At 71.5% G+C, this 56,341-nt stretch carries 53 protein-coding genes and 1 riboswitch (1 of these 54 cut by a window edge); of the genes, 39 read left to right on the top strand and 14 right to left on the bottom strand.

Annotated features, from left to right (window positions below):
- Positions 1-443 carry the 3' portion of an aminobutyraldehyde dehydrogenase gene (locus tag ABT324_RS18530; protein WP_351178594.1) on the top strand. The gene continues 982 nt to the left of window position 1, outside the view, so the window shows 443 of its 1,425 coding nt (coding positions 983-1,425); the start codon falls outside the window, past its left edge; its stop codon occupies positions 441-443.
- A gap of 22 nt (positions 444-465) precedes the next feature.
- On the opposite strand, the gene ABT324_RS18525 is transcribed toward ABT324_RS18530, so the two are convergent.
- Complete coding sequence (locus ABT324_RS18525; protein ID WP_351178591.1) at positions 466-1,341, bottom strand: NmrA family NAD(P)-binding protein; 876 nt, start codon at positions 1,339-1,341, stop codon at positions 466-468.
- A 63-nt stretch (positions 1,342-1,404) separates the two neighbouring features.
- Between ABT324_RS18525 and ABT324_RS18520 the strand changes: the two genes are divergently transcribed.
- The gene (locus tag ABT324_RS18520; protein WP_351178588.1) at positions 1,405-1,758 is read left to right on the top strand and encodes a MerR family transcriptional regulator; all 354 of its coding nucleotides are present in this window, start codon (positions 1,405-1,407) and stop codon (positions 1,756-1,758) included.
- Positions 1,759-1,862: 104 nt separating this feature from the next.
- The gene (locus ABT324_RS18515; protein WP_351178585.1) at positions 1,863-3,296 is read left to right on the top strand and encodes an aldehyde dehydrogenase family protein; all 1,434 of its coding nucleotides are present in this window, start codon (positions 1,863-1,865) and stop codon (positions 3,294-3,296) included.
- A 198-nt stretch (positions 3,297-3,494) separates the two neighbouring features.
- On the opposite strand, the gene ABT324_RS18510 is transcribed toward ABT324_RS18515, so the two are convergent.
- On the bottom strand, positions 3,495-3,779 hold the full coding sequence (locus ABT324_RS18510; RefSeq protein WP_351178582.1) for a DUF2631 domain-containing protein: 285 nt from the start codon (positions 3,777-3,779) through the stop codon (positions 3,495-3,497).
- A 186-nt stretch (positions 3,780-3,965) separates the two neighbouring features.
- On the bottom strand, positions 3,966-4,238 hold the full coding sequence (locus ABT324_RS18505) for a GlsB/YeaQ/YmgE family stress response membrane protein (RefSeq protein ID WP_351178579.1): 273 nt from the start codon (positions 4,236-4,238) through the stop codon (positions 3,966-3,968).
- A gap of 97 nt (positions 4,239-4,335) precedes the next feature.
- Between ABT324_RS18505 and dxr the strand changes: the two genes are divergently transcribed.
- From dxr to ABT324_RS18450, 11 genes are all read left to right on the top strand, one after another.
- Positions 4,336-5,583, top strand: a complete 1,248-nt coding sequence (gene dxr, locus ABT324_RS18500) for a 1-deoxy-D-xylulose-5-phosphate reductoisomerase (protein WP_351178576.1) — start codon at positions 4,336-4,338, stop codon at positions 5,581-5,583.
- A 3-nt stretch (positions 5,584-5,586) separates the two neighbouring features.
- Positions 5,587-6,870, top strand: a complete 1,284-nt coding sequence (locus tag ABT324_RS18495) for a M50 family metallopeptidase (protein ID WP_351178573.1) — start codon at positions 5,587-5,589, stop codon at positions 6,868-6,870.
- A gap of 294 nt (positions 6,871-7,164) precedes the next feature.
- Entirely contained in the window at positions 7,165-8,313 is a 1,149-nt protein-coding gene (gene ispG / locus ABT324_RS18490; protein ID WP_351178570.1) for a flavodoxin-dependent (E)-4-hydroxy-3-methylbut-2-enyl-diphosphate synthase, read from the top strand.
- Positions 8,314-8,496: 183 nt separating this feature from the next.
- Positions 8,497-9,333: a GNAT family N-acetyltransferase gene (locus tag ABT324_RS18485; protein ID WP_351178567.1), complete on the top strand. Its 837-nt coding sequence runs from the start codon at positions 8,497-8,499 to the stop codon at positions 9,331-9,333.
- 368 nt (positions 9,334-9,701) lie between these two features.
- Complete coding sequence (locus tag ABT324_RS18480; protein WP_351178564.1) at positions 9,702-11,489, top strand: penicillin-binding transpeptidase domain-containing protein; 1,788 nt, start codon at positions 9,702-9,704, stop codon at positions 11,487-11,489.
- A 56-nt stretch (positions 11,490-11,545) separates the two neighbouring features.
- On the top strand, positions 11,546-11,818 hold the full coding sequence (locus ABT324_RS18475) for a type II toxin-antitoxin system Phd/YefM family antitoxin (protein ID WP_351178561.1): 273 nt from the start codon (positions 11,546-11,548) through the stop codon (positions 11,816-11,818).
- Positions 11,815-12,210, top strand: coding sequence for a PIN domain-containing protein (locus ABT324_RS18470; protein WP_351178558.1), 396 nt, complete (start codon positions 11,815-11,817; stop codon positions 12,208-12,210). Before ABT324_RS18475 ends, ABT324_RS18470 begins: the two co-directional genes overlap by 4 nt.
- A gap of 140 nt (positions 12,211-12,350) precedes the next feature.
- Positions 12,351-13,208, top strand: a complete 858-nt coding sequence (gene map, locus ABT324_RS18465) for a type I methionyl aminopeptidase (protein WP_351178555.1) — start codon at positions 12,351-12,353, stop codon at positions 13,206-13,208.
- A gap of 49 nt (positions 13,209-13,257) precedes the next feature.
- On the top strand, positions 13,258-13,809 hold the full coding sequence (locus ABT324_RS18460; RefSeq protein WP_351178552.1) for a hypothetical protein: 552 nt from the start codon (positions 13,258-13,260) through the stop codon (positions 13,807-13,809).
- 53 nt (positions 13,810-13,862) lie between these two features.
- Positions 13,863-15,383, top strand: coding sequence for a cobyric acid synthase (locus tag ABT324_RS18455; RefSeq protein WP_351178549.1), 1,521 nt, complete (start codon positions 13,863-13,865; stop codon positions 15,381-15,383).
- Between the two features lie 51 nt (positions 15,384-15,434).
- Positions 15,435-15,677, top strand: a complete 243-nt coding sequence (locus ABT324_RS18450; RefSeq protein ID WP_351178546.1) for a type II toxin-antitoxin system Phd/YefM family antitoxin — start codon at positions 15,435-15,437, stop codon at positions 15,675-15,677.
- Here the strand turns inward: ABT324_RS18450 and ABT324_RS18445 are convergent.
- On the bottom strand, positions 15,653-16,348 hold the full coding sequence (locus ABT324_RS18445; RefSeq protein ID WP_351178543.1) for a FadR/GntR family transcriptional regulator: 696 nt from the start codon (positions 16,346-16,348) through the stop codon (positions 15,653-15,655). The two genes, ABT324_RS18450 and ABT324_RS18445, sit on opposite strands and share 25 nt — an antisense overlap.
- 49 nt (positions 16,349-16,397) lie before the next feature.
- On the opposite strand from ABT324_RS18445, the gene ABT324_RS18440 reads away from it, so the two are divergent.
- On the top strand, positions 16,398-17,699 hold the full coding sequence (locus ABT324_RS18440) for a CynX/NimT family MFS transporter (protein WP_351178540.1): 1,302 nt from the start codon (positions 16,398-16,400) through the stop codon (positions 17,697-17,699).
- Positions 17,700-17,799: 100 nt separating this feature from the next.
- Here the strand turns inward: ABT324_RS18440 and gdhA are convergent, their stop codons facing one another.
- From gdhA to ABT324_RS18420, 4 genes are all read right to left on the bottom strand, one after another.
- Positions 17,800-19,140, bottom strand: coding sequence for an NADP-specific glutamate dehydrogenase (gene gdhA, locus ABT324_RS18435; RefSeq protein ID WP_351178537.1), 1,341 nt, complete (start codon positions 19,138-19,140; stop codon positions 17,800-17,802).
- A gap of 181 nt (positions 19,141-19,321) precedes the next feature.
- Positions 19,322-20,719, bottom strand: coding sequence for a mycothione reductase (locus ABT324_RS18430; RefSeq protein WP_351178534.1), 1,398 nt, complete (start codon positions 20,717-20,719; stop codon positions 19,322-19,324).
- Between the two features lie 14 nt (positions 20,720-20,733).
- Entirely contained in the window at positions 20,734-21,747 is a 1,014-nt protein-coding gene (locus ABT324_RS18425; RefSeq protein ID WP_351178532.1) for a VanZ family protein, read from the bottom strand.
- A 146-nt stretch (positions 21,748-21,893) separates the two neighbouring features.
- Positions 21,894-22,439, bottom strand: coding sequence for a YbhB/YbcL family Raf kinase inhibitor-like protein (locus tag ABT324_RS18420; RefSeq protein ID WP_351178529.1), 546 nt, complete (start codon positions 22,437-22,439; stop codon positions 21,894-21,896).
- 395 nt (positions 22,440-22,834) lie between these two features.
- On the opposite strand from ABT324_RS18420, the gene ABT324_RS18415 reads away from it, so the two are divergent.
- The 3 genes from ABT324_RS18415 (at position 22,835) to ABT324_RS18405 (ending at position 25,899) form a co-directional block, all read left to right on the top strand.
- Positions 22,835-23,800 carry a sugar kinase gene (locus tag ABT324_RS18415; protein WP_351178526.1) on the top strand — a complete coding sequence of 322 codons (966 nt, stop codon included), beginning with the start codon at positions 22,835-22,837 and terminating at the stop codon, positions 23,798-23,800.
- 73 nt (positions 23,801-23,873) lie between these two features.
- Positions 23,874-24,785: a D-isomer specific 2-hydroxyacid dehydrogenase family protein gene (locus ABT324_RS18410; RefSeq protein WP_351178523.1), complete on the top strand. Its 912-nt coding sequence runs from the start codon at positions 23,874-23,876 to the stop codon at positions 24,783-24,785.
- Between the two features lie 331 nt (positions 24,786-25,116).
- Positions 25,117-25,899, top strand: coding sequence for a S1 family peptidase (locus ABT324_RS18405; protein WP_351178520.1), 783 nt, complete (start codon positions 25,117-25,119; stop codon positions 25,897-25,899).
- 60 nt (positions 25,900-25,959) lie between these two features.
- On the opposite strand, the gene ABT324_RS18400 is transcribed toward ABT324_RS18405, so the two are convergent.
- A complete protein-coding gene (locus tag ABT324_RS18400; RefSeq protein WP_351178517.1) occupies positions 25,960-26,859 on the bottom strand; it encodes a LysR family transcriptional regulator in 900 nt (299 codons plus the stop codon).
- A gap of 105 nt (positions 26,860-26,964) precedes the next feature.
- Between ABT324_RS18400 and ABT324_RS18395 the strand changes: the two genes are divergently transcribed.
- Positions 26,965-28,191 carry an MFS transporter gene (locus ABT324_RS18395; RefSeq protein ID WP_351178515.1) on the top strand — a complete coding sequence of 409 codons (1,227 nt, stop codon included), beginning with the start codon at positions 26,965-26,967 and terminating at the stop codon, positions 28,189-28,191.
- On the opposite strand, the gene ABT324_RS18390 is transcribed toward ABT324_RS18395, so the two are convergent.
- Complete coding sequence (locus tag ABT324_RS18390) at positions 28,105-28,737, bottom strand: LysE family translocator (protein WP_351178512.1); 633 nt, start codon at positions 28,735-28,737, stop codon at positions 28,105-28,107. The two genes, ABT324_RS18395 and ABT324_RS18390, sit on opposite strands and share 87 nt — an antisense overlap.
- A gap of 287 nt (positions 28,738-29,024) precedes the next feature.
- Here ABT324_RS18390 and ABT324_RS18385 point away from each other — a divergent pair, with 287 nt between their 5' ends.
- The 4 genes from ABT324_RS18385 (at position 29,025) to ABT324_RS18370 (ending at position 34,033) form a co-directional block, all read left to right on the top strand.
- Positions 29,025-29,831, top strand: a complete 807-nt coding sequence (locus tag ABT324_RS18385) for a S1 family peptidase (RefSeq protein WP_351178509.1) — start codon at positions 29,025-29,027, stop codon at positions 29,829-29,831.
- Between the two features lie 194 nt (positions 29,832-30,025).
- A complete protein-coding gene (locus ABT324_RS18380; RefSeq protein WP_351178506.1) occupies positions 30,026-30,493 on the top strand; it encodes a GNAT family N-acetyltransferase in 468 nt (155 codons plus the stop codon).
- A 70-nt stretch (positions 30,494-30,563) separates the two neighbouring features.
- Positions 30,564-30,741, top strand: a riboswitch (cobalamin riboswitch).
- A 41-nt stretch (positions 30,742-30,782) separates the two neighbouring features.
- On the top strand, positions 30,783-32,798 hold the full coding sequence (locus ABT324_RS18375; protein ID WP_351178503.1) for a putative cobaltochelatase: 2,016 nt from the start codon (positions 30,783-30,785) through the stop codon (positions 32,796-32,798).
- 284 nt (positions 32,799-33,082) lie between these two features.
- Entirely contained in the window at positions 33,083-34,033 is a 951-nt protein-coding gene (locus tag ABT324_RS18370) for a DUF6346 domain-containing protein (protein WP_351178500.1), read from the top strand.
- Positions 34,034-34,176: 143 nt separating this feature from the next.
- On the opposite strand, the gene ABT324_RS18365 is transcribed toward ABT324_RS18370, so the two are convergent.
- Entirely contained in the window at positions 34,177-35,316 is a 1,140-nt protein-coding gene (locus ABT324_RS18365; RefSeq protein WP_351178497.1) for an MFS transporter, read from the bottom strand.
- A 623-nt stretch (positions 35,317-35,939) separates the two neighbouring features.
- Between ABT324_RS18365 and ABT324_RS18360 the strand changes: the two genes are divergently transcribed.
- From ABT324_RS18360 to ABT324_RS18300, 13 genes are all read left to right on the top strand, one after another.
- Complete coding sequence (locus ABT324_RS18360; RefSeq protein ID WP_351178494.1) at positions 35,940-36,140, top strand: hypothetical protein; 201 nt, start codon at positions 35,940-35,942, stop codon at positions 36,138-36,140.
- A 59-nt stretch (positions 36,141-36,199) separates the two neighbouring features.
- Positions 36,200-36,697, top strand: a complete 498-nt coding sequence (locus tag ABT324_RS18355; RefSeq protein ID WP_351178692.1) for a DUF3558 domain-containing protein — start codon at positions 36,200-36,202, stop codon at positions 36,695-36,697.
- 863 nt (positions 36,698-37,560) lie between these two features.
- The gene (locus ABT324_RS18350) at positions 37,561-38,097 is read left to right on the top strand and encodes a DUF3558 domain-containing protein (protein ID WP_351178491.1); all 537 of its coding nucleotides are present in this window, start codon (positions 37,561-37,563) and stop codon (positions 38,095-38,097) included.
- Positions 38,098-38,637: 540 nt separating this feature from the next.
- Entirely contained in the window at positions 38,638-39,048 is a 411-nt protein-coding gene (locus tag ABT324_RS18345; protein WP_351178488.1) for a hypothetical protein, read from the top strand.
- Between the two features lie 29 nt (positions 39,049-39,077).
- Positions 39,078-39,605 carry a DUF3558 family protein gene (locus ABT324_RS18340; protein ID WP_351178485.1) on the top strand — a complete coding sequence of 176 codons (528 nt, stop codon included), beginning with the start codon at positions 39,078-39,080 and terminating at the stop codon, positions 39,603-39,605.
- 39 nt (positions 39,606-39,644) lie between these two features.
- Positions 39,645-41,129, top strand: coding sequence for a PPE domain-containing protein (locus ABT324_RS18335; protein WP_351178482.1), 1,485 nt, complete (start codon positions 39,645-39,647; stop codon positions 41,127-41,129).
- A 76-nt stretch (positions 41,130-41,205) separates the two neighbouring features.
- Positions 41,206-41,994, top strand: coding sequence for an ESX secretion-associated protein EspG (locus tag ABT324_RS18330; RefSeq protein WP_351178479.1), 789 nt, complete (start codon positions 41,206-41,208; stop codon positions 41,992-41,994).
- 73 nt (positions 41,995-42,067) lie between these two features.
- Positions 42,068-42,682 (top strand): cob(I)yrinic acid a,c-diamide adenosyltransferase, encoded by a 615-nt coding sequence (gene cobO, locus ABT324_RS18325; RefSeq protein ID WP_351178476.1) that lies wholly within the window; start codon positions 42,068-42,070, stop codon positions 42,680-42,682.
- Positions 42,679-44,034, top strand: coding sequence for a cobyrinic acid a,c-diamide synthase CobB (locus ABT324_RS18320; protein WP_351178473.1), 1,356 nt, complete (start codon positions 42,679-42,681; stop codon positions 44,032-44,034). The genes cobO and ABT324_RS18320 overlap by 4 nt, the downstream gene beginning before the upstream one ends.
- Positions 44,035-44,295: 261 nt before the next feature.
- The gene (gene cobM / locus ABT324_RS18315) at positions 44,296-45,651 is read left to right on the top strand and encodes a precorrin-4 C(11)-methyltransferase (protein WP_351178470.1); all 1,356 of its coding nucleotides are present in this window, start codon (positions 44,296-44,298) and stop codon (positions 45,649-45,651) included.
- Positions 45,652-45,808: 157 nt separating this feature from the next.
- A complete protein-coding gene (cbiE, locus tag ABT324_RS18310; RefSeq protein WP_351178467.1) occupies positions 45,809-47,011 on the top strand; it encodes a precorrin-6y C5,15-methyltransferase (decarboxylating) subunit CbiE in 1,203 nt (400 codons plus the stop codon).
- Positions 47,012-47,099: 88 nt separating this feature from the next.
- Entirely contained in the window at positions 47,100-48,851 is a 1,752-nt protein-coding gene (locus tag ABT324_RS18305; RefSeq protein ID WP_351178464.1) for a bifunctional cobalt-precorrin 5A hydrolase/precorrin-3B C(17)-methyltransferase, read from the top strand.
- Between the two features lie 65 nt (positions 48,852-48,916).
- The gene (locus ABT324_RS18300; protein WP_351178461.1) at positions 48,917-50,347 is read left to right on the top strand and encodes a pyridoxal-dependent decarboxylase; all 1,431 of its coding nucleotides are present in this window, start codon (positions 48,917-48,919) and stop codon (positions 50,345-50,347) included.
- Here the strand turns inward: ABT324_RS18300 and ABT324_RS18295 are convergent.
- Complete coding sequence (locus ABT324_RS18295) at positions 50,282-50,872, bottom strand: hypothetical protein (RefSeq protein ID WP_351178458.1); 591 nt, start codon at positions 50,870-50,872, stop codon at positions 50,282-50,284. The genes ABT324_RS18300 and ABT324_RS18295 overlap by 66 nt on opposite strands.
- A gap of 131 nt (positions 50,873-51,003) precedes the next feature.
- On the opposite strand from ABT324_RS18295, the gene ABT324_RS18290 reads away from it, so the two are divergent.
- Both ABT324_RS18290 and ABT324_RS18285 read left to right on the top strand, forming a co-directional pair.
- The gene (locus ABT324_RS18290) at positions 51,004-52,803 is read left to right on the top strand and encodes a sensor histidine kinase (protein WP_351178455.1); all 1,800 of its coding nucleotides are present in this window, start codon (positions 51,004-51,006) and stop codon (positions 52,801-52,803) included.
- A complete protein-coding gene (locus tag ABT324_RS18285) occupies positions 52,788-53,426 on the top strand; it encodes a response regulator transcription factor (RefSeq protein WP_351178452.1) in 639 nt (212 codons plus the stop codon). Before ABT324_RS18290 ends, ABT324_RS18285 begins: the two co-directional genes overlap by 16 nt.
- Here ABT324_RS18285 and ABT324_RS18280 read toward each other — a convergent pair.
- On the bottom strand, positions 53,416-54,321 hold the full coding sequence (locus tag ABT324_RS18280; RefSeq protein WP_351178449.1) for a DMT family transporter: 906 nt from the start codon (positions 54,319-54,321) through the stop codon (positions 53,416-53,418). The genes ABT324_RS18285 and ABT324_RS18280 overlap by 11 nt on opposite strands.
- A gap of 91 nt (positions 54,322-54,412) precedes the next feature.
- Here ABT324_RS18280 and ABT324_RS18275 point away from each other — a divergent pair, with 91 nt between their 5' ends.
- Positions 54,413-55,285, top strand: coding sequence for a LysR substrate-binding domain-containing protein (locus tag ABT324_RS18275; RefSeq protein WP_351178446.1), 873 nt, complete (start codon positions 54,413-54,415; stop codon positions 55,283-55,285).
- A gap of 103 nt (positions 55,286-55,388) precedes the next feature.
- Here ABT324_RS18275 and ABT324_RS18270 read toward each other — a convergent pair whose 3' ends face one another.
- A complete protein-coding gene (locus ABT324_RS18270) occupies positions 55,389-55,658 on the bottom strand; it encodes a DUF1876 domain-containing protein (RefSeq protein ID WP_351178443.1) in 270 nt (89 codons plus the stop codon).
- Positions 55,659-56,341: the final 683 nt, after the last annotated feature.

The following is a 56,341-nucleotide window of genomic DNA, read 5'->3' as shown; positions in this document are numbered from 1 at the left end:
AGCTGGAGCGGGTGCAGGGCATCATCGGCCGCCTGCCCGAGCACGCCCAGGTGCTCGTCGGCGGTGAGCGGATCGGGGAGGAGGGCTGCTTCTTCGCGCCGACGGTGCTGGCGGGCGTCCGCCAGGACGACGAGGTGGTGCAGGAGGAGGTCTTCGGCCCGGTGCTCACCGTCCAGCCGTTCGCCGACGAGGCGGCGGCCCTGAGCATGGCCAACGGCGTCAACTACGCGCTGGCCTCCAGCGTGTGGACCCGCGACCACGGCCGGGCCCAGCGCTTCACGGCGGACCTGGACTTCGGCTGCGTGTGGGTGAACACGCACATGGTCCTGGTTGCGGAGATGCCGCACGGCGGCTTCAAGCACTCGGGCTACGGCAAGGACCTCTCCCGCTACGGCTTCGAGGACTACACCCGCATCAAGCACGTGATGCACAGCCACAGCTGAGCGCGCTGGGTGGTCCGTGCGCTCACGGGCCACCCAGCTGGAACTCGGCGGCGTGGTCAGCGGCCCACTGCGCGAACGTCCGGGGCGGGCGGCCGGTGAGCCGTTGCACGCAGTCGGTGGTGCGGGTCAACTCCAGCCGGTGCTCAGCGGCGGCGATCAGCGCCTCCACCAGCGCTTCGGGGCGGCCATCGGCGAGCATCCGCGAGCGCGCGAGATCGGTCGGAACCGGCTCGAAGCGCAACCGGCGTCCGAGCGCCGCGCCGAGGAGCGCGACCTGGTCGGCACGGCTGAGCACCTCAGGGCCGGTGAGCACGTGCGGCCCGTTGCCGTCGTCCCCGGCGAGCAGGACGCTCACCGCAGCCGCCGCGACGTCGCGCTCGTCGACCACCGGTGTGCGCGCGATGTCCGGCCCAGCCACGACGTCGCCCGCCCGGAGCTGCGCGGCCCAGCCGCGGACGTTGGAGGCCATGGTGTCGCTGCGCAGCACCACGGGGCGCAGCCCGGCGCCGGTGAGCATCGACTCCAGGTCTGCGTGCACCTGGACGATCGGGTCCGTCTGCCGGGCACGATCGTCCTCGACTGCCGAGGACGAGAGGTGGACGACGCGCGGGGCCGCGCGGACCAGCTCCGCCACCACGGCCTGCGCCGGGGCGGCGGAGAGCAGCGGCCAGACCAGGAGAACGGCATCGACGCCGGTCAGCGCGGCGCGCAGCACCTCGGGATCGGTCAGGTCGCCCACCACCGGCTCGACGCCGGGGCGTTCGGCCACCGGGTGGCGGTCGAGGCACCGCACCCGGGTGCCGCGTGCGGCGAGCAGGTCGACGACCTCCCGCCCGAGGTTGCCCGCCGCGCCGGTGACCAGGACCAGGTTCGGGGGAGTGCCTGCGGATTCGGTCATGCTGGGGACGCTATGGGTTCAGGTCGGCATGAAGGCAAGGTCGAGGTGCGGACGATCGGTGAAGTGGCCCGCCAGCTCGGGGTCGAGACCCACGTGCTGCGCCACTGGGAGGACGTCGGCGCCCTCGTGGTGCGCCGCGACAGCAAGGGCTACCGGGTGTACGACGACGAAGCGCTGGAGCAGGCGCGCACCGTGCTCAAGCTGCGGCGGGTCGGGCTGTCCCTGCCCGAGATCACCGCGGCCACGGTCCCGGTGAAGGAGACCGCGCAGGCGGTGGTCAAGGCGAAGATCGCCGAGCTCGAGCGCGAGGTGGCCAGCAGGCAGGCGGCCATCACCTTCCTCCAGCACACCGCCGAGTGCCGCCACCGCTATCTCGACGACTGCCCGGACTGCGCGGCGTTCGCCCGCGAGCCGTGACGGTTTGGACAGCACCGGCGGCGCCGGTGTACGGATTGGCAGTGCTCGGTGATCGGCGGCGGTCGTAGCGTCTGGGCAGGATCGGATACGACAGGAGGCAGCCGATGTCATCGGTCATCGGGAACTGGGTCGCGGGCGAGCGGGTCACCAGCGACGCCACGTTCGAGGTGCGGCACCCCTACGACGGCACGTCGGTCGCCACCACGTGCTACGCCACCGACGCCGACGTGGAGCGCGCGGTGGCCGCCGCCGACGCCGTGCGCCGCGAGTTCGCCACCGCGCCCGCGCACGTGCGCGCGGCCGCGCTCGACCACGTGACCCGGCGGCTCGAGGAGCGGGCCGAGGAGATCGCGCAGCTGATCACCGCCGAGAACGGCAAACCGATCAGCTGGGCCCGCGGCGAGGTCGCCCGCGCTGTCTCCACCTTCCGGTGGGGCGCGGAGGAGGCCCGCCGGTTCTCCGGCGACCTGCAGCGGCTGGACACCGATCCCGGCGGCACCGGCCGGATGGCGCTGGTCCGCCGCGTCCCGCGCGGACCCGTGCTCGGCATCGCCCCGTTCAACTTCCCGCTCAACCTGGTCGCGCACAAGGTCGCCCCGGCGCTGGCGGTCGGCGCGCCGATCGTGCTCAAGCCCGCGCCGAAGACGCCGCTGTCCGCGCTGGTGCTGGGTGAGGTCCTGGCCGAGACCGAGCTGCCCGCCGGTTCCTGGTCGGTGCTGACCACCAGCAACGACAAGGCCGCCGAGCTGGTCGCCGACCCGCGGCTGCCGGTGGTCTCCTTCACCGGGTCCGGCCCGGTCGGCTGGGGCATCCGCGACGCCGCGCCGCGCAAGCACGTGACCCTCGAGCTCGGCGGCAACGCCGCGGTGGTCGTCGACCCCACCTGGCCGGACCTGGACTTCGCCGCGGACCGGATCGCGACCTTCGCGATGTACCAGGCGGGGCAGTCCTGCATCTCGGTGCAGCGCGTCTACGCCCACCGCGACGTCTACGACGAGCTGGCCGCCCGCGTGGTGAAGGCGGTCGAGGCGCAGGTCACCGGGGACCCGAAGGACCCGGCGACCAAGGTCGGCCCGATGATCAACGAGGACGCCGCCGAGCGCCTGGAGGCGTGGGTCGGCGAGGCCGTCGAGGCGGGCGCCGAGGTGCTCACCGGCGGCACCCGCGAGGGGGCCACCTTCGCCCCGACCGTGCTCGCCGGGGTCCCGGAGGACGCCAAGGTCTCCTGCGAGGAGGTCTTCGGCCCGCTGCTGGTTCTGGCGCCGGTGGACTCGGTGGACGAGGCGTTCGAGCGGGTCAACGCCTCCCGCTACGGCCTGCAGGCCGGGGTGTTCACCCGCGACCTGCAGCTGGCCTTCCGCGCCGCGGCGGAGCTGGAGGTCGGCGGGGTGGTCATCGGCGACGTGCCGAGCTTCCGGGCCGACCAGATGCCCTACGGCGGGGTCAAGGAGTCCGGCGTGGGCCGCGAGGGCGTGCACGCAGCGATGCTCGACCTGACCCAGGAGCACGTCACGGTCCTCACCGGCATCACCGTCTGAGGTCTGGTCGTGAGTGCGTAACAGTGTTCGAACACTGTTACGCACTCACGACCCACGTTTGGTGTCGTGAGTGCGAGGGCGCGGTTGTCGTGCACTCACGACACCTGCAACACGGGGCGCGGGGCACGGGGGGTTCAGCCCGAACGCAAGAACGCCGCCTCCGGGGGAACCCGGGGGCGGCGTTCTCGTGCTCTGGGGTCAGCGGCGCCAGGCGGTCTTCTTGCGGCGCAGGTCGATCAGCAGGCCGATGACCAGCACGGCCGCGATGATGACCAGCCAGACGTCCTCGATCTTGAACTGGCCGCCGCCGCTGAGGATGCCCTGGTGGTTGCCGACCAGCATGATCAGGCACGCGAAGACGGAGAACCAACCCGCGACCTGCGTCGCCTTCGGGAAACCGCCGTGCCAGCCCCACTCGACCGACGGTTCATCGGCCGGGTCGATGGCCTGGCTGGGCTTCTTCTCCAGCTCGGTGCTCGCCACGTTCCCCTCCTGGTACCACGTCCGGCCGCGCGGGCCGGATGATGATGCTCGAAGCGCGAACCACCGACCGGCGATCCACACGCCCCATCCTCGCACACCCCATCGACGCGGTGGCGTCCGCCCGTCTCGGCGCGAGCAGCGAAAAGGGTGCCGCGGAAGCGTCTTCCGCGGCACCCCGGCGCGCGGTCAACCGCGCGTGACCGACTTGCGGCCGACGATCGCCCGGTAGATGCCCAGCACGATCAGCGACCCGACGATCGCCAGGATCCAGGTGCTCAGCGACCAGAACCGGTCGATGCCCACCCCGAAGATCCAGTTGCCGATCAGGCCGCCGACGAAGGCGCCGACGACCCCCAGCAGCATCGTGACGAGAATCCCACCGGGGTCCTTGCCAGGCATGATCAGCTTGGCCAGCGCGCCCACGATGAGCCCGAGAACGATCCATCCGATGATTCCCATGGCCGACCTCCTCCGTGCAACGTCCTATGGCCGAATCGTGACCCCGGATGGTGATTTGTGCACCGCGAGCGACCTACCCTCACCTGCTTCAGGGACAATGGCGGCGATGCACGCCGATACCCCGAAACAGAGCGCTCCCGGCGCCCGCACCGTCCTGGTGCTCGGCTCGACCGGATCCATCGGCACCCAGGCGCTGGACGTGATGCGGCAGAACCCGGACCGCTTCCGGGTCGCCGGGCTTGCCGCGGGCGGCAGCGACCCGCAGGCGCTGGCCGCGCAGGCGCTGGAGTTCCAGGTCCCGGTCGTCGCGGTCGCCAAGGGCTCCGCCGCCGAAGACGTCCAGCTCGCCCTGCGCGCCGAGGCCCAGCGACGCGGCTACGCCGCCGGTGAGTTCCCGCTGCCCAGGCTGCTGGTCGGGCCGGACGCGGTGACCGAGCTCATCGAGGCGGCCCCCGCCGACGTGGTGCTCAACGGCGTCGACGGCTCCCGCGGCCTCAAGCCCACCCTGGCCGCGCTGGCCACCGGTGCCCAGCTGGCGCTGGCGAACAAGGAATCGCTGATCGCGGGCGGTTCGCTGGTGCTGGACAAGGCCGCGCCCGGGCAGATCGTGCCGGTCGACTCCGAGCACTCGGCGCTCGCGCAGTGCCTGCTCGGCGGGCGCTCCGAGGAGGTCGAGAAGCTGGTGTTGACCGCCTCCGGCGGGCCGTTCCGCGGCCGCAAGCGCGACGAGCTGGTCGACGTCACGGTGCAGCAGGCGCTGGCCCACCCGACCTGGTCGATGGGCAACGTGGTCACCATCAACTCGGCGACCCTGGTGAACAAGGGCCTGGAGCTGATCGAGGCGCACCTGCTGTTCGGCATCGACTACGACCGAATCGAGGTGGCGGTGCACCCGCAGTCCATCGTGCACTCGATGGTCACCTACCTGGACGGCTCCACGATCGCCCAGGCCAGCCCGCCGAACATGCGGATCCCGATCGCGATGAGCCTGGAGTGGCCGCGCCGGGTCCCCGGGGCCGCCCCGGCGCTGGACTTCTCCCAGGCGCAGGAGTGGACCTTCGAACCGGTCGACGACGAGGCGTTCCCGGCCATCGAGCTGGCGCGCGCGGCCGGGTCCGCCGGTGGCTGCCTGCCCGCTATCTACAACGCGGCCAACGAGGAGGCGCTGGCGGCTTTCGTGGACGGTCGGTTCGGCTTCACCGGGATCGTGCAGACTGTGGATGACGTGCTCGCCGAGGCCGACCAGTGGCGGTTCGCACCGGCGAGCTTGGACGAGGTCTTCGCGGCCGAGGACTGGGCGCGGACCAGGGCGAACGAGCTGGTGGCCACGGGGAAGGCGGAATAGCGGATGCTGGTCGTCATTGGCATCTTGATCTTCTTCTTCGGGCTGCTGTTCTCCATCGCGTGGCACGAGCTGGGCCACCTGGCGGCGGCGAAGCTGTTCGGGATCAAGGTCACCCAGTACATGGTCGGCTTCGGCCGCACCGTCTGGTCGCGCAAGAAGGGCGAGACCGAGTACGGCGTCAAGCTGATCCCCTTCGGCGGCTACATCCGGATGATCGGCATGTTCCCGCCGAAGAAAGACGAGAAGTACGGGCGCACCCGCTCCTCCTCCCCGTTCCGGGCGATGGTCGAGGACGCCCGGCAGATGTCCGCCGAGGAGATCACCCCCGAGGACGAGCACCGGCAGTTCTACCAGCGCAGCCCGTGGAAGCGGGTCGTCGTGATGATGGCCGGGCCGGTGATGAACCTCATCCTGGCGGTCGGCATCTTCGCCGCGATCCTGATGGGCCACGGCCTCTACACCCCGACCACCACGGTCGCTGCGGTCAGCGAGTGCGTGCTGCCCGCCGACGCGCCGAACAAGGAGGTCTGCCCGCCCGGTGCGAAGCAGACCCCGGCGGCGGAAGCGGGGTTCCAGGCCGGCGACCGGATCGTGGAGTTCGGCGGCCGGACCTACGCCACCTGGGCTGAGCTGCAGCTGGCCATCCGCCAGTCGACCGGGCCGGTGCCGGTGGTCGTCGAGCGCGCCGGGCAGCGGATCACGCTGACCCCGGACCTGATGCAGAACCAGATGCCGAAGCTGGACTCGCCCAGCGAGTACGAGACGGTCGGCTTCCTCGGGCTGAGCCCGACGCAGGTGCTGGTCAAGCAGGACATCGGTGGTGTGGTGAACACCATCGGCGGGTTCGTCAGCCTCACCGCGCAGAAGGTCATCGAGCTGCCGCAGCGGGTGCCGGACCTGGTCTCGGCGATCTTCGGCGGCGAACGGCACCAGGACTCGCCGGTGGGCATCGTCGGCGCCAGCCGCCTCGGCGGCGAGGTGCTGTCCTCGGACGAGATCACCGTGGACGGCCGGATCATGCTGATGTTCAACCTACTGGCCGGGGTCAACCTCTCGCTGTTCGTGTTCAACATGCTGCCGCTGCTGCCGCTGGACGGCGGCCACATCGCCGGTGCGCTGTGGGAGTCGATCCGGCGCGGCTTCGCCAAGCTGGTCCGGCGGCCGGACCCGGGCCCGTTCGACACGGCCCGGCTGATGCCGCTGGCCTACGCGATCAGCCTGGTGTTCATCGCGTACTCGCTGCTGGTCCTGGTCGCGGACGTGGTGAACCCGGTCACGCTGTTCTGAGCGCCGGGTCCGCGTTGGTCCAGGCGGGTTGGGCCCACCTGGACCCGGTCGGGTGACGGCTTGCGGTGGGGCAGAAGCGCGGTCGGCGGCGCCGACGGCGGGGACCGGTGCGACCGCGAACGGGTGGTGGGCACCGGGTGGATCTGAGCTGAACGCGATCTCGACGGCCGGTGGTGATCACCCAACGTGATCCGTCCTACCACCGTGACGTCCGGCCGGATGAAGCCTCGCCGGTATCGTGGTGCGGGGCGGTGGCAGCCGCCGAAGAACACCAGAAGAGGTGGAGAGGATTCGATGACCGTCGATCTGGGCATGCCCGCGGCTCCCGCTCCGGTGCTCGCGGAACGGCGCAAGACCCGGCAGTTGCAGGTCGGGGCGGTCGGAGTGGGCAGCGAGTCGCCCATCTCCGTGCAGAGCATGACCACGACCGTCACCGCGGACATCAACAGCACGCTGCAGCAGATCGCCGAGCTCACCGCCGCCGGTTGCGACATCGTCCGGGTGGCCTGCCCCAGCGCCGACGACGCCGAGGCGCTGCCCGCGATCGCGCAGAAGTCCAAGATCCCGGTCATCGCCGACATCCACTTCCAGCCGAAGTACGTGTTCGCGGCGATCGAGGCCGGGTGCGCGGCGGTGCGGGTCAACCCGGGCAACATCAAGAAGTTCGACGACAAGGTCAAGGAGATCGCGCAGGCCGCCAAGGACCACGGCACGCCGATCCGGATCGGCGTCAACGCCGGTTCGCTGGACCCGCGGCTGATGCAGAAGCACGGCAAGGCCACCCCGGAGGCGCTGGCCGAGTCGGCGCTGTGGGAGGCGAGCCTGTTCGCCGAGCACGACTTCCACGACCTGAAGATCTCGGTCAAGCACAACGACCCGGTCGTGATGGTGCGCGCCTACGAGATCCTGGCCGAGCAGTGCGACTACCCGCTGCACCTCGGTGTCACCGAGGCCGGTCCGGCCTTCCAGGGCACCATCAAGTCGGCGGTCGCCTTCGGCGCGCTGCTGCGGCAGGGCATCGGCGACACCATCCGGGTCTCGCTGTCCGCGCCGCCGGTTGAGGAGATCAAGGTCGGCGCGCAGATCCTGCAGTCGCTGAACCTGCGCCCGCGCAGGCTGGAGATCGTCTCCTGCCCGTCCTGCGGCCGCGCCCAGGTCGACGTCTACAAGCTCGCCGACGAGGTGACCGCCGGGCTGGAGGGCATGGAGGTGCCGCTGCGCGTCGCGGTGATGGGCTGCGTCGTCAATGGGCCGGGGGAGGCCCGCGAGGCGGACCTGGGGGTGGCCTCCGGCAACGGCAAGGGGCAGATCTTCGTCAAGGGCGAGGTCATCAAGACCGTGCCCGAGCACAAGATCGTCGAGACGTTGATCGAGGAGGCCATGCGCATCGCCGAGGACATGGAGCCCACCGGCGGTGACGCGCCCGTCGTGACGGTCGGTTGAGCCCGCGGCATCGGCCGTCCCCGGTTCGGGGTCGGCCGATCGGCTGCGTCCCGGGCCCGGGCGATCGGGCCTCGGGCGGCCCCTCCCGCTGGACTACTCCGAATGGGTGAGCGCAGGCTCTCCGGGTGTGGTGCGTCCCGGACAGGGGAGTTGCGCGGCAGGCGTTTCTGGCAGTCTTGGCAGGTGCTCAAGCTCGCCGGTGCACGGCTGTTGGAGGAGCGGGACGCGATGCTGGTCCGCTCCGTGCTGGATTCCGCTCCGGTCGCGACCTGCATGGTCGCCGCGCGCGTCGAGGAGGCGGGCATCCACCCGCTGCGCCTCGGCGGTGAGCTGTGGGGCTACGGCAGCAAGCTGTCCGGGATGTGCTTCTCCGGGGCGAACCTGATCCCGCTGCGCGGCGGGCTGGACGCGATGCGCGCCTTCGCCGACCGCGCGCTGCGCCGCCGCCGGGTGTGCTCCTCGCTGGTCGGCCCGACCGAGCAGGTGCTGGCGCTGTGGGACGAGGTCGCCGCGGAGTGGGGACCGGCTCGGGAGGTCCGCGCCGAGCAGCCGCTCATGGTGCTGGCGGAGCCACCGCACATCGCGCCGGACCCGCTGGTGCGCCAGGTCCGCCCGGACGAGCTGGAGCGCTACCTGCCCGCGGCGATCGCCATGTTCACCGAGGAGGTGGGCGTGGACCCGCGCAGCGACGGTGGCGCGGCCAGCTACCGGGCCCGGGTGGCCGACCTGATCGCCAGCGGCCGGGCGTTCGCCCGCTTCGAGGGCGGCGAGGTGGTGTTCAAGGCCGAGATCGGCGCGATGTCGCGCTCCGTCGGGCAGATCCAGGGTGTCTGGGTGCACCCGGACCGCCGCAGCACCGGCCTGGGCACCGCGGGCACCGCCGCGGTCGCCGACCGCCTGGTGAGCGGCCTCGGCCGCACGGCGAGCCTGTACGTCAACGACTACAACACCGCCGCCCGGCTGGCCTACCGCAAGGTCGGCTTCCGCCGCGTCGGCTCCTTCGCCACCGTCCTCCTCTGAGCTGCCCCACGCGATTCCAACGGAACTCGCGAGGCACTCCACCCCGCAGCCCGACGTGCGATGGCACGTCGGCACTCCGCGATCTCATCGGAACTCGGGTACCTGATCTCCGTTGAGGTGCTCTCAGCGGAGTCGTCCCGACGAGCCACCGGCGTGTCGGGCGCACGACACACCGGTGCGTGCAGTTTCAATTGAAACTGCGGATCACCCGGTGACTCGCCTGGGAGATCACCTCGACGGGAGTTGCGGGGTCAGGGCCCCGGTTCGGTGGGGTGTGCCGGTGGTCCGGGGGTCGTGGGGATCCTGGGTTGTGGGTGGGGTGGGGACGGCGGGTGGATCTTCGCGCTGGTTTCGGCATACTCGCGGACATGGTTTCCACGCGGATCTTCGCCGGACTCGCGGCCCTGCTGCTGGTGCCCCTCGCGTCCTGCAGCACCGGGCCGTCCGAGGAGGACGTCGCGACGTCCTTCCTGACCGCCGTCGCGGCCGGGGACGTGGCAGGCGCGGCGGCGCAGACCGACAACCCCGAGCAGGCCCGGCAGGCGGTGGAGGCGGCGCGCAGCGCCCTGTCCCCGGAAGCCGTGCACGCCACGGTCCGGGAGGTCGCCGAGGACCCGCAGGGCACGCCGACCGCGAAGTTCGACGTGTCCTGGGACTTCGGGGCGGGCCGGGTCTGGAACTACCCCGGTGAGCTCACCCTCGCCGAGGGCGAGCAGGGCTGGAAGGTCCACTGGGCACCGAGCGTGCTGCACCCGCAGCTCCAGGCCGGGCAGAACCTGGCGTTCCGCGAGCAGCGACCCGACCCGGCGCCGGTGCTCGACCGCGACGGCGTCGAGGTGATGCGTCCCGAGCAGCTGGTCACGGTCAGCCTGAACCCGCAGGAAGCCGGTGACGTGCCGAAGGTGGCGGGCGAGCTCGCGGGCGCGCTGGGCGCCATCGAACCGGCGATCACCCAGCAGTCCATCTTGGACGGTGTCGGCCGCACGCCGCAGGGCCAGCCCTACGCGGTGGTCACCCTCCGGCAGGCCGACTACGAGCGGGTCAAGGGGCAGATCTACGACCTGCCCGGCGTGCGCTTCCCGGCGCAGACCCGGCTGGTGGCCGCCGAGCGCGGCTACGGCTCGCAGGTGCTGGCCGGGGTGGCCCGCGAGGCGGACGAGCAGGTCGCGGCCAACGCTGGGTGGCGGGTCGTGGTGGTGGACGCGGCGGGCAACGAGGCGGCCGAGCTGCACCGCGTCGCCGAGCGGCCGGTGGAGCCGGTGACCGTGACCCTCGGCGACCGCACCCAGCGGGCCGCCGAGCAGGCGGTGGACCAGGTCCCGCAGGCGTCGATGCTGGTGGCCATGCAGCCCTCCACCGGCGAGTTGCTCGCGGTCGCGCAGAACACCGCGGCCGACTCGCAGGGGCCGGTGGCGCTGTCCGGCCAGTACCCGCCCGGTTCGACGTTCAAGGCGGTGACCGCGACGGCCGGGCTGGAAGCGGGCAGGGTCGACGTCGGCACCCAGGTGGACTGCCCGGCGAAGAAGACCTTCGACGGCCGGGTGCTGCCCAACGACAAGGAGTTCGAGCTCGGCCAGGTGCCGCTGCGCACGGCGTTCGCCAAGTCCTGCAACACCACGTTCGCGCAGCTGGCGGTCGACCTGCCCGCTCCGGCGCTGACCGACGCCGCGCACCAGCTCGGGCTCGGCGTGGACTTCGAGATGCCGGGCGCGACGACGATCACCGGCAAGGTGCCACCGGCCGACACCGTGGTGCAGCGGGCGGAGAACGGCATCGGCCAGGGCACCGTGCTGGCCAGCCCGTTCGGCATGGCGCTGGTGACCGCGTCGATCGCGAACGGGCAGATGCCGGTGCCCTCGCTGATCCGGGGCGCGGAGACCAAGGCCGACGCCACCCCGCAACCGCCGTCGCCGCAGTCCCTGGACCAGCTCCGGCAGATGATGCGCGAGGTGGTCACCGAGGGCACCGCGACCGGGTTGGCCGGGTCGGGGGAGGTCCGCGGCAAGACCGGGACCGCCCAGTTCGGCGACGGCACCCACTCGCACGGCTGGTTCGTCGGCTACCGCGACGACGTCGCGTTCGCGGTGCTGGTCACCGACGCGGGCTCGTCGGGTCCGGCGGTCGACGCGGCGCGGCGGTTCCTGTCCGCGAGCTGATCGCGTCACGTGATCGGGTGATCGCGTCGGGTGATCGTTGTGCTACTTTGTAGCTCATGGAGCGGATCGGTGTGCGCGAGCTGCGGCAGAACGCGAGCCGGTACCTGAAGCGGGTCGCCGCGGGTGAGTCGATCCTGGTGACCGACCGAGGTCGCACCGTCGCGGTGCTGGTTCCGCCCACGCGTGACCAAGCCCTGTACGACGAGCTCGTCGCGGCCGGGGAGCTGGTGCCCGGTGACGGCGGCGAGCTGCCCGACCCGTTGCCCGCAGCGCCCACCCCGAGCGTGTCCGACCGGCTGCTGCGCAGGCGTGAACAGGAGCGGTTTTGATCTACTTCGATTCCTCCGCGCTGATCAAGCTGATCGCCCCGGAGCCGGAGAGCAAGGCGCTGAGCCAGTGGGTCCGCGAGCGCTGGGAGCACCCCAGGGTCACCAGCGCGCTGTCCAAGGTCGACGTGCTGCGGACGTTCCGCGAGGTCGGGCCGCACGCCGTGGACCTGGCCGCGATCATCATCTCCAAGATCGACCACCTGCCGGTCAAGCAGGACGTGCTGGACGCCGCCAGCGAGCTGCAGGCCAAGGTGGGGCCGGTGGACGCCGTCCACCTGGCCTCGGCCTGCAAGATCAAGGACGGCCTGGTGGCCTACCTCTCCTACGACCCGGCCCTGCTGGCCGCGGCGGAGGAAGCGGGCCTGGCCACCGCCTCGCCCGGCGCGAACTGACCGGTCCGCCCCGGGGCACGCGCCTCGCCGACGTCTGAGGTCCCGCCGAGCAACCCGCCTCCGCCGGACGAGTTGGGAAATCGCCCCGACGGCCGTCACCACCCGGAGTGCGGGTCGGGGGCGTGGTTAGAGTGGGGGGCATGCCGGTTCGAGCTCCGTTGCAGCCAGGCGTGCAGACACCGCGCCGCCCAGTCCCCGCGCACATCGAGCGTCCCGAGTACGTCGACAAGCCGGCTCCCCAGCGCGGCACCGACCCCGACGTGCAGCCGCCCGAGGTCATCGAGGCGATGCGGGTCGCGGGCAAGCTCGCCGCGCAGGCGTTGGTCGAGGCGGGCAAGGCGGTGCAGCCCGGGGCGACCACCGACCACGTCGACGCCGTCGTGCACGAGTTCTTCTGCGACCACGGCGTGTACCCGTCGACGCTCGGCTACCGGGGCTTCCCGAAGTCCTCCTGCACCTCGCTGAACGAGGTGATCTGCCACGGCATCCCGGACTCGACGGTCATCGAGGACGGCGACATCGTCAACGTCGACGTGACCGGCTTCGTCGGCGGTGTGCACGGTGACACCAACGCGACGTTCCTGGCCGGTGAGGTCTCCGAGGAGGTGCGGCTGCTGGTCGAGCGCACCCACGAGGCGATGATGCGCGGCATCAAGGCCGCCAAGCCGGGCCGCCAGCTCAACGTGATCGGCCGCGTCATCGAGTCCTACGCCAAGCGCTTCGGCTACGGCGTGGTCCGCGACTTCACCGGGCACGGCATCGGCCGCTCGTTCCACAGCGGACTGGTGATCCTGCACTACGACGAGCCGTCGGTGCAGACGGTCCTGGAACCGGGCATGACCTTCACCATCGAGCCGATGATCACCCTCGGCACCCACGAATACGACATGTGGGACGACGGCTGGACGGTCACCACCAAGGACAAGAGCTGGACGGCCCAGTTCGAGCACACGATCCTGATCACCGAGGACGGCAACGAGATCCTCACCCTGCCGTGAGGCGCAGCGGTTCCCGGCGGGCGGGCCCGGACACCTAGGCTCGGTGCCCGTGCACAGCCAGACATGGGCGCCGAGTCGTTCCGCGAAGGTCGTTCGGTACCGCTACGGCTGGGGATTCCTGGCCGGTGCGCTGTTCTTGTGCGCCTTCGACGGGTTGTTCGTGTACTACGCCCTCGAGCCCGAGGCGGCGGCGGAAGGGCACCACCCGGTGGTCGGCTGGGTCTTCGCCGCGATCTTCGCGCCGTTCGCCCTGATCATGCTGCTCGGCGGGCTGTTCATGCTGTCCAGGGGACACCAGGTCAGGGTGGACGAGCGCGGTCTGTGGTTGCGCAGCGGTGGCGACACCGACCTCGTCGCGTGGAGTGAGCTGCGCGCGGTGCGCGGCCAGGAGCCGAGGCCGAAGGCGCAGGACGATCCGAACTCGGAGGCGCTACCGGCCGCGCTGGTGTTCCACCCGGCCGACCGCGCGTTCGGGGTGCGGCACGCGGTGCTGCTGAAGAGCCCGAACCCGCCGGAGGCGCAGCTGGAACTGCCGGGGAAGGCCACCGTGCAGCGGCTCGTCCGGGTGATGTCGGAGGTCCGGCCTGACCTGGTGCGCTAGCTCCCCGCCGTGCGGGCAGCGGCTCCACGCGGGCGGTGGGGTAGGAAGATCCCGTGAATGCGTTGCTGGTGGCCGGAACCACGTCGGATGCGGGCAAGAGCGTCGTCACCGCCGGGATCTGCCGGTGGTTGGCCCGCAGCGGGGCGCGGGTCGCTCCGTTCAAGGCCCAGAACATGTCCAACAACTCCGTCGTCACGCCCGACGGCGGGGAGATCGGGCGGGCTCAAGCCGTGCAGGCCGCCGCGTGCGGGCTCGAGCCCTCGGTGCGGTTCAACCCGGTGCTGCTCAAGCCGGGCAGTGACCGCAGCTCGCAGGTCGTGGTGCTCGGGCGGGTCTCCGGTGAGGTGACCGCGATGTCCTACCGGGCCCGCAAGGCCGCCCTGCTGAACACCGTGGTGTCCACACTGGACGAGTTGCGGGCCGAGCACGACCACGTCATCTGCGAGGGCGCCGGGTCACCCGCCGAGATCAACCTGCGGGCCAACGACATCGCCAACATGGGACTGGCGCAGGCCGCCGGGTTGCCCACGCTGGTGGTCGGCGACATCGACCGCGGCGGGGTGTTCGCGCAGCTCTTCGGCACCCTCGCGCTGCTGGATCCGGCGGACCAGGCGCTGGTCGCCGGGTTCGTGATCAACAAGTTCCGGGGCGACCCGGCGCTGCTGGACCCCGGGCTGGACCAGCTGCGGGAGCTGACCGGGCGTCCGGTGCACGGCGTGCTGCCGTGGGCCGAGGAGCTGTGGTTGGACGCCGAGGACTCGCTGTCCTACGCCGCGGACGGCGTCGTCGGGCGGCCCGCACCGCCCCGGGGCGACCAGTGGTTGCGGGTCGCGGTGCCGCGACTCCCGCGGATCTCCAACGCCACGGACGTCGAAGCGCTGGCTGCGGAGCCAGGTGTGGCGGTGCGGTTCGTCACCGAGCCCTCCCGGCTGTCCGACGCCGACCTGGTGGTGCTGCCCGGGTCCAAGTCGACCGCGGCGGACCTGGACTGGTTGCGCCGCAGCGGGCTGGCCGAGGCGGTCCTCGCGCACGCCCGCGCGGGGCTGCCGGTGGCCGGGATCTGCGGTGGTTTCCAGATGCTGACCCGTCGCATCCACGACGAGGTGGAATCCGGTGCGGGCGCGGTCGACGGGCTCGGGCTGCTAAACCTGGAGGTCGAGTTCGCGGCCCGCAAGACCCTGGCGCGGCCCCGCGGTCGCGCGTTCGGTGAGCTGGTCACCGGCTACGAGATCCACCACGGGCTGCCGGTTCGCCGCGGCGAGCTCGAACCGCTGGTCACCACCGACGACGGCCAGCCCGAGGGCGGCATCGCCGACTGCGTGCTGGGCACGCACTGGCACGGCCTGTTCGAGAACGACGCCTTCCGGCGGTCCTTCCTGCGCTGGGCGGCCCGGCGGGCCGGGCGGGACGGCTTCGAACCGGCGGGGGACACAGTGTTCGCCGACATCCGCGCCGGGCAGCTCGACCTGCTCGGCGACCTGGTGGCCAAGCACCTGGACACCGACGCCCTGCGGCGGCTGCTAGACGGCGGGGCCCCGGCCGGTCTCCCCACGCTGCGCCGCGGCCTCGGCTGAGATCTCGGCAGGTGCGGGATTTCGCGGTGTGACGCGGGTAACGTCGTCGGCATGGCTGTTGAGTTCTCCGTTGACGAAGCCCGCGAGCGGTTGGTCGAGCTGCTGGACCGCGCCGAGTCGGGGGAGGAGGTCGTGATCACCCGGTTCGGCGCGCCGTCGGTGCAGCTGTCGCCGGTGCAGGCGCGGATGGGCGGTGGCTTCGCCACCGGCGTGATCGCGGGGTCCTGGGTGGTCCCGGCGGGGGCGGAGGCCTTCGACGTCGGGACCGACTACTGGCCGGACGCCTCGGCCTGAGGACCCATCTGGGCTAGCAGCTCGTCCAGGAACCCGCCCGCTTCCTCCGCGGCCCGCCGCGGATCACCGTCGCGCACCGCGGCGAGCAGCGCCGTGTGTGAGACGTGCTGCTCCGGTGGGATCTCGGGGTTGAAGGTGGTCGCCACGCTGGAGGTCACCGCTTCGCGGATCCCGTCGTAGAGCGAGATGAGCACCGGGTTGTGCGAGGCCGCGACCAGGATCCGGTGGAACTCGGTGTCGGTGGCGACGACCGCTTCGCGGTCCCGGTCGTGCACGGCGGCGTCGCGCTCGGCCAGGCAGGTCGACATCGCCCGCAGCTCGTCCTCGGTGCGCGCCCGCGCGGCCAACCGCGCCCCCTCGACCTCCAGTGCCCGCCGGACCTCCAGGACCTGGCGCAGCTCCGGTACGCACAGCTTGCGGACCGCGCCGGAGATCTCGTTGGTGGCGCGCACGAACGTGCCGTCGCCCTGCCGGACCTCCAGCAGTCCGGCGTGGGAGAGCGCGCGCACGGCTTCGCGGACGGTGTTGCGCCCGACGCCGAGCGCGGCCACCAGGTCGGCCTCAGGCGGGATCTTCTCGCCCAGCGGCCATTCCCCGGACGTCACGAGTTCGCGGATCTGGTCGATGACCTGATCGACCAGCCCGGTCCGTTTGGCGGTGACCAAAGGCACTGACAGGTCCTTTCGTCCAAACATCCTACGTTTGACATACTAGGTCGTGATGTCCAGCGAGTCACGTACCCAGCACGCCCCTGACCATGTGGCCGACCAGGATGCCACCCGACTCCCGGTGGACGCGCACCCGGATCCGCTCGCGCGCGAGAACGACGGTGCGGCGGAGGACGTCAACCCGAACCGGCACCTCGCGGTGGCCGGTGGTGGCCTGCTGCTCGCTGGTGTGGCGCTCGCGGCGGCGAACATGCGCCCGGCGGTCACCAGCCTGGCGTCCGTGCTCGGCGAGGTCCGCGACTCGCTCGGCGCCTCCAGCACCTGGGCGAGCGTGGTGACGTCCGTGCCGACGCTGTGCTTCGGCCTGGCGGGCATCGCCGCTCCGCTGCTGGCCCGCCGGATGGGTATCAACAAGGTCATCGGCGTCTCGCTGGCGGTGCTGACCGCCGCGATGCTGCTGCGGACCACCGGCGGTCCGTGGACGGTGCTCAGCGGCACCGTCCTGGTGTGCGCGGCGATCGCGATGTGCAACGTGCTGATCCCGGTGGTGGTCAAGGAATCGTTCCCGACCAAGGTCGGGATGGCGACCGCGCTCTACACCACGGCGATGGCAGCGGGCGGCTCGACCGGATCCGCGCTCACGCCCTACCTGAACACCGCCACCGGCAGCTGGCGGCTCTCGCTGGCCACCTGGGCCGTGGTGGCGCTGGCCGCGCTGTGCGTGTGGGTGCCCGCCACCGCCCGCCGCTCGTCGACGCGGCAGGTGACGGCCTCGGCCGGGCCACGGCGGTCGCTGATGCGCAGCCCGCTGGCGTGGGTGATCACCGGCTACTTCGCGCTGCAGTCGCTGGTCGCCTACGTCGTGATGGGCTGGTTGCCCGAGGTGTTCAAGGGCGCCGGGATCGACGGCACCACCGCGGGCATGCTGCTCGGCCTGCTGCTGCTGATCGGCGTGCCGATCAACATGGTCCTGCCGCCGCTGGTGACCAGGACCCGCAGCCAGTCCGGGTGGGCCATCGGGCTGGCGGTGCTCACCACCAGCGGTCTGCTCGGGCTGCTGCTGGCGCCGCTGAGCATGCCGGTGGTGTGGGCGCTGGCGATCGGCATCGGCATGAGCGCGTTCCCGCTGGCCCTGGTGCTGATCTCGCTGCGCACCGCCAACGCCGCCGACACCGGTTCGCTGTCGGCGATGTCGCAGAGCCTCGGCTACCTGATCGCCTCGTTCGGCCCGTTCCTGTTCGGCGTCCTGCACGACGTCACCGGTCAGTGGTCGGCGTCGCTGGTGGTGCTGCTGGTCGTGGTCGCGGTCCAGGGCGTCTTCGGCGTCATCGCCGGCCGTCCCCGCATGGTCTGACCCCCGCACGGTCTGGCCGTCCCCGCACGGTCTGGCCCCCGCACGGTCTGGCGGAGTGCGGAGGGGCGCCCCGAGCCGGTCGGGAGCGCCCCTCCGGGGGTCAGATCAGGCCGAGGCGGAGCATGGCGTCGGCGACGTTGGTGAAGCCGTTGATGTTGGCTCCCGCCACGTAGTTGCCGGGCATGCCGTACTCCTCCGCCGTGGCGTAGCAGCGGGCGTGCACGTCCTTCATGATCTGCTCGAGCCGCTGCTCGGTGAACTCGAAGCTCCAGCTGTCGCGGGACGCGTTCTGCTGCATCTCCAGTGCCGAGGTGGCCACCCCGCCCGCGTTCGCCGCCTTGCCCGGCCCGAAGGCGACGCCCGCCTCCTGGAACGAGCGCACCGCCTCGGGGGTGGTGGGCATGTTCGCGCCCTCGCCGACCGCGACGCAGCCGTTGGCGACCAGCATCGCCGCCGCGTCGGCGTCGAGCTCGTTCTGGGTGGCCGAGGGCATCGCCACCTGGCAGGGCACCTCCCAGACGCTGCGGCCCGCGACGAACTTCGCGCCCGGCCGCCGCTCGGCGTAGGTCGCGATCCGGGTCCGCTCGACCTCCTTGAGCTGCTTGACCAGCTCGACGTCGATGCCGTTCTCGTCGTGCACGTAGCCGGAGGAGTCCGAGCAGGCCACCACGGTGCCGCCGAGCTGGTGCACCTTCTCCATCGTGTAGATCGCGACGTTGCCCGAGCCGGAGACCACGACCTGCTTGCCCTCGAAGGACTCGCCACGCGCCGCCAGCATCTCCTGGACGAAGAAGGCGCAGCCGTAGCCGGTCGCCTCGGTGCGCACGCGGGCACCGCCGAAGGACAGGTGCTTGCCGGTCAGCACGCCCGACTCGTAGCGGTTGGTGATCCGCTTGTACTGGCCGAACAGGTAGCCGATCTCGCGGCCGCCGACGCCGATGTCACCGGCGGGCACGTCGGTGTACTCGCCGATGTGCCGGTGCAGCTCGGTCATGAAGCTCTGGCAGAACCGCATGATCTCGCGGTCCGAGCGGCCCTTGGGGTCGAAGTCCGCACCGCCCTTGCCGCCGCCGATGGGCAGCCCGGTCAGCGCGTTCTTGAAGATCTGCTCGAATCCGAGGAACTTGACGATGCCCTGGTACACCGACGGGTGAAAGCGCAGGCCGCCCTTGTACGGGCCGAGCGCGCTGTTGAACTCGACCCGGAAGCCGCGGTTGATGTGCACCTCGCCGCTGTCGTCCTCCCACGGCACGCGGAAGGTGATCTGGCGCTCCGGCTCGCAGATGCGCTCGATGATCTTCTGGTCGGCGTACTCGGGGTGCTTGTCGATGACCGGCCCGATGCTCTCCAGCACCTCGCGAACGGCCTGGTGGAACTCGGTTTCGCCGCGGTTGCGCTGGACCACGTTGTCGTAGACAGGCTCGAGACGTTCGTGCAGCACTGGTCGGACTCCTTCATCTTCGGCGCTAGAAAGGACCGGTTGCACCCCCAGGGCCAGGACACAACTGCCGTACCAGCACACCGCCGAGTCTGGAACGGATCAAGATGATGCCGGACACACCGCGCAGCCGCTGGGCCCAGCGCGGTGTGCCCGATGTCAAGTTGTGGTCGGGCTGCGGCGGTCAGCTCAGCGGCAGGTTGAGCAGGGCGTTCTCCACCAGCTCCGGCATCCCGGGGTGGATCCAGTACTGGCCGCGGGCCATGCGGCGGGCGTCCAGGCCGAACTCCATCGCCTGGATCAGCGGCTGGAGCAGGGTCGGCGCCTGCGGGCCGATGATGTGCGCGCCCAGCAGCAGCCCGGTGTCCGGGTCGGCGAGCAGCTTGGCGAACCCGGTGGTGTCCTCCATCGCCCAGCCGTAGGCGATGCCCGCGTAGTCCTGGGTCGAGGTGACGTACTTGACACCACGGCGCTCGGCCTCCTGCTCGGTCAGGCCCACCGAGGCGATCTGCGGCGCGGAGAACACCGCGTGCGGGACGAACCGGTGGTCGGACTCGACCGGGTCCTCCGGGTGCAGCAGGTTGTGCTGGACCACCCGCATCTCGTGGTTGGCGACGTGCTTGAGCTCGTGGTCGGAGCTGATGTCGCCCATCGCCCACACGCCGTCGACCGAGGTCCGCTGGGTGGCGTCGACCTCGATCTTGCCGCTGTCGGTGAGCTTCAGCCCGCCCGCGGCGGCGTCGAGCAGGTCGGAGTTGGGCACCCGGCCGATCGCGACCAGCAGCGCGTCGGCCTCCACCACCTCGGCGCCCTCCGGGCCCTCCAGGTGCAGCCGCACCACCTCCCCGTCCTGCTCGGCGGAGATCTCCTTGCGGTTGAGCCGCAGGTCCCAGCGCTGGGCGGCGAGCTCGGTGAACCGGGCCGAGACGTCGGCGTCCTCGCCGCGCAGCACCCGGCCGGACCGCCCGATCATGGTGACCTCGACGCCGAGCGCGGAGAACACGTGCGCGAACTCGGCGCCGACGAACCCGGTGCCCATGATGATCATCCGGCGAGGCAGCCGGTCGAGCCGCATCACGGTGTCGCTGGTGTGGACCGCGACCTGGTCGAGGCCGGGGATGTCCGGGATCGCCGGACGCCCCCCGGCGGCCACCACGAACCGGTCCGCGGTGATCGTCTCCGGCCCGTCCGCGGTCTGCACGGTCAGCTGCTTGACGCCGGTGAACCGGGCTGTCCCCTGGTAGAGGGTGACGTTCGGGTTCTCCTCGGCGCGGTAGCGGCGACCGCCCTCGGCGATCGGGTCGATCCGGCCGAAGATCCGGTCCCGGACCTCCGCCCAGCGCACGTCGCGCAGCTCCAGGTCCACGCCGAGCTCGGCGCCGCTGCGCGGGGCGCTGGCCACGTCCGCGGTGTGCACGAACATCTTGGTCGGGATGCAGCCGACGTTCAGGCAGGTGCCGCCGTAGGCGTCGCCGGGGCCGACGCCCTTCTCGACGATGGCGACGTCCCAGTCGGCGAACCGGTCGTCGAGGATCGAGTTGCCGGAGCCGGAACCGATGATCACTAGGTCGAAGTGCCGCACTGGTCCATCCTGCCTCAGGTCGAGCGGGCCCCGGTCGGGGCGCGCTGGCGTCGTCTGGCGTCGATCACTTCCAACCCGGCGACCACGCCGGTGATTCCGCGGTGATCTCGGGTGTGCATCACGCCGCAGGCGTGCACCGCGCACCACAGGATTCCCAGCGTCGCATTCGCCTCGCCGAGCACCCCTGTGCACACACCTTGAGCTGCGGCGAAGCCGCCGATGCCGGACCCCCAGCGCAGCAGCGCGGCGGCGGTCGGCCGCGCGGGAGCGCGGGCGCGCAGGCAGACCGCGTGCTGGCCGAGTGAGCTGCCGCCGCTGAGCAGCACCGCGATCAGCAGCACCACAGCGGGCGCGAACCACCACGCGGACGCCTCCCACCAGGAGCCGGGCGCGGTGCCGGTCAGCCACAGCACGCCCTCGGCGCCGCGCGCGCAGGCCACGCCCAGCCACCAGAGCAGGAGCAGGTCGCAGCTCATGCCCAGCAGGCGGCGGGACGCGCTGACCGGGCGCGGCTCCGCCGGCCCAGCGCGGGCGGTGGTGGGCACGCGGCGCAGCAGCGGCCCGAACACCCCGCCGAGCGACGCCCCGGCGGTGTTGGCGAGGACGTCGTCCACGTCGAACACCCGGTGCGGGCAGGGCAGCAGGAACCACACCCCGGTGAGCTGGGTGAGCTCGACGAGCACCGAGACCGCCCCGCCGACCAGCGCCGCCGCGGCCGGGCCGCGCCGGAGCAGCGCACCCAGCGGGGCGAAGAGCGCGATGTTCGCCGCGAACTGCTCCAGCACCGCGGTGCTGCCGAAGGCGGCCAGGGGCTGCCACTGCGGTTCGTAGCAGGCCCGGGGGCCGGGAAACGGCAGCAGCACGGAGCAGGCCAGCGCGACCGCGTAGAGCAGCGCGCCGAAGCGCAGCAGCGCGACGCCCACGCGCAGCTCGCCGTGCCGCCGGTGCTCGGCGGCGACGAACGGCGCGAACAGCACCGCCGCGACGGTGGCGGCCAGCGCGGCGACCGATCCCGGCAGCACGCTCATCTCGATCTCCTGACGTCCGAAGAAGTCCCCGTTTGTAAAGAGGAGCGGAGGCCCGTTCCAGATACATCTCGATCGAGTGATCATCGGGCGCGAAAAGGCCGCGCCCGCCCCGGGAACCGGGACGGGCGCGGCTCAACGGCGCGGTGTCAGGCCTGGAAGGTGGGGGCGACCACGGCGCGGGCCAGGGTGTGGAACGCCAGGTTGAAGCTGATCACCGCCGGGCTGGCCGCGTGGTCCGGGCCGAGCTTCTCGGTGTCCACGGCGTGCACCACGAAGTAGTAGCGGTGCGGCCGGTCACCGGCCGGCGGCGCGGCACCGCCGTAGGCCCGCTCGCCGAAGTCGTTGGCCACGTGGAAGGACCCAGCCGGGATGCCGTGGCCGTTGCGGTTGCCCGCGTCGGTGGCCAGCTCGGTCACGGTGGCCGGGATGTCGACCAGCACCCAGTGCCAGAAGCCGCCGGGGATCGGCGCGTCCGGGTCGAAGCAGGTCACCACGAAGCTCCGGGTGGCCTCCGGGAAGCCCGACCAGCGCAGGTGCGGCGAGCGGTTCTGCCCCCCGGCGCCCATCCCGTCGAAGGCGTGGGCGCTCGGCATCGCCCGCCCGTCGGCCACGTCGTCGGAGGTGACGTCGAAGCTCGGGACCGCGGGCAGCAGCGAGTACGGATCGGGGTCGATCGGGCGCTCCAGACTCATTGCGAGCAACCTCCATTCCTGGGACTGAGGACGATCAGCGGCCAGCTTAGGGATCGCCCCGGCGGCCGCTCCGAGTGGCGGGGCCGACATCGCAGGATTGCCCGGCCCGGGCCGCCGCGCACCTGAGGGAGCAGGCGCGCCACGCTGCTGGGGGAGCCGCGCGAGGCCCTGGGCTCGTCCTGCGTGGCGATCCTCAGCGCCAGCCCGGACTTGCGCGTGGCCGTCCTCGCCGGGCGAACGGCGAGGACCAGCCGGTTGTGGAAGTGGTGCGTGCGACCCCCGCCTAGGTCACCGCTGATCAGCAGCCGTATTGCGCCTGTTGCAACGGCGGTGTGTATTTCGCACGAACACCGATAGTCTGGGCGCCGACGTCGTGGCGGATCGAGGAGGCGGACGTGGCGGAGCCGGGCGGCCCCGATGTGCTGTGCTTGGGGGAGACGATGTCGCTGGTCTCCCCGGCGTCTCCGGTGCCGCTGGAGCAGGCACCGGTCTTCACCCTCTCCGCGGGCGGCGCGGAGTCCAACGTCGCGATCCACCTGGCGTCGCTCGGGCACCGGGTGGGCTGGGCGAGCCGGGTCGGTGACGATCCGCTGGGCCGCCGCCTGGTCGCCACCATCGCCGCGGCCGGGGTGGGCACCGACCTGGTGGAGGTGCGCCCGGACGCGCCCACCGGCGTCTACTTCAAGGACCCCACCCCGCAGGGCACCCGGGTGCACTACTACCGCGCCGGTTCCGCGGCGTCCACGATGGACGAGGGCTTCCTGCCCGCCGACGTGCTCGACGCGCCGCGGGTGCTGCACCTGTCCGGCATCACCCCCGCGCTCTCCGCGGGCTGTGACCGGCTGGTCCGCCACCTGCTCACCCGACCCCGCCGCACCCAGGTCACCTTCGACGTCAACTACCGCCCGGCGCTGTGGCCGGTGGAGCAGGCCGGGCCCGTGCTGCGCGAGCTCGCCCAGCTCGCCGACACCGTCTTCGTCGGGCTGGACGAGGCGATCACGCTCTGGGGCGTGAGAACCCCCGAGGACGTGCGGGAACTGCTGAACCGGCCGGACGTGGTGGTGGTCAAGGACGGGGCCGAGGCCGCGCACGCGCTCGGCAGCGCGACGGTGACCGTTCCCGCTCCCGAGGTCGAGGTCGTCGAGCCGGTGGGTGCCGGGGACGCCTTCGCGGCCGGGTTCATCTCCGGCGTGCTGCGCGGCGCGGACGCGGCGCAGTGCCTGCGGCTCGGGCACCTCCTGGCCGCGCACAGCCTGCTCAGCACCGAGGACCACACGGCGTCGCCGGACCGCACCAACCTGGCTCGGTGGCTCGTCCTCGACGAAGAGCGTTGGAGCGCATTGAGTTTCGCCGCTTGGTGACCTCGGGGTTGGGTGCTTCCCAGGCGGCGTTGGAGGATGTCGGGGACGTCGACGCCGCCGAATGGGAGAAGTCGTGAAGGTCCACGTTGGTCCGGTCGCCCAGCCCGAGCTGGAGGCGGCCGTGGTCGCCGCCGGTGCCGAGCTGAGCTCCGCCGCTGATGCCAGTGCGCTGATCTGGTTTGGCGGGTCGCCGGAGCAGTTCGCCGAGCTCGACCACCCGGGCCTGGAGTGGGTGCAGCTGCCCGCCGCCGGGATCGAGTCGTGGGTCTCGGCCGGTGCGCTGCGGGACGGCGTGACGTTCACCTCGGCGGTGGGCACCTACGCGCGCACCGTCGCCGAGCACACCCTGGGGTTGGTCCTGGCCGGGGCGCGCCAGTTGCACCAGGTGGCGCGAGCTTCGAGCTGGTCGCCGCCGCAGGGGATGAGCAGCGTCTTCGGTTGCACGGTCGGCATCATCGGGGCTGGCGGGATCGGGCGTGCGCTGATCGAGCTGCTGCGACCGTTCGGGGTCCGGGTGCTGGCGGTGAACCGGTCCGGCCGACCCGTCCACGGTGCGACCACGACGTGGCGCTCCGACGACGCCGCTGGCGTCCGGGAACTGCTCGCCGCTTCGGACTTCGTGGTGGTGGCCGCACCCGCCACGGCGGAGACCGCGCAGCTGATCGACGCCGACGCGCTGGCCCGGATGAAGCGCAGCGCCTGGCTGGTCAACGTGGCGCGCGGGTCGTTGGTCGACACCGAAGCGCTGGTCGCGGCGTTGGACTCGGGGCGGATCGGCGGTGCCGCGCTGGACGTCACCGACCCGGAGCCGCTGCCGGAGGGCCACCCGCTGTTCCAGCACCCGCGGGCGATCATCTCACCGCACACGGCGAACCCGAAGTCGCTGCAGGTCCCGGCGCTGGCCAGCCGGGTCGAGGAGAACGTGCGCCGCAGGCTCGCCGGGGAACCGCTCCTCGGCGTCGTGGACCGCGTCGCGGGCTACTGATCGACGCGTGCCCGGTTTGTCCACATCGGACGAGGTGTCCCCGGGGCGCGAAGGCCTATCGGAGTATTGACAAACCCTCCGGTGTCATGAGCGGGAATACGCAATTCCCATCGGGGGAACAACCTTGCGTATTCGAGTCCTCTTTGGACAGTGCCAGTAAGCCGTTCGAGTGGTAATTTTCCGGTATTTCCACTCGAACGGGTTGTGCTGGTTGGTGCATCTGTATCCAACAGCGGGTTCTGATCCTCTTTCTCGTGGACACTTTGGGCGAGCCGGAGGCGGCGGATCGAGAAGCGGTCCGCCGGGAGGCTCCGGGGGAGGAGGCAACGACATGGCGAACACACGGAGCCGGGTGTGGTCGGTGGCCGGGCTGCTGGCGGCGGCGGCGTTGTCGTCGGGCGTGCTCACTGCGGGCGCCGCGGCCGCGGCGCCCCCGATCGTCGGGGGCGAGCCGGCCAAGGTCGCCGACCACCCGTGGGTGGTGTACCTGACCGACACCCAGGGCAACCAGTTCTGCGGTGGCTCGGTGGCCAAGGCCAACAAGGTGATCACCGCGGCGCACTGCGTCAGCGGGGACAAGCCGGAGTCAGTCAAGGTCGTGGCCGGTCGGGAGAGCAAGCAGGGCAACGACGGCACGGTCGCCGGGGTGACCGGCATCTGGGTGCACCCGCAGTACCAGGACGCCAACAGCGGTGCGGACATCGCGGTGCTCACCCTCGACCAGGAGTTGCAGCAGCAGCCGCTGGCGGTCGCGTCCAAGGACGACGCGCCGCTCTACGAGGCGGGCAAGCAGGCCTCGGTGCTGGGGTGGGGGGCCACCGCGGAAGGTGGTGAGGCGTCGGAGAACCTGCAGAAGGCGGAGGTCCCGCTGACCAGCGACGCCGACTGCAAGAGCGCGTACCCGCAGTACAACGCGGAGGCCATGGTGTGCGCCGGGCTGCCGGAGGGCGGCGTGGACAGCTGCCAGGGTGACTCCGGCGGGCCGCTGGTGGTCGAGAACAAGCTGGTGGGCATCGTCTCCACCGGCAACGGCTGCGCCCGGCCGAACGCGCCGGGCATCTACACCCGCGTCGCCGCCTACCACGACGACGTGCAGCAGCAGCTGGACTCCTGATCCAGCACGGACGCGGCCGGGGCGCGGCGGGAGCGCCCCGGCCGCGTCGCGTCCGGGAGTTCAGCCCAGCCGCAGCCGCGGGCCCAGCTCGCGGGTCAGCTGCGCGGTCAGGGACCGGAACGCGCGCACCGCCGGGTTCCGGTCGCCCGCGCGGGTGGCCAGCACGCTGTGCTCGGGCGGTGCGTCCAGAACCGGCACGCAGACCGTGCCCGGCCACGGGTAGTACCGCTGGAACGACTCCAGCGCCGATCCCGCGCCCCGCCCGGCGGCGGCCGTGGTCAGGACCTCGTGCGGGGTCACCGCGTGCGAGCGGCTGCGGTGCGGCGACAGCCCGCCGCGCGCGTCGGCGAAGTAGAGGTAGTCGCTGAACTGGCGCGGAGTGTGCTCGGGGAGGCTGACGTAGGGCAGATCGAGCACGTCGTCCAGGTGCACGGCGGGGGCGTCGGCCAGCTCCCAGGAGGCGGGTACGACCACGATGCGCCGCTCGGTGGTGACCACGTCCACGGCGATCCGCTCGTCCACCGGGGCGGGCCGCACGAACGCCACGTCGACCCGGTGCTGCACCAGTGCCGAGACGTGCTCGGTGAAGTCGAGGGCGAGGAACTCCACCGCGACCCCCGGGTGGGTCCGCTGGAACGCCTGCACGACGGCGGGGGTGAGCTCGGCCGAGCCGTTGCTCATGATCCCAACCCGCAGCGCCCGCTCCGGCGGGGCCTCCGCCACGTCGGCCACCGCCGCGTCCAGCGCGGCCAGCAGCGACCGGGCGTGCCCGACGAACCGCTCACCGGCCGGGGTGAGCCGCACCGGCGAGCGGTCCAGCAGGCGGACGCCGAGGTCGTGCTCCAGCTGCTTGATGTGCGCGGTGACGGACGCGGGGGAGCGGAACAGCCGCTCGGCGGCCTTGCCGAAGTGCCCTTCCTCGGCGACCGCGAGGAAGGACGTCAACCGACGCAGGTCCATGCCCGCAGCGTACGAAGCGGTGGGTGCGAGGGGGAGATCACAGCAGCGTTCACGAATTCTGAAGGGCTGGTGCGGCACCGCTTGGCGGCGGCTTAGAACCACTGCGTGCTGAACAAGTGGTTGCCCGCCGCGTTCCTGCTGACCGCGGTGGGCTGGGGAGCGAACCAGTTCTCGTCGCTGCTGGGCGCCTACCAGCACGACCTGGGGTTGCCCGCCTGGGTGACGTCGGGCCTGCTCGCGCTCTACGTGGTGGGTCTGCTGCCGGGTCTGCTGCTCGGCGGTCCGCTGGCCGACCGCCGGGGGCGGCGCCCGGTCGTCCTCGGCGCCGTCGTGCTCAACGCCGTGGCGACGGTGGCGCTGATGCTCGGCGTCGGCGCGGTGGCCTGGCTGGTAGCCGGGCGGTTGCTGACCGGTCTGAGCACGGGCGCGGTGCTGGCCGCGGGGAGCGCGTGGGTCCGGGAGCTGTCGCATCCGCCGTTCGGCACCGCTGCTGAGGAAGGCGTGGGCGCGCGCCGGGCCGGGGTGATGCTCTCGATGGGCTTCAGCCTCAGCGGCCTGGTGTCCGCCCTGTTCGCGCAGTGGGGGCCGCACCCGCTGGTCATCGCCTACCTGCCGCACCTGCTGCTGTGCGTGGCCGGTTCGGTCCTCGCGCTGTCCTGCCCGGAGACGCGTTCGGGCGGGAGCGGAGCTGAGGCGGGTGGGGGAGGGGCGCGGGACCCGCGGTTCCGGCGCCTCGTGCTGCCGGTCGCGCCGTGGGTGTTCGTCGGTCCGACGGTCGGGTTCGGGACGCTGCCCGACTTGGTGAGCCGCGACCTGACCGGTTTCGAGATCGCCTACGCCGGGATCACGGCGCTGATCACGCCAGGATTCGGGGCCGTCGTGCAGCCGATCGCGCGCCGGATCGCCCGGCGCGGTGAGCGGGCCCCGGCGGTGGTCGGCCTCCTGGTGCTCGCGGCCGGGCTCGGGCTGGCGGCGCTCTCCGCCGCGTGGGTGCTGCCCTGGTCGGCGCTGGTGTCCTGCCTGCTGATGGGCGTCGGCTACGGGTTCACCGTGACGTCCTGCCTGACCGTGGTGGGCCGGATCGCTGGGCCGGGCGAGCTGGCCCGGCTCACCGCGGTGTTCTGGTGCATCGCCTACCTGGGCTTCTGCACGCCCTTCGCGATCAGCCTACTGGCGCCGGTGGTCCCGGCGCCGGTGCTGCTGGCGGTGCTGGTCGCGCTCGCGCTGATCACCTGCGCGGTGGTCTCAGCTGGCGACCAACCCGACCGAGATGGTCAGGAACGCCGCCGCGCTGATCACGTCCAGCGACTTCGCGACGCGGGGATCCTGTAGCCGGTCGGCGATCCGCGCGGCACCGAGCACCATCGAGGCCTCCCAGACCAGCGCCAGCACCAGGAAGATCACGCCCAGCACGACCAGCTGCAGCGCGGGCTGCGCGGCCGAGCCCACGAACTGCGGCAGGAACGCCAGGCTGAACAGCAGCATCTTCGGGTTGGTGAGGTTGCTGAACAAGCCGCGCAGGTAGGGGTTGGAGCTGTCGACGGGCGGCCCGCTGAGCGTGCCCTCGGCGGTCTTCTTCCTGGTCAGCCACAGCCCGCGCAAAATCGACGCGGCCAGGTACACCAGGTAGGCGGCGCCGATCCACTTCAGCGTGGACAGCACGGCGGGGTGGCTGGTGACCAGGGCGCCGAGACCGGAGATCACCAGCGCCACCTGCAGGATGCTCGCGGTGTGGATCCCGGCCAGCGCCAGCAGGCCCGCCCGGCGGCCGCGGTTCAGCGAGGTCCGCAGCAGCAGGAAGACGTCGACGCCGGGGGTCAGCACGACCACCACGCTGGCCACCAGGAAGGCGGGCAGCGGGGTCAGGTCCACGAGCACGGTTCCTCCTTCGCGACAGCGCACGGCACTGATCACTCGATTGGGTTTGATCTGTCACCTGGTCGGGCACAGTTCACGGACCCGGTGCTGGGAGGTGCTCCGAGTCCGCAGTGGCAGGGGAAGGACGAGCAGCGGTCGACGGTGACGCGCTCAGTAAAATTTCCCGACGCCGTCCATATTAACGAAATTTTTTCCTGTGACCGTGTGAGTTGTGCCTCGTAATGTTCGGGTGCCCGGATGACTACGGTGTGCCGTCGGCAAGATCGCTCGACGGCAGGAGGCGCGACGTGGCGCGTGGCAGGACCGGGACCGCATGGCGGGGACTCGTGATCACCGGTGCGGTGGCGGCGCTGGCCGGAGCGCAGCCCGCGACCGCGGGTGCGGCGGAACAACCGCAGGCGCGGGTGCTCGGCGGTGCCCCGGCCACCACCGACGAGGCCCCGTGGCTGGTCGCCCTGACCGACGACCACGGCCGCCAGTTCTGCGGCGGCACCCTGGTGACCCCGATCAAGGTGGTCACCGCCGCGCACTGCATGGTCGAGCCGCTCACCGGCGGCCAGCGCGGCCCGGACGAGCTGCGCGCGATCGCCGGGCGCACCGACCTGGAAACCCGCGAAGGTGAGGTCGCGGAGGTCGGCCAGGTCTGGGTGCACCCCGGGTTCCGGGGCTACACCAGCGGCGCCGACGTCGCGGTCCTGACCCTGCGCCAGCCGCTGACCCAGGGCGAGCTGCCGCTGGTCGACCAGGGCGACACCGAGCACTACCAGCCCGGCACCGTCGGCCGCGTCTACGGCTGGGGCAAGACCAGCGAGTCCGGCCCGCCCTCGACGACCCTGCAGGCGGTGGACGTCCCGATCACCACGGACGCGGCCTGCCGCAGCGCCTACCCGAACTACGACCCGCGGAGCATGTTCTGCGCCGGGGTGCCCGAAGGCGGCCGCGACGCGTGCACCGGGGACTCTGGCGGCCCGATCGTGGCGGACAACCGCCTGATCGGGGTCGTCTCGTACGGCACCGGTTGCGGTCGCCCGAACATCCCGGGCGTCTACACCCGCCTGTCCAGCTACGCCGACGAGCTCGCCGGGCAGCTCTGACTGGTGGGAGGACCGCGCGGCCCGGCCCAGGCTGGGCGCGTGGAAGATCAGGTCGAGCACCGCTGAAGTCCACGGCACCCGCTGCCGGAGCACCTCGCCCGGCGCCTCGGGGCGAGCGGGCAGCGGAGTGTTGTTGGCTACTCCGGTGCAGGTGAATGAGGGTTTCGAGACCCCGTTGTGATATCCAGGTAGGGATGACCCTCCAGCCGCTCGCGACCGCCGTCCACCGCGCCTACACCGCGGACCTGGACGCCGAGGACTTCTACCGGATGCTGCGCCTGCGCGTCGACGTGTTCGTCGTCGAGCAGGAGTGCCCGTACCCGGAGCTGGACGGTCGCGACCTGGAGGAGACCACCCGGCACTTCTGGATCGACTCCGCTGACGGCTACGTGCTGGGTTACCTGCGGCTGCTCGAAGACCCCGACGGCACCTTCCGGATCGGCCGGGTGTGCACCGCCAAGTCCGCGCGCGGGATGGGGCTGGGCCGCAAGCTGATGCGCGCCGCCGTCGCCGAGGTGCAGCACGCGCCCGCGGTCCTCGCCGCCCAGGTCTACGCCAAGGACTTCTACGGCTCCTTCGGCTTCGTCGTGACCGGCGAGGAGTACCTGGAGGACGGCATCCCGCACGTCGACATGCGCCGCGAGCCGCGCCGCCGCGCGTGACCGGAGGGGCACGACCCCGGTAGTGGTGCAGGTCTCGCCGGGGTGGTCGGCGGTTGGTCCGCCGCCCCGGTTCTGCGACGATGCTCCATGATCCGAATGCAAGGGGTGCGGCAGGAAGCCGGTGCGAATCCGGCACGGTCGGCGCCACTGTGACCGGGGAGCGACCCTCCCCCGAGAGCCACCGGGGAGACCTGGGAAGGCCGGAGGGGCGCGGAGATCCGGGAGTCAGGACACTGCGTCCCCTTGTTCCCGCCACCGGGGCGTCCGCACCCCGAGGAAGGAACCCGGCATGACCGCTGCTCCGCGATTCCCCTTCTCCGCCGTCGTCGGCCACGACGACCTGCGACTGGCACTGCTGCTCAACGCCGTGCACCCGCGCATCGGCGGGGTGCTGGTCCGCGGTGAGAAGGGCACGGCGAAGTCCACCGTGGTGCGCGCGCTCGCCTCGCTGCTGCCGCCCCTGGACGTGGTCACCGACTGCCGCTTCGGGTGTGCCCCGGGCCACCCCGACCCGCAGTGCCCGGACGGACCGCACGACTCGACCTCGACGCAGCGCCCGGCGCAGCTCGTCGAACTGCCGGTGGGCGCCACCGAAGACCGCCTGATCGGCTCGCTGGACCTGGAGCGCGCGCTGACCGAAGGCGTCCGCGCCTTCCAACCGGGCCTGCTGGCCGCCGCGCACCGCGGCGTCCTGTACGTCGACGAGGTCAACCTGCTGCACGACCACCTGGTCGACCTGCTGCTGGACGCCGCCGCGATGGGCCGCGCGCACGTCGAGCGGGAAGGCGTGTCGATCTCGCACGCGGCATCGTTCCTGCTGGTCGGCACGATGAACCCGGAGGAGGGTGAGCTGCGGCCGCAGCTGCTCGACCGGTTCGGCCTCACCGTGCAGGTCGCGGCCTCCCGTGAAGTCACCACCCGCACCGAAGTGGTGCGCCGCCGACTGGCCTTCGAAGCCGACCCGGTCGAGTTCGCCGCGAAGTGGGCCGACGCCGACGCCGAACTCGCCGCGCACATCCGCGCCGCCCGCGACCGCGTCGAGCAGGTGGCCCTGCCCGACGCCGAACTCCGACGGATCTCCGCGCTGTGCGCGTCCTTCGACGTCGACGGGATGCGCGCCGACCTCGTGCTGGCGCGCACGGCGATCGCGCACGCCGCCTGGCGCGGCGCCGACGAAGTCGCCGAGCAGGACGTCGAAGCAGCCGCCCGCCTCGCGCTGCCGCACCGCCGCCGCCGAGACCCCTTCGACGAACCCGGCATGGCCGAGGACCAGCTCGAACAAGCACTCGCCGAGGCGGCGGAGCACGCCGAGGGCGACGGCGACGAGCCCCCGGAGGGGCCGGACGGCCCCGACGGCGGCGGGCAGGCCCCGGACGAGCCGACGGAGCCGACCGGCGGAGGCGGCGCGGAGGAGCGCAGCGACGGGCGCGCCCCGGCGGACAAGGCGCCAGCGGCGCCGACGCCGGCGTTCCGGGCGCGGCTGCTGGAGGTGCCGGGGCTCGGCGACGGGGCGCCGGGACGGCGGTCGCGGTCGCGGTCGCGGAGCGGCCGGACGACGCGGTCGTCCACTGTGGAAGGGCATGGGGTGCACGTGGCCGCCACCCTGGCGGCTGCTGCGCCGCACCAGGTCGCGCGGGGGCGCAGCGGTCCGGGGCTGGTGCTGCGCTCGGACGACCTGCGGCGCGAGATCCGGGAGGGGCGCGAGGGCAACCTGGTGCTGTTCGCGGTGGACGCGTCCGGGTCGATGGCGGCCCGGGAGCGGATGTCCGCGGTCAGCGGTGCGGTCCTGTCGTTGCTGCGGGATGCCTACCAGCGGCGCGACAAGGTCGGAGTGGTTGCGTTCCGGGGTGCTTCGGCGGAGCTCGTGCTGCCACCGACGTCCTCTGTGGACATCGCTGCGGCGCGCATGCGCAACCTGCGCACGGGCGGACGCACTCCGCTCGCCGACGGGTTGCTGCAGGTCCAGCGGGTGGTGCAGCGGGAGCGGACGCGCGATCCGCAGCGCCGGGCGCTGGTCGTGCTGCTGACCGACGGGCGGGCCACCGTGGCGGTGGATTCCGGGCTGAGCGGGCGCGATCGCGCGCAGCGCGCGGTCGAGGACGCGCTGCGCGCCGCCGGGCTGGTGGCCGGGACGGGCGCGGCGTCGATCGTGGTGGACTGCGAGGACGGGATGGTCAAGCTGGGCCTGCCCGCGCGGTTGGCCGCCGCCCTGGGCGGTCCGTGCCTGCGGCTCGAGGAGCTCTCGGCGGAGAACGTCGCGGGTGTGGTCCGCGCCGTCCGGGACGAACGCCCGCGTGCCGCTTGATCTCGTTTTGATTACGAGATCCTCGATTGCGCGTACCTACCTACTGGTCGGATTGGTACGGTGTCTGCCGTCCACCTGACCCCCAGGGGTGGACTTGCGAAGTGCCCCCGCGCTCCCGGCGACCCCCAGGCTGGTTGAGTGCGGGGGCTCTTTTCCGCCGGTGGCGCGGCGTGTTCGCGACAACCTTCCTCTTCGGCCGGTCGGAAACCGGGCAGTCGGCCGGAATTCCCGGTGTGCGTGGTTTGCCGGTCCTCCGGGGGATGTGCCCGGTGCGCAGGAGGAACATGGGATCGCAGTTGGACCCGGGCCTGGCGGCGCGGAACCCGCGCACGCCGCCGTGGCGGGACCCATGGGCGGACCTGCCGCGGCAGGAGCGGATCTGGCGCACCGCCTTCGTGGTCTCCCAAGTGCTGGTACGCGTGGTGATCGCGTTGGTGTGCTACACGATCTTCACGCTCACCGGTGCGATGGGCACCGGTGGTGCCGTGGCGGACCGGGGCACTGCGGTGGCCACGCACTGCGAGCGGGTGGGACCGGTCAGCCGCTCCGGCCTGGGGTGGTACTGGTCCTGCGCGGCGGAGGTCACCTGGTCCGACGGGCGGAAGACGCAGGAGGACTTCCAGTCGTCGGAGCTGACCCCGCGGAACGTGACCGAACCCGCCGCCGTCGTGCACCGGGAGGTCCGCAACGCCTCGGACCTGGTCGTGGTCGATGCCCCGCGGCCGTTCGCCGGGCTCGGCTGGGCGCTCTTCGTCGCGTTGACGTTCCTGCTGGTGCACGGCGTGTGGATTCCCGGCGTGCCGCCGATGCCTGCTGACCGCCGTGCGGAACGGCGTCGTCGGGTCCGCCTGCAGTGGTGGCAGCCGCTGGCGTCCCCGATCGGCTGGGGTCTGGTGATCGCGGGCGGACTGGGAACGGCGTCGTCAACGGGGCTCGCGGTGCCGACGATCGTGCTCGGCTTCGCGGCGCTCGTCGTCGGATGGGCCGTCTCGCTGAACCGCAGGCGGAAGGGCGTGGTCGAACCGCAGGTGCTGCCGCCGGAGCAGGTCCGCCGGTGGGGCAGGGCAGGCGGCTGGTTGGTCGTCCTCGGCGGTGCAGCCGCTGCGGTGGGCGCCATCGCGAATTTCGCCAACTTCTTCGGCCTCCTAGGCACCGTCGCATTGCCGTGCGCCGTACTCGCGATCGGGGCTCGGTTGAAACTCGTCGCCAAGCGGCGGACCGGCGTTGGCTCGTGAGTGGCGATGGTTGCCCTTACCACCATCGCCACTCACGAGTTCTGAGCTGCCGCGGGTCGTGAGTGCGTAACAGTGTTCCAGCACCGTTTCGCACTCACGACCCCCTCGTGCGCGGCAACGGTGCCCCTTACCACCATCGCCACTCACGAGTAGCGGTAGCGGCACGCGGCTGCGGTGATCAGCAGCGGGACCGCGGTTGCTGCCGCGACACCGAAGAGCAGCGCGTACGCGCCGCGGTCGGCGAAAGGACCGGCCGCCGCCGAGGCAGCTGCGCTGCCGAGGAACAGGGCCGAGGCGAACAGCGACATCGTCAGCCCGCGGGCTTCGGGGACCACCGACGTGGCCCAGGTCTGCAGGGACGAGTGCATGAACGACCAACCGCCGCCGAGCAGCAGGGCCGTTACCACCACCGACGGGATGTCCGTCCGCAACGACACGACCAGGTGGCCGACCGCCATCGACGCCCCACCGATCGCCATCAGCTGCCACACCGCCAACCGCCGCCCCAACGCCTTGACCAGCCGGGAGAACAGCCACACCCCGACCCCGTAGGTGGCGGTGGCCAAACCCGCCACCGCGACGTCGACACCGCGGTGCACCAGCGTCGACGGCAGGAACGTCAGGATGCCCAGCAGCACCGCGCCTTCCACGAACACCAGCCCGAACACCAGCAGCGCCCACCGGTTGGTCAGCACCGTCGCCAGGTGCTTGCGCATCCCGGCGACCTGAGCGCGCTCCGGCTCCGGAAGTCGGCCGAGCAGCACGGCGCACACCGCGGCGCACAGTGCGGGGAGCGCGAAAACGACGCGCCAGTCGAGGAAGCTCGCCAGCACGCCACCAATGGCGGTGGCCAGCGCGGTCCCCAACGCAGAGGCCGCCATGAGGTCGGAAAGCGCCCCCTGCCGCTGCTCCGGCGAAACCGTGTCACCGACGTAGGTCAGCGAAGCCGGGACGATGGCACCCACGCACGCGCCCGTGACCATCCGCGCGACGACCAGCGCGGTCAGGTTCGGTGCCAGCGCGGACGCGATGCCGGTGACCGCGGCGCCGAAGAGCGTCCCGCGCATGACGACGATGCGCCCGAACCGGTCCGACAACATCCCCCAGACCGGCTGCATGAGCCCGTAAGCGAGGAAGTACCCGCTGGCGGCGGCCACTGCGGAAGCCAGCGGAACCCCCATTCCGACCGCGATCAGCACCAACATCGGGGTGACGGCGAACCGGTCGAAGTTCGAGATCAGGGTGGCAGCGGACAACACCAGCGGCGGCCGGGCGGACGACATCGGGCGGCTCCTCCACTGGGACACCCACCCATGGTCACCGACGACGCCACCCCGGAACCCGTGACCTTGCCCACGTCCCTCCCGCGTGCCCACCACGGTGCCACCCATCTGGACGCCGACTTGCCCCGTAAGCACCTCCGCCCGACCCCGCTGCTGCTAGCTTCCAAAACTGCTGGGGGGAGATCGGACATGGGGGACATCGACGGTGGAAACTGCTGGGGCAGCAAGCGAACCGGGTAGCTGGACCCACCGCCACCAACGACGCGATGAAGAGCACCAAGTCGCCTCGCTGCGGAATCGACGAGCTCTTCCACCCCGGCCAACGACGACATCCAGGCATGAGGTCGAGGTTCGGTGAGGTGTACAGAACTGCTACCAGCTCCGCTGCATCGCTTCACTCGGTGGCATGGCTACCAAGATCATTCGAGAGAGCGTTGGACCAGGGGACTGTGCCGTCGTCTTCGACAGCTCTCCGTCTAGCTCGATCCAGATCGATGTTGTCGTGCCGTGCGACACGGAAGCGGCGTGCCAGCTCGCGCAGAAGGCGACTCCGCTCGTTGCGAAGAACCTCGTGAACGACTGAGAAATTCATCCCGGAACTGAAAATACGTACAGGGGGAGTCATGACGTCGCCACCGGGTGGTGGTTCCGAGTACATCGCTGATTACGAGCACCAGGCGTACCAGCGGGGGCAGAAGGAGGGCGACGAGCTGATCAAGCAGATGCGGGAACGCGTACCCCAGGTGGTCGAGGCGATCAAGAAGGGCATTCAAACTTACGAGGACGTTGACGAAGGAAACGCCATTTTTGGCGTCCAGGCTTGAGATCGAGGTACGCTCGGGTGAGTAAGAAGGCATCGCGTGTTGCTGCGCTGGCAGCGGGCATGACGCTACTGGCTAGTGCTGCTGCATGTGGCACTGGGCAGTCTGGGACATCAACATCTATTAGTGCGCCTGCACCGACGAGTTCCGCGGACGCTGGCTCTGGCCTTGCGGAACTGGATGCTTGCCAGGTGTTCGACGCGGAAGCGACTTCTCAGCTCGGGCTCGAAGGAACTGGTGAAGTGAAGAACTTCGCTGGTGGACGCGGATGTGATTGGGATACGGCGGATGGCGGTATTCGGGTTGTGCTTTATGAAAGCACCTCGCTGGAGCGGCAGAACCTCTCGGGTGGTCAGGTCGAGACCACGACATTCGCCGGCCACGAAGCGAAGGTTCATCGCGAGGCGCTCGCGGCTGGGGACTGCTCCCTGTTGTTCGCGGTAGGGGAGTCGTCATCGGTTGCGCTGGACGCTACCTCGAATGACATGAACACCGACGCCGCCTGCCAGTTGGCGCAGCGTGCCGGTGAACTGGTTGAGGCCAATCTGCCGAACAACTGAAGAGGTGGTCGAAAGTTGATTTCAGCAGCGTGTAAGCCATAGAACAGGATGGTTCATGTGCGCAGATCGTTGGCAAGGTTCGCAGTGGCAGGCGCGATCACGCTTTTTCTGGCAGGTGTTGCAAGCTGCAGCAGGGCGTGCAGATGCATGAGCGGGTGCCACAGGTGATCGAGGCGATCAAGAAGGGCATCCAGCTCTACCAGGAAGTGGACGAAGGCAACGCCAACTACGGCGTTCAGGTATGAGATCGAGGTTTGTTCCGGTGCACAAAACCGCGTCCCGCTCTGCTGGAATCGCAATTTTCGCAGGACTGCTGTTGGGGGGAGTCGCATGCGGGACTGGTGACGTCAATAGGCCTTCTGCTCCCGCGCCGTCGACAGAGTCCAGCAGCGGTTCCGATCTTGCATCGTTGGATGCCTGCCAGATCCTTAGCGCAGGTGAAACCTCGCAGTTGGGCTTTGAAGGGGATGGGGAATCCAAGAATTTCGCCGGCCCACCGGGTGGTGGTTCCGAGTACATCGCCGATTACGAGCCTGTGGTGTGATCTGGCCCGAGGGTTGCGAATTTGTCTCGTAGTGACCTACGCGCAAGGCAGGTGGTGCTAGGTTCTTAGCCGTTTGAGACAGATCGGACACTTGGGGGACTTGTGATGGCCGGAGGGGTCGGGTCGCTGGGAGAGGTAGCAGCGGGACTCGTTGGTGCGAGTGACGCGATGCAGGGCGTCATCGACTGGTCAAGAAGATGCAGCAACAGATCCCTGAGCTGATCGAAGCGATCCAAAAGGGGATCCAGCTCTATCAAGAAGTGGATGAAGGCAACGCCGGTTTTCGTGGCGTGTAAGCTATAGAACGGGGTTCGTTCAAGTGTCTCGCTATTCGCTCAAGCTCGCGGTCGTCGGCGCAGCTGGTCTTATCTTGCTCTCAGGTTGCGGTGCCGGTGGTTCGAGTGCTCAGTCGGAAACGCCGTCGAGTCGGTCGGCCGAGTCGACGAGCGAAGCTGCTGGATTGCCCGCGGACCTGGATCCGTGTCAGCTGTTGACAAGCGAAGAAGCCGCTCAGTTCAACCCAAAGGACGACGCGGAGCGCTACGATGTAGCAGGTGCCAAGAACTGCGAGTGGGCACTGCAGAACGGGTTGCTCTCCGTTGCGGTTCATCCAGATCGATCAGTCGACCAGCTGAATCTCGACGGTTCTGATATTGAGGAAACCTCCATCGGAAGTCGGCGGGCGAAGGTTGTGAAGCCTTCTCCGGACGAGTCGACCTGTCAAGTCGTTTTTGAGATCACCGACTCCACCTCCGCTGGCGTGCGGGTGAAGGCGCGAGGCGGCACGAACGACGAGGCCTGCCAGCAAGCGACCAAGGCTGCCGGGCTCGTCGAATCGAGACTTCCGAAGAACTGAATAGTTGAGCAGCGGGATTCATGACGTATCCACAGGGCAGTAAGAACGAGTACCTCGCTGATCACGAGGCGGTTCGAGAGCTTATTGGGCCGGGCGACTGTGGGGTTAACTTGGCGTCGTCTGCCAAGGCGTCGGTGTCAATTGGCGTTACCCTGCCCCAGGGTGACACCGAAGGGGCGTGCCAAGTTGCGCAGCAGGCTGCTCCATTGGTCGTGGCGAATATTTCGAGGAACTGATGAAGTTTTGAGAACTTAAGAGGAATTGAGGGAAGTCATGACGTCGCCACCGGGCGGTGGCGCCGTTGGTGTTGGCGAGCATTCCGACGGACTGAAGGTCCTGGTTGAGGGCTGGGCGGGCTTGGAGCGTCGCGCGAGCTCGGACTGGGCGTGTGACGTGGTCGAGCCCGACCCGATTGCTCCGTTGGGGTGTGATCTGGCCCGTGGGTTGCGAATTTGTCTCGTAGTGACCTACGCGCGAGGCAGGTGGTGCTAGGTTCTTAGCCGTTTGAGACGGATCGGACATACCTGGGGGAGGCTTGCGATGACGGGGCCAGTCGGCGGTGTGGCTGGCGCGGTGGCAGGGCTTGCTGCGACGAACGACGCGATGCAGGGCATGATCGATGCGGCCAACCGCGGCCAGTTCCGTGTCACGCCCGAGGCCGGTAACGAGCTAATTAGGATCAGCGAGGACTTTCGCGACGTCAAGTTGCCGAAGATGCAAGCTGACCTGGCGAGGTTGACGAGGCGCACCCCGCTGGGGGATAGCCCGGCCGGGCAGGCGATTGCTGAGTTCAACAAGCTTGTCGCGGCGGGGGGCGACGGGCGTTCCTACCAAGAGATGATCACTCATCTGCAGGAGCGGATTCCGCAGTTGATCGAAGCGATCAAGAAGGGCATCCAGCTCTACCAGGAAGTGGACGAGGGTAACGCCAACTTCGGCGTGCAGGCATGAGAACGGGGATTGTCCAGGTGCGTAGGTCGTTGTCACGTCCGCTGGCGGCAGGTGTGCTCGGGTTTGTGATTGTGGGAGTGGCGGCTTGTGGGTCGCCGGGCAGTAGCGGGTCCGAGCTCGAGCAAGGTGGATCGAGCGAGGTCGCGTCGCCGAGTAGTAGTTCAGCAGAGCCAGTCGATCCCTGCCAGGCGGTTGCGTCAGGTGATGCCGCTCAGCTCGGTGTTGAAGGTAGTGGCGAAGCTGAAAATCTCAGCAGCTCCCGTACGTGCACCTGGAAAATCTCTACTGGAGGAGTATTTTCCGTCACTGCTGACGACAAGTACTCGGTTGATGAGCTGAACCTGTCGAACGGTCGAGTGGAAGAAGCTTCACTCGGTGGCATGGCTACCAAGATCATTCGTGAGAGCGTTGGACCAGGGGACTGTGCCGTCGTCTTCGACAGCTCTCCGTCTAGCTCGATCCAGATCGATGTTGTCGTGCCGCGTGATACGGAAGCGGCGTGCCAGCTTGCGCAGAAGGCGACTCCGCTCGTTGCGAAGAACCTCGTGAACGACTGAAAATCCATCCCAGAACTGAAAATACGTACAGGGGGAGTCATGACGTCGCCACCGAGTGGCGGTAACGAGTATATCGCTGATTACGAGCATCAGGCGTACCAGCAGGGGAAGAAGGAGTACTCGGGCGTTTCCGACATGCCGATCTTCGGCGATGTCATGTCGCAAGCGTTGTCGCAGGCCTACGCGAAGAAAGAGGCTGCGCAGTACGGTCAGCAGCAGGCACGGGCGTTGTCTGTTGATCAAGAGCTCCGTGAAAAACCCGGGAAACTGGGTAACACCCACTACCTCTCCTTCGAGCACAAGGAGATGGACCGGTTCGTCAAGGAGAACTTCGATCCCACCGAGGTGCATGATGTCGGCCGCATTTACCACGGTCACGGCCAGGACCTCTTGGAGGTAGCAGAAGAATATCGACGTGCGGTCGAGAAGACCGAGGAGACCTGGCAGGGTGAGGCTGGGGATGCCATGCGGGCGCACGTCACGCAGTTGGCCGAGCACATGTCGCACTCCGGCAACGCCGCGCAGTTGACCGGGAACCAGATCGGGTTGCAGGCCGAGGCCGGGGAGCGGGCGAAGAACTCGATGCCCGAGGTCATCGAGTTCGACATGAAGCAGGAGCTCAAGAACTACTTCTCCGACCCGAACCCGTTCACCGCGATCAGCCGGGCGAACGACATCATGGAGAAGCAGGAGAAGAGCCAGGCCGCGCACGCCGAAGCCGCCCAGGTCATGTCGACCATGGAGGGCGACTTCGGGCAGGCCGCCGCGCAGACCCCTGCCTTCGTGCCCGCTCCGCGGGGGCCGGAGGAGGTCGGGCAGCCGCCGGAGACCCGGCAGCCGATCGGCTCGATCAACCCCACCACCAACATCTCCAGCACCCCCAACAGCACCCCGTCGAGCACCCAGTCCGCCTGGACCACGCCGACCTCGCCCGGCAGCCCGTCGGTGCCCTCGCCCCCGGGCGGGTCGAACCCGCCCTCAATTTTCCCGAGCACGACGAACCCGGTGTGGCAGCAGAACCCGGTCGGTGGCGGGACCGACACGCGGTGGAACCCGCAGACCGGCAAGTGGGAGCGGCGCAACCCCTACAACGGGAACTGGGCGCCGCTGCCGCCCAACCAGCAGCGGCCCGCGCCCGGCGGCGGTACGGGACGTCCGAACGGTCCCGGTGGGGGCGGGAGCTTGGCGCGGCCCGGTGGCGGTGGCGGCGCCGGTGGCGGTCGGCTCGGCGGCATCGGCGGTGGCGGTGTCGGCGGCGCGGGCAACCAGCTCGGCGCCGGTGGCCGAGCCGGGGTCGGCGGGCTCGGTGCCGCGGGTACCGCCGGGGTCGGCGGGAGCGGTTCCGCTGGTGGCGCCGGTGCTCGCGGCGGTGCCGGGATGGCCGGTGCCGGTGCCGCGGGGCGCGGTCACGGCGGCAAATCCGAAGAGGACAACGAGCACGAGAGCAAGTACGTGCTCGACACCGACGAGGCCTGGGAAGACCTCGGGCTGCCGAAGGCCGCACCGCCAGTTTTCGGCGAGTAATTCCGAGAAATCTGCTCGACCCCCGGGAAATCGGTGAATTTCCCGGGGAGTCGACGCGCGCCCACAGGGGGAATGGATGAACGGTTCATTCACGCTCTCCGCCGAATCGGTGGACATCCTCAGCGAGGACTTGCGGCTGAACCTGCGGCAGTTCCCGTTCGAGATCCCGCACTTCTGCCCCACCCTCGACGAGCGGGCCCGGCTCCGCCAGGACGTCTGGTCCGAGCTGGAGCGGCGCCGCCTCGCCGACCGCGGTCGGGCCGAACCGGAGCTGGAGCAGGCGTTGCAGCTGCTGCACCGGTCCCCGGTCGCGGTGGCGGTGACCTCCTACGACGGCCGGACGAACGCCGTTCACCGGGCGCGGGTCGTGGCCTCCGGGCGGGCCGGGGTGGTCGCGGTGCAGGACGAGCGGGGGCTGCGGGTCGAGGAATTCGACGTCCGCGGCCTCGCGCAGGTCTGCGTCGGGCTGCTGCCGGACGTGCCCGCGGGCAAGCTCGAAGCGGGCACCATCTCCACCACCGCCGAGCAGCGGCCGCAGCCGGAACCCGAGGCGGAGCCGGACTCGTGGCTCGGTGCGGTGGCGCCGAGTTCCTCCGGGCGCGGCGGCGGCGACATGCGCAAGGTGGAGCGGATCATGGCGCTGCCCGTGCACTCCGTCGGCTACTTCGTGGTGACCGGTGTCGACGCGGGCGGCCAGCAGGTCCGGCTCCCGGCGATCGGCTGGCGGGACACCGAGGAGGGCCGCTACAGCGTCACCACCCGCAGCAACCACGACGGCCAGCGGTGGAACACCTTCAGCCCGGCGGACAAGTCCCGCCTGGCCCGCTACCTCGACGAACAGCTGGGCGCGTTCCGCCAGCGCTGACTCCCGGCGGCGCACGGCACCTCCGGCACCGAGTGATTCGGGCCGGGGGCGGCTCGCCAGATAGGGTTCTGGCATGCCGCAGGGACAGCCATCCACCGTGCCGAACGACGGACTCACCACCCGCCAGCGCCGCAACCGACCGCTGGTCGTGGTGCACACCGGGGAGATGAAGGGCAAGTCCACCGCCGCGTTCGGGCTCGCGCTGCGCGGCTGGAACCAGGGCTGGTCGATCGGGGTGTTCCAGTTCGTCAAGTCCGCGAAGTGGCGGGTCGGCGAGGAGTCCGCGTTCCGCGCGCTGGGGCGGCTGCACGAGCAGACCGGCGAGGGCGGCCCGGTCGAGTGGCACAAGATGGGCGAGGGCTGGTCCTGGGCGCGCAAGAAGGGCAGCGAGGAGGACCACGCAGCCGCCGCGCTCGAGGGGTGGCGCGAGATCGCGCGGCGGATCGGCGAGCAACAGCACGGGATGTACGTGCTCGACGAGTTCACCTACCCGTTGCACTGGGGTTGGGTGGACGTCGAGGAGGTCGTGGCGACGCTGCGCGACCGGCCCGGCCACCAGCACGTCGTGATCACCGGCCGGTACGCGCCGCAGGCGCTGCTCGACGCCGCCGACCTGGTGATGGAGACGACCAAGGTCAAGCACCCGATGGACGCCGGGCAGAAGGGCCAGAAGGGCATCGAGTGGTGACCTCTTCCCGGCACGCGCGGGTGGTGCTGGCGGCTCCCGCTTCCGGGCAGGGCAAGACCACGGTGGCGACCGGGCTGCTCGGGGCGCTGCGGCGCCGCGGCACCGATGTCGCGCCGTTCAAGGTAGGCCCGGACTATATCGACCCGGGTTACCACCGGATTGCCGCCGGTCGGCCGGGTCGCAACCTGGACCCGGTGCTGGTCGGCGAGCAGCGGATCGCGCCGCTGTTCCGGCACGGCGCGGCCGAGCTGTCGGTGGTGGAGGGCGTGATGGGGCTGTTCGACGGCCGCATCGGCCCGGGCGGGGGCTTGGCGGTCGGGTCGACCGCGCACGTGGCGGAGCTGCTCGACGCGCCGGTCGTGCTGGTGGTCGACGCCCGGGGGCAGAGCCACAGCCTCGCCGCGCTGCTGCACGGTTTCCGCAGCTACCGGCCCGAAGTCCGGGTGGCGGGCGTGATCCTCAACCGGGTCGGTTCGCCGCGCCACGAGCAGGTGCTGCGTGACGCCGCCGACGCCGCTGGGCTGCCGGTGCTCGGTGCCGTCCCGCGCGCCGCCGACCTCGCCGTGCCGTCCCGGCACCTCGGGCTCGTCACCGCCGTCGAGCACGGTGCGGAGGCGGTGCGGGCGGTGGACGCGATGACCGAGGTCGTCGCCAGCTCGGTGGACCTGGACGCGGTCGCGGAGATCGCCCGGTCGGCACCGGATCTGCCCGGACCGGCCTGGGACCCGCAGGAGGAGGTCGTCCCGCAGGGTTCGCCGGTGGTCGCGGTGGCCGGTGGCCCGGCGTTCACCTTCGCCTACACCGAGCACGTCGAACTGCTCGAAGCCGCTGGCGCCGAGGTGGCCGTCGTGGACCCGCTCAACGACGAGCGACTCCCCGAGCGCACCGCGGGTTTGGTGCTGCCAGGTGGTTTCCCGGAGCAGCACGCCGCCGAGCTGTCCGCGAACTCCGCGCTGCGGCGGGAGATCGCTGCGTTCGCCACCAGCGGCGCCCCGGTGCACGCCGAGTGCGGCGGGCTGCTCTACCTGGCGCAGGAGCTCGACGGGCACCCGCTGTGCGGGGTGCTCGACGCGCGGGCGCGGATGTCCTCGCGGCTGACGCTCGGTTACCGGGATGCGGTGGCCGCTGCGGATTCCGCCCTGTTCGCCGAGGGGGCACGGGTGAGCGGGCACGAGTTCCACCGCACCGTCCTGGAGCCCGGTCACGGCCCGCGAGCCGCTTGGTTCTGGCGGAGCGGGACCGCGCAGCGCGAGGGTTTCGTCGACCACGGGGTGCACGCTTCGTACTTGCACACCCATCCGGCCGGGCAGCCCGACTCCGTCGAGCGGTTCGTGGCGCGGTGCGCGCGGTGAGGTTCCCAGCGCGGCTGGAGGAGGGGTTCGGGACCCACCGCTGGAGCGGCCTCACCGGCGGTGACAGGAGCTGTGCGGGACGTGACCGCGCTGCGGGGCTGGGTGCGCCCACGCGGTACGGTCAGGGCCTGCGAAGGCGGGCGGCGGCTCGGTGAGTTGCGCGCCGCGGGCGCCCCGCCCGCCTGATGTGTCCGAAGTGGACGGCGCGCCGGAGCTGTCCGCGGTGTTGGTGCTTCCACCCCGAGGCGGAAGAGGAGAGCAATGGTGACTGGCCGGATCTCGTTCATCGGTGCCGGACCGGGCGCGGCCGACCTGATCACGGTCCGCGGCGCGCGGCGGATCGCCGAAGCCGACGTCGTGGTGTGGTCCGCGAGCGTGGTCGCGCCGGAGTGCATCCAGGAGCACGCCCGCGGCGACGCCGAGCTGGTCGACTCCTCCCGCCTGACCCACGAGCAGGCGCTGGAGGTCTACCGCCGCGCCGAGCGGGACAAGCTCAAGGTGGTCCGCGTGCACTCCGGCGACCCGTCGATGTGGAGCTCCGTGCAGGAGCAGCACGACGCGTGCGCCCGGATGAACGTGGAGGTCGAGATCGTTCCCGGCGTCCAGCCGTTCTCCGCGGCTGCCGCCGCGATCGGCCGCGAGCTGACCGCGCCGGAGGTCGCCCAGTCACTGGTGGTGACCCGCCTGGAGGGCGGCCGGACGCCGACGCCCGTGGGCGAGGAGGTGCGCGAGTTCGCCAAGCACGGCACCACGATGGCGCTGTTCCTGTCCGCCTCCCGCACCGCCCAGCTGGTCGAGGAGCTGCGCGCCGGTGGCTACCCGGACGACACCCCGGTGCTGGTCGCCTACAAGGTCACCTGGCCCGACGAGATGCTGGTGCGCACCACGATCGGCGAGCTGGAGAAGACCGTCAAGCAGCGCAAGCTGTGGCGGAACACGCTGTTCATCGTGGGCAAGAGCCTCACCGGCAGCGGCCCCCGCTCACACCCGTACCACTTCCATACCTACCGCCGCGCGGAGTCCTCGCCCCGGCGCACGATGCGCCCCAGCGCCTCGCGCCGCCGCAGCACCGAGCCCGGTGCGCGCCGCAGCACCGAGCCCAGCGCTGATCCCGGTGGGGCGCGCGGAGCCGAGGCGGAGCCGCGCGATGCCAACGGCGTCCGGGCCTCGGACGTGGCCTGGTGGGCGGTGCGCGACTGGCAGGAGAGCGCCCGCGGAGCCGCGCGAGCAGCGGCGACCCGCTCGGCCCGGCGCGTGGACGTGGCGCAGTCGCAGCTCTTCGCCGCGGACGGGACCGACCCGGTGCCCGCAGCGGCGCCTGAGCCCGTCGCCGTGAGCGAGCAGCCCGCGCCAGCGGCGGAACAGGCTGCCGAGGCGGCGCCAGCCGAGGCGGCACCCGCCGAAGCCGCCCCGAAGTCGCGGCGGACCTCCGCCGCCAGCACCACGACGACCAGAGCTACCGCGAAGGCCACCCCGGCGAAGCGGACGACCAAGACCGCGAAGTCGACCGGCACCGGGACCACCGCGGCGAAGCGGACCAAGTCCACGACCGCGGCAAAGCCGAAGACCGCGGCCAAGCGCAAGCCCCCGGCGAAGGCGGACCAACCGGACGACTGAGCCCGTCCGATTTGGACGTGGCGGTCCGGTCGGCGTGGTGCGCGCCGGTCCCGGACCCGGTGGCAGCAGTATTGGAGCAGTTCAGCGAGGAGTGCGGCCGTCGGTCGCGGGCGCCGGTCCAGCCCGCGGTCGCGGTCGCCGAGGCGAGGTGGGTGACGTGGCAGTCACGGTGATCGGGATCGATGGCGGCGCCCTGCCCCAGGGCGCGGCGCAGGCGCTGGAGTCGGCGCGGCTGGTGGTGGGTGGCAAGCGGCACCTGGACGCGCACGCGCCCGAGCACGCGCGCAGGTTCGAGCTGGGGCCGCTGGAACCGGCGCTGAACGCGCTGTCCGCGCTGTCCGGCGACGAGCACGGCGTGGTGCTGGCCTCCGGTGATCCCGGGTTCTTCGGCGCCGTGCGCGCGCTGCGCGAGCGCGGCATCCGGTGCTCGGTGCTGCCGTCGACGTCCAGCGTGCAGCAGTTGATGGCCCGCGTCGGCCGGTCGTGGGACGACGTGGTGGTGGTCAGCGCCACCGGCCCGGACCTCGCGCGGGCGGTCAACGTCTGCCGCGCCCGCCCGGCCGTGGTGGTGCTGACCACCGCCCCGAAGGCCGGTCCGGCGCAGATCGGGTCCGGGCTGACCGGGTGGCGGCGCACCATGGTGGTCGCCGAGGACCTGGGCGGGCCGAACGAGTCGGTGGTCACCGTGGACCCGGCGGAGGCGGCCAGGCGGACCTGGCGCGAGCCGAACATCGTGCTGTCCCTGGCCGATCTCGACGACGTGCCGCACCGCGGCTGGATCGCCGGTGGTGAGCCGGTGCCGCCGGCCGCCGGCTGGGCGCTGCCGGAGGACGAGTTCTCGCACCGCGACGGTGTGATCACCACGGCCGAGGTGCGGGCGGTGGCGCTGTCCAAGCTGGCACCGCGCCCGGGAGCGCTGGTGTGGGACGTCGGCGCGGGCTCCGGGTCGGTGGCCGTGGAGTGCGCCCGGTTGGGGGCGGCGGTGATCGCGGTGGAGTCCGACGAGGCGCACGCGGTGCGGCTGGTCACCAACGCGGCCAGCCACGGCGTGGACGTGCGGGTGGAGGAGGGCGAGGTCCCGCAGGTCCTGCGCGAGCTGCCCCGACCGGACGCGATCTTCGTCGGCGCCGGGGGCAGCGACGTGGTCGCGGCGTGCGCGCACGCCGGAGCGGCCCGCGTGGTGGTGGCGCTGGCGGCGCTGGACCGGATCGCCCAGACCCGGGAGGCGCTCCGCACGGCGGGCTACGAGGTCGAGGGCGTCCAGCTCGCCGCGGCCCGCCTCGCCGAGCTCCCCGACGGGACGTCCCACCTGGAAGCGGCGGACCCGGTGGTCCTGGTCACCGGTCGCAAGAAGCAGTGACCCCGGGATTCCCGCCGGAGCTGCCAGGCCGTGCGGTGGCACCTGGGAGCATGCGGTGGAGGGCAGTCCACCAGACAGGGGAGAAGCAGTGATCGGTCTGTTCGCGGTGACCGCGGCGGGACGGCGGGCGGCCGCCGACCTCGCCGCACGGCTCGGCCCGGACGCGGTCGTCGCCGACGGGCCGGTCGGGGCCGCCGTGCGGCGCCTCTGGGACCACCTCGACGCGGCGGTGTTCTTCCTGGCCAGCGGGGCCACCGTGCGGTTGGTCGGGCCGCTGCTGCGCGACGAGCGGACCGACCCGGGCGTGGTCTGCGTCGACGAGGAACGGCGCTTCGCGATCGCGCTGGCCGGGGCGCAGGCCGGTGGTGCCAACGCGCTCGCCGAGCAGGTCGCCGACGTGCTCGACTGCCAGCCGGTGGTCACCACCGCCTCCGACGGCTCCGGCACCACCCCGCTGGACGAACTGGTCGAGCAGCTCGACGCCACTGTGGACGGCGACCTGGTGCGGTGCGGGTCGGCGGTGCTCGACGGCCTGCCGGTGCGCCTGGTCAACCCGCACGGCTTCCCGCTGCCCGCCCTGCCGCCGAACGTGTCCCCGGACGTCGAGCTGCCGCTGTGGACGGTGGTGATCGACGACCGGCGGCCAACCGAGGTGGAGGAGCGGACGCTGCGGTTGATCCCGCGCACGCTGGTGGTGGGCGTCGGTTCGGCCCGCGGGGTCTCGCGCACCGCGGTGACCGAGACCATCGCCCTGCTGGACAGCGAGCACGGCCTGGACCCGCGCGCCATCCGCGCGGTCGCCAGCGTGGACCGCAAGGCCGACGAGGCCGGGATCCTGGAAGCGGTGCAGGACCTCGGGTTCTGGCACTCCGCGGGCGGCGGTGAGGAGCTGTCGCTGCTGACCTACCCGGCCGAGGTGCTGGCCGACGTCGAGGTGCCCCACCCGAGCGCGGTGGTGCGCGCCGAGACCGGTTCGCCGAGCGTGGCGGAGGCGTCGGCGCTGCACGCGGGTGCGGAGCTGGGCTACGGGGCGCCGGTCGAGCTGGTCGCGACCAAGATCAAGGGCGACGGCGTGACGGTGGCCGCCGCCCGCATCCACCCCAGGGGCAGGCTCGCCCTCATCGGCCTCGGCCCCGGCGCGGCGGACCTGCGGGTGCCGCGCGCGGACGACGAACTGCGCCGCGCCTCGGTCGTGGTCGGCCTGGACCAGCACGTCGACCAGGTGCGGCACCTGCTGCGCCCCGGCACCGAGGTGCGGGCGACCGGGGTCGGCGGAGAGGACGCCCGCGCGGTCGAGGCGGTCGAGCTGGCCCGCGAGGGGCGGGCGGTGGCGCTGATCGGTTCGGGCGACACCGGGGTGCACGCGATGGCGAGCCCGGCGCTGGAGCGGGCGGACGTCGACATCGAGGTCGTCGGGGTGCCGGGGGTGACCGCGGTGCTGGCGGCCTCGGCCCTGCTGGGCGCGCCGCTCGGCCACGACCACGCGTTGATCAGCCTGTCCGACCAGCGCGTCCCGTGGCAGGTCATCGAGCGCCGGGTGCGCGCGGCGGCCGAGGCCGACCTGGTGGTGTGCTTCCACAACGCGCGCTCCGAGCAGCGGAGCTGGCAGCTGGCCCGCGCGCTGGAGATCCTGGCCGAGCACCGCCCGGCGACGACCCCGGTGGGCGCGGTCCACCGCGCGACCCGCACCGGCCAGCACGTCTGGTGCGCCCCGATCGGCGAGTTCGACCCGACCGAGGCGGGCACGGCCACCACGGTCGTCGTGGGTTCCTCCCAGTCCACAGTGGTCGGCCACCGCATGGTCACCCCGCACACCTACCACTGGATGGCCACCGACTGACCCGGTCCCCGGCAACGGTGGTTCTGCGGGGGTGTTGGTGGGAGGCTGGCCGGGTGGGTGGGCACATGTCGCCGGAGGAGTTCCGGGCTTGGGGCAGGCAGGTCGTCGATTGGGTTGCCGACTACTACGCCGGGATCGAGTCGCACCCGGTCCGGTCGCAGGTGCGGCCCGGGGAGGTCCGGGCGCAGCTGCCCGCGCACCCACCTGAGGAGGGCGAGTCGTTCGAGGCGGTGCTGCGGGACCTCGACGACGTGCTGCTGCCCGGGGTCACGCACTGGCAGCACCCCAGCTTCTTCGCCTACTTCCCGGCCAACGCCAGCGGACCCGCGATCCTCGGGGACCTGCTCTCCAGCGGGCTCGGCGTGCAGGGCATGGTGTGGGCGACCAGCCCGGCCTGCACCGAGCTGGAGACCGTCGTGGTCGACTGGATGGCCGAGCTGCTCGGGCTGCCCGAGCACTTCCGGACCGACGCGGTCGGCGGCGGCGTCATCCAGGACTCGGCGTCGAGTGCCGCGCTGGTGGCCTGCTTGGCCGCGTTGCAGCGGGTCAGCGGTGGTGCGGTGGCCAGCGGGGGGATCACGCGGCGGCACACCCTCTACGTCTCCGAGCACACCCACTCGTCGTTGGAGCGGGCCGCGCGCATGGTCGGCATCGGCGCGGACAACGTGCGAGTCGTCGACGTCGACCCCGGCACCCTCGGCATGGACCCGGCGCACCTGGACGCCCTGGTCGCCGAGGACCTCGCCGCCGGGGCCGTGCCCACCCTGGTGTGCGCGACCGTCGGCACCACCTCGACCACCGCGGTCGACCCGGTCCGCGCCGTCGGTGAGGTGTGCCGGGCGCGCGGGGTCTGGCTGCACGTCGACGCGGCTTACGCGGGGGTGGCGGCGGTGTGCCCGGAGTTGCGCTGGATCAACGACGGCGTCGCCGAGTTCGCCGACTCCTACTGCACCAACGCGCACAAGTGGTTGCTGACCAACTTTGACTGCGGCCTGCTGTGGCTGGCCGACCGCGGACCGCTGGTGGACGCGCTGTCGATCCTGCCGGAGTACCTGCGCAACCCGGCCACCGCCTCCGGCGAGGTGATCGACTACCGCGACTGGCAGGTGCCGCTGGGCAGGCGGTTCCGGGCGCTGAAGCTGTGGTCGGTGCTGCGCTGGTACGGGGCCGCTGGGCTGCGCGAGCACATCCGCTCCGGGGTGGCGCTCGCGCAGGAGTTCGCCGGGTGGGTGCGCGACGACCCGCGCTTCGAGCTGCTGGAACCGCACCCGTTCGGGCTGGTGTGCTTCCGGCCGCGGTTCCCGGATCTGTCCGCGGAGCAGGCCGACGAGCGCACCCACCAGCTGATGGAATCGCTGAACGAGTCCGGTGAGCTCTACCTGACGCACACCAGGGTGGGCGGTCGGGTGGTGCTGCGGTTCGCGGTCGGATCACCGCAGACCGAGCGTCGGCACGTGCTCGCCGCGTGGGAGCGCATCCAGGAGGCGGTCGGCTGACCGGCCCGCGACCAGCGCGTACCCGACCAGCACGAGCAGGTGCGTGGGCCGTTCGCCGGCGCTGGCGGCGTGCAGCGCCTGGACCGCCGCGCCTGATGCGGTGAGGTGGGATCCCGTGACCAGGCCGGGGACCAGGGCGATCGCGGCGAGCACCGGTCCACCGGCCGCCGCGCACAGCAGGCCGACGGAGAGCACTGCCAGCGCGGCGAGGGAGCCGGCGATCAGCAGCGCGGACGCCTCCTCGGACGTGGTCGCGGACGCTGCGGCGGTGAGCACGACCGCGAACGCGACCAGCAGGTGCGCGGTGAACCGGGCGACCGGGTCGGGGCCGGGCTTCGCGGCGAGGGCGATGCTCGCCGTGGTCAGCGCGGTGCCGGTGGCGACGTCGCCGAACGCGGCCAGCCCGCAGAGCGCGATCAGCGGGCTGCGGGCCAGGGCAGCCAGCTGCGCGGCCGTGCGCCCGGGTAGGTCGCAGGTGCGGAACTCCGCCCGGGGCCGCGGTTCCCGGTAGGTCGGGGTGGACATGCTCGTGACGCTAGGCTCGCACCGGACCTGCTGGAATGCGGTTGGTTCCCGGTTCGGGGTGGAGGTAGCTCCACCCCCGCTCGGGAACCAGCTGCAAGGTCAAGACCGCTGTCGCGCAACAGAATTGGGCCATGCGAATCAGAACTGCTGGGCGGGGCTTGGTGCTCGCGCTGCTGGCGCTGCCCGGGCCGCTGCTGTTCGTGGCCTACACGACGGGCCCCCTCCTCTCCATGCTGGGCCTGTCGTTCCTGGGGGAGCGGCTCGTGCGGTGGTGCCGGGCCGCGGTCGACCTGAGCCGTCGGCTGGCCGGTGACTGGTGCGAGGCGCCGGTCGCGTCGTCCTACCACCCGGCCCCGCCCGACCCGCAGCCCGACGCCGAGGGCTGGTACCGGCACGACCGGATGGTCTACCGGACTCCCCGCGTGCCCCGGTACCTGCAGCGGGTGGAGTGGGTGGCGGAGGACCCGGCGACGGGCCGGGACATGAGCTGGCTGCTGCTCAACACGGTCGTCGGCCCGGTACTGGGGCTGCTGGCGGTGGTCGGTGGGCAGCCGGTGCTCCGGCTCCACGGGCGGTGGACCCGTTCGAGGTTGGGCCCGGTCGAGCCGCGTCGCTGGCAGCTGTGGGTCAACGGGGCACTGCGCGACCTCTGGCGGTTGGCGCTGCTCGCCCTGCTCGCGGTGGTGAACTCGGTCGGCGGAGTGCTGCTGGTCGTGTCGTTCGTGCTCAGCCACGTGGCCGGGCTGAACCTGTGGTGGCCCCGGTGCAACGAGGGCGCGCAGTGGCTGGCCGGGGTGGGGCGGAAGCTGGCCGGGAAGTGGTCGGGTGTCCCGGTCGAGGAGCTGTACCAGCCGGTCGTCGAGCCGGTGCCCACCGCCGACGGCCTCTACCGGGCCGGTCGGGAGCTGCGCTCCTCGCCGCGCCCGGCGCTGCGCCGCGCCCGCTACCGGCGCACCATGACCGACCCGGCCACCGGGCGCGACCTGCTGTGGCTGCTCGGCGACGGACCGGTCACCGCGCTGCTGCTCGTGCCGGTGGCCGTGCTGTCCTGGACCTTCCTGTGGGGGCTCTGGATCCCGTTCTGGGTGTGGGTCGGCCACCTCTTCGCCGAGTTCGGCTCGCCGTGGGAGCAGGTGTGGGCGCCGGCGAAGTGGCTCGCGGAGACCCCGCTGATCGGGATGCCGCTGGGCCTGCTGGCCGGTGCCGGGGTGCTGGCCCTCGCCCCGGCCCTGCTGCGCCTGCACGGCCGCTGGGCGCAGCTGCTGCTGGCACCCACCAAGCGCGCGGAGCTGGCGCAGCGGGTCCGGCGACTCGCCGAGACCCGCGCCGACGCGACCGACGCCGAGGACGCCCAGCTGCGGCGCATCGAGCGCGACCTGCACGACGGCCCGCAGGCCAGGCTCGTCGCCCTCGGGTTGAAGCTCTCCGCCGTCGAGCAGCTGGTGGACCGGGATCCGCAGCGCGCCAAGGAACTGCTGGGCGAGACCAAGGCCGACTCCGGGCGCACCCTCGCCGAGCTGCGGGCCCTGGTCCGCGGCATCCGGCCCCCGGTGCTGACCGAGCGCGGGCTGGTCGACGCGGTCCGCGCGGTGGCGCTGGACCTGGTCGTGCCGATCGAGGTCGAGGCCGACGTCCCGGGCCGGTGCCCGTCCGCGATCGAGGCCGCCGCCTACTTCGCCACCCTGGAACTGGTCACCAACGCCATCAAGCACGGCCGGGCGGAGACGATCCGGGTCGAGCTGCGGCACGCCGACGAGGTGCTGCGGGTGGTGGTCACCGACGACGGCGTGGGCGGTGCCGACCCCGAGCTCGGCGGTGGGCTGACCGGAATCCGCCGCCGCATCGGTACATTCGACGGAACCCTGCACCTGAGCAGCCCGGCCGGTGGACCGACCGCGGCGACGATGGAGATCCCGTGCGCGTTGTCCTAGCCGAAGACCTCTTCCTCCTGCGGGACGGGCTGAGCACCCTGCTCACCGCCCACGGCTGCGAGGTCGTCGCCGCGGTGGAGACCGGGCCGGAGCTGGAGCGGGCGCTGGTCGAGCAGCGCCCGGACGTGGCCGTGGTCGACGTGCGGCTGCCACCGACCCAGACCGACGAGGGGCTGCGGGCCGCGCTCTCCGCGCGGCGCGAGGTCCCCGGCCTGCCGGTCCTGGTGCTGTCCCAGCACGTCGAGCAGCTGTACGCGCGGGAGCTGCTGGCCGACGGCGCCGGTGGTGTAGGCTACCTGCTCAAGGATCGGGTCTTCAACGCCGACCAGTTCCTCGACGCGGTGCGCCGGGTCGCCACCGGCGGCACCGCGATGGACCCGGAGGTGATCGCCAAGCTGGTCGCCCGCCGCACGACCCCGCTGCAACGGCTGACCCAGCGGGAGAACGACGTGCTCGCGCTGATGGCCGAGGGCAAATCCAACGCGGCGATCGCGCAGCAGCTGGTGATCAGCGAAGGCGCGGTCAGCAAGCACATCGCGAGCATCTTCGGCAAGCTCGACCTGGCCAACTCGGAGGACACCAACCGCCGCGTGCTGGCCGTCCTCGAATACCTCAAGCCGTGAGCGCAGGCGCCTCGGCCTGCGGCGCGGGCCGGTCCGGGCGGGTGCCGAGCACGCAGGACGCGGCGCCGAGGGCGATGCCGAGCACCGCCGCGACCGTCGGGGTCTCGCCGAGCAGTGGCCAGGCCAGCAGCGCGGCGACCGGCGGAACCGCGCTGAACAGCGAGGCCGCCCGGCTCGCCCCGCCGACGGCGACCGCCCGCAGGTAGCAGGTGGTGCCGAGCACCGACCCCGCCAGCACCAGCCACGTCAGCACGGCGGCGGCCCGCGGCCAGTCCGTGACCTGGCCGTGCTCGAAGAGCGCGATCGCGCCGACTGCGGCAGCCGCCGCCGCGGACTGCACCGCGCCGCCGGACCGCGGGTCGACCGGGCCGCAGAACCGCTGCTGGTAGAGCCCACCCGCGGAGAACCCGAGGAGCCCGACCAGGGCCAGCAGGATTCCCGGGTTCAGCGTGCCCTCGGCGAGGACCTCGCCGCCGAGGGTGACCGTCACCGCGATCACGCCGAGGACGAGGCCCGCGAGCCGGGTCCGGCTCAACCGCTCCCGCAGCAGCACGGCCGCCAGGGCTGCGGTGAGCACCGGGTTCATGGCGATCACCAGGGCGGTCACCGACGCCGGGACACCGACGCTCATCGCCCCGTAGCAGCCGCCGAACTGCGCGCCGTAGGTGAGGACGCCCGCGACAGCCGTGTGTCCCAGCCGCCCGCCGCGCGGCCAGGTGGAGCGGGAGATGACGGCGATCGCCGAGAGCAGCCCGGTGGCCGCCACCAGGCGCACGGTGGTCAGCAGGAACGGGGGAGCGGCGGCGACCCCCAGCTTCCCGGTGGGGAACCCGCTGGCCCAGATGAACACGATCGGCGCTGCCAGCGTCAGCGGGATCGAGTGCGCGCGCTTCATGATCCCAGGTTCACCGCCGACACCCGGCCGCGTCCAACGATGATAAGTGATCGCGATCGATCGCTGTTGCTGATCGGTTATGGTTGGGCGCATGAGCGCTGTGCTGGACGTCGTCGCGCTGCGGAGCCTGGTCGCGGTGGCCGACTGCGGTGGGTTCCACCGGGCCGCAGCCGCGTTGTCGCTGACGCAGTCCGCGGTCAGCCAGCACGTGCGCAAGCTGGAGCGGGTGGTCGGCCGGAAGCTGGTGGGCAGGGAAGGGCGGCAGGCGAGGTTCACGCCGACCGGCGAGCAGCTGCTGGCCGAGGCGCGGCACATCCTCGACGTGCACGACTCGGCGCTGCGCCGCCTCGACGCCGAGGAACCGCGCACGCTCGTCTTCGGCTCCACCGAGCACGCGGCCGACCGGCTGCTGCCCGAGCTGGCCACCCGGCTGCGCGCGGCCTTCCCGGCGTGGGAGGTGCGGTTCCGGCTCGACCGCACGGCCCGGCTGGCCGACGCCGTCGACCGCGGCACCATCGACATCGCGCTGCTGATCGACTACCTGGACAGCAGGCCCAACCGCGAAGCCGGGCAGTTCCGGCTGGAGTGGTACGCCGCGCCGGACTGGGAGCCCCCGGCACCGGACGAGCCGCTGCCGATGGTGGTCTTCGACGAGCCGTGCGTGACGCGGCGGCTCGCGGTCGGCGCGGTGACCGGCCTGGGCAGGCAGCCGGACCTGGTGTGCGAGGCCGCCGACCTGGCCGGGGTGCTCGCGGCGGTGCGCTCCGGGCTGGGCGTGGCGCTGCTGCCGTCGGCGAAACCGCGCCTGGAGGGGCTGGTCGTCCGCGACGACCTCCCCCAGCTCGGACCGGCCCCACTGCGCGTCCGAGCCCGCCCAGGCCTCCCCGACGACGTCGCGGACCTCGCCGCCCAAGCGGTCCACGAGGCCCTCGAAGCACACGCCGCGTGCGCGCCCCCTAGCTAGGCGCCGACGTCGCGTGCGCGGGCTGTTGTTGGGTGCTGGGGTCGCGTGCGCAGCCCTTTGCTGGGCGCCAGGGCTTTCCCTGGCGCCGGGCTGAGGTGTGGGATCAGGCGGGCAGGTGCACGCGGCGGTGCAGGCGTTCGCCGATGTCCTTGGCCGCGTTGTCCAGCAGCTTGTGGGCCAGTTCGAACAGGGCGCGGGCGATCGCGATCTCGTCGCCGATCTGCGGTACCTCCGGGTCGTCCGGGTGACGTCGCGCGGTGCCGTGGCCGTGCAGTGCCTGACCGGCCGGAGTGGTGAATCCGACGTCGGCGGTGGTCTTCGCACCCGCCTCCACGACCTGCAGGTTCAGCGTGATGGTGTGGGTCTCGTTCATGATCGCCTCCTGGTCCCCGTCGCCCGCGGCTGCGAGCCCTTCAGGTCGCCGTAGCCCCAGCATGCGCGCGCAACCCACCACGCGAAAGACCGATATTCACCCATCCGAGCTACCTCCCCGGCCCCCTCCGCACGTTTCTCCACAGCGGTTCCCCGAAACCGCACCGCACCAAAGCCACGAGCCAGCACTTCAATCGCAACTGCACCTGAGCTCGCTCCCTGCGATCCGCAACTGCGATGGATGGTGAGCTCTGGTCACCTAGTCACCGAACCGGCCTGCTCAGATCGCCCGGGGGTCGTGAGTGCGAAACGGGGTTGGAACACTGTTACGCACTCACGACCCCTGACCTGCGGTGGTGAGCGCCGCGCCGTCGTGGAGTCGCGGAGCGCCCGAGCCCATGTTCCCCGCGCCGATTACTCACGGCGTCTCGCGAGCGCGGGGTCCGCAGTTCCAGTCGGAGCTGCAGGTCGTGGGGATCTCTGCGACGGAGTCGGCTCGGCCTTTGGGGGCGCGACTCAGGTTCAGGGTGGGGGAGTTGCTCATCTTGTCGCTGCATCGGCTCCGCTCGGGTCGTCCGGGGGTCGTGAGTGCGAAACGGGGTTGGAACACTGTTACGCACTCACGACCCCCGACCAGCGGTGGTGTGCGCCGCGCACTGCTGGGAGGTCGCGGGGCGAGATCGG

Source organism: Saccharopolyspora sp. NPDC000359, assembly GCF_040300525.1.
In the GTDB taxonomy this organism is placed as follows: domain Bacteria; phylum Actinomycetota; class Actinomycetes; order Mycobacteriales; family Pseudonocardiaceae; genus Saccharopolyspora.
The sequence above is the reverse complement of the archived record's forward strand: the minus strand, read 5'-3'. Positions and strand labels throughout refer to the sequence as shown.

Excerpts from the sequence above, each read along its gene's own strand:
- ABT324_RS18525 (WP_351178591.1), bottom strand. The coding sequence starts at position 1,341 with ATGACCGAATCCGCAGGCACTCCCCCGAACCTGGTCCTGGTCACCGGC.
- ABT324_RS18515 (WP_351178585.1), top strand. The coding sequence starts at position 1,863 with ATGTCATCGGTCATCGGGAACTGGGTCGCGGGCGAGCGGGTCACCAGC.
- ABT324_RS18505 (WP_351178579.1), bottom strand. The coding sequence starts at position 4,238 with ATGGGAATCATCGGATGGATCGTTCTCGGGCTCATCGTGGGCGCGCTG.
- dxr (WP_351178576.1), top strand. The coding sequence starts at position 4,336 with ATGGCGGCGATGCACGCCGATACCCCGAAACAGAGCGCTCCCGGCGCC.
- ABT324_RS18495 (WP_351178573.1), top strand. The coding sequence starts at position 5,587 with ATGCTGGTCGTCATTGGCATCTTGATCTTCTTCTTCGGGCTGCTGTTC.
- ispG (WP_351178570.1), top strand. The coding sequence starts at position 7,165 with ATGACCGTCGATCTGGGCATGCCCGCGGCTCCCGCTCCGGTGCTCGCG.
- ABT324_RS18480 (WP_351178564.1), top strand. The coding sequence starts at position 9,702 with ATGGTTTCCACGCGGATCTTCGCCGGACTCGCGGCCCTGCTGCTGGTG.
- ABT324_RS18475 (WP_351178561.1), top strand. The coding sequence starts at position 11,546 with ATGGAGCGGATCGGTGTGCGCGAGCTGCGGCAGAACGCGAGCCGGTAC.
- map (WP_351178555.1), top strand. The coding sequence starts at position 12,351 with ATGCCGGTTCGAGCTCCGTTGCAGCCAGGCGTGCAGACACCGCGCCGC.
- ABT324_RS18450 (WP_351178546.1), top strand. The coding sequence starts at position 15,435 with ATGGCTGTTGAGTTCTCCGTTGACGAAGCCCGCGAGCGGTTGGTCGAG.
- ABT324_RS18440 (WP_351178540.1), top strand. The coding sequence starts at position 16,398 with ATGTCCAGCGAGTCACGTACCCAGCACGCCCCTGACCATGTGGCCGAC.
- ABT324_RS18425 (WP_351178532.1), bottom strand. The coding sequence starts at position 21,747 with ATGAGCGTGCTGCCGGGATCGGTCGCCGCGCTGGCCGCCACCGTCGCG.
- ABT324_RS18420 (WP_351178529.1), bottom strand. The coding sequence starts at position 22,439 with ATGAGTCTGGAGCGCCCGATCGACCCCGATCCGTACTCGCTGCTGCCC.
- ABT324_RS18405 (WP_351178520.1), top strand. The coding sequence starts at position 25,117 with ATGGCGAACACACGGAGCCGGGTGTGGTCGGTGGCCGGGCTGCTGGCG.
- ABT324_RS18400 (WP_351178517.1), bottom strand. The coding sequence starts at position 26,859 with ATGGACCTGCGTCGGTTGACGTCCTTCCTCGCGGTCGCCGAGGAAGGG.
- ABT324_RS18380 (WP_351178506.1), top strand. The coding sequence starts at position 30,026 with ATGACCCTCCAGCCGCTCGCGACCGCCGTCCACCGCGCCTACACCGCG.
- ABT324_RS18375 (WP_351178503.1), top strand. The coding sequence starts at position 30,783 with ATGACCGCTGCTCCGCGATTCCCCTTCTCCGCCGTCGTCGGCCACGAC.
- ABT324_RS18370 (WP_351178500.1), top strand. The coding sequence starts at position 33,083 with ATGGGATCGCAGTTGGACCCGGGCCTGGCGGCGCGGAACCCGCGCACG.
- ABT324_RS18365 (WP_351178497.1), bottom strand. The coding sequence starts at position 35,316 with ATGTCGTCCGCCCGGCCGCCGCTGGTGTTGTCCGCTGCCACCCTGATC.
- ABT324_RS18360 (WP_351178494.1), top strand. The coding sequence starts at position 35,940 with ATGACGTCGCCACCGGGTGGTGGTTCCGAGTACATCGCTGATTACGAG.
- ABT324_RS18355 (WP_351178692.1), top strand. The coding sequence starts at position 36,200 with ATGACGCTACTGGCTAGTGCTGCTGCATGTGGCACTGGGCAGTCTGGG.
- ABT324_RS18345 (WP_351178488.1), top strand. The coding sequence starts at position 38,638 with ATGACGGGGCCAGTCGGCGGTGTGGCTGGCGCGGTGGCAGGGCTTGCT.
- ABT324_RS18335 (WP_351178482.1), top strand. The coding sequence starts at position 39,645 with ATGACGTCGCCACCGAGTGGCGGTAACGAGTATATCGCTGATTACGAG.
- ABT324_RS18330 (WP_351178479.1), top strand. The coding sequence starts at position 41,206 with ATGAACGGTTCATTCACGCTCTCCGCCGAATCGGTGGACATCCTCAGC.
- cobO (WP_351178476.1), top strand. The coding sequence starts at position 42,068 with ATGCCGCAGGGACAGCCATCCACCGTGCCGAACGACGGACTCACCACC.
- cobM (WP_351178470.1), top strand. The coding sequence starts at position 44,296 with ATGGTGACTGGCCGGATCTCGTTCATCGGTGCCGGACCGGGCGCGGCC.
- ABT324_RS18300 (WP_351178461.1), top strand. The coding sequence starts at position 48,917 with ATGTCGCCGGAGGAGTTCCGGGCTTGGGGCAGGCAGGTCGTCGATTGG.
- ABT324_RS18295 (WP_351178458.1), bottom strand. The coding sequence starts at position 50,872 with ATGTCCACCCCGACCTACCGGGAACCGCGGCCCCGGGCGGAGTTCCGC.
- ABT324_RS18290 (WP_351178455.1), top strand. The coding sequence starts at position 51,004 with ATGCGAATCAGAACTGCTGGGCGGGGCTTGGTGCTCGCGCTGCTGGCG.
- ABT324_RS18280 (WP_351178449.1), bottom strand. The coding sequence starts at position 54,321 with ATGAAGCGCGCGCACTCGATCCCGCTGACGCTGGCAGCGCCGATCGTG.
- ABT324_RS18275 (WP_351178446.1), top strand. The coding sequence starts at position 54,413 with ATGAGCGCTGTGCTGGACGTCGTCGCGCTGCGGAGCCTGGTCGCGGTG.
- ABT324_RS18270 (WP_351178443.1), bottom strand. The coding sequence starts at position 55,658 with ATGAACGAGACCCACACCATCACGCTGAACCTGCAGGTCGTGGAGGCG.